At 51.5% G+C, this 57,671-nt stretch carries 53 protein-coding genes (2 of these 53 cut by a window edge); 21 read left to right on the top strand and 32 right to left on the bottom strand.

The window, feature by feature from the left end; all coding sequences use genetic code 11:
- Together polA and spfP are read left to right on the top strand one after the other, a co-directional pair.
- A protein-coding gene (gene polA / locus J1779_RS05630) for a DNA polymerase I (RefSeq protein ID WP_217203048.1) crosses the window boundary here: on the top strand, positions 1–2,278 show its 3' portion. The gene continues 527 nt to the left of window position 1, outside the view; only the last 2,278 of its 2,805 coding nucleotides appear in the window; the start codon falls outside the window, past its left edge; the stop codon is at positions 2,276–2,278.
- A gap of 164 nt (positions 2,279–2,442) precedes the next feature.
- A complete protein-coding gene (gene spfP, locus J1779_RS25825) occupies positions 2,443–2,490 on the top strand; it encodes a small protein SpfP (RefSeq protein WP_071892919.1) in 48 nt (15 codons plus the stop codon).
- Positions 2,491–2,659: 169 nt separating this feature from the next.
- Here the strand turns inward: spfP and yihA are convergent, their stop codons facing one another.
- Complete coding sequence (yihA, locus tag J1779_RS05625; protein WP_056777618.1) at positions 2,660–3,304, bottom strand: ribosome biogenesis GTP-binding protein YihA/YsxC; 645 nt, start codon at positions 3,302–3,304, stop codon at positions 2,660–2,662.
- A gap of 586 nt (positions 3,305–3,890) precedes the next feature.
- On the opposite strand from yihA, the gene yihI reads away from it, so the two are divergent.
- Together yihI and hemN are read left to right on the top strand one after the other, a co-directional pair.
- On the top strand, positions 3,891–4,445 hold the full coding sequence (gene yihI, locus J1779_RS05620) for a Der GTPase-activating protein YihI (RefSeq protein WP_056777609.1): 555 nt from the start codon (positions 3,891–3,893) through the stop codon (positions 4,443–4,445).
- Between the two features lie 186 nt (positions 4,446–4,631).
- Positions 4,632–6,005 carry an oxygen-independent coproporphyrinogen III oxidase gene (gene hemN / locus J1779_RS05615; protein ID WP_217203047.1) on the top strand — a complete coding sequence of 458 codons (1,374 nt, stop codon included), beginning with the start codon at positions 4,632–4,634 and terminating at the stop codon, positions 6,003–6,005.
- Positions 6,006–6,093: 88 nt separating this feature from the next.
- On the opposite strand, the gene glnG is transcribed toward hemN, so the two are convergent.
- The 3 genes from glnG to glnA all read right to left on the bottom strand — a co-directional run bounded on the left by glnG (position 6,094) and on the right by glnA (position 10,216).
- Entirely contained in the window at positions 6,094–7,506 is a 1,413-nt protein-coding gene (gene glnG / locus J1779_RS05610) for a nitrogen regulation protein NR(I) (protein ID WP_056777602.1), read from the bottom strand.
- Positions 7,507–7,513: 7 nt separating this feature from the next.
- Positions 7,514–8,563, bottom strand: coding sequence for a nitrogen regulation protein NR(II) (glnL, locus tag J1779_RS05605; protein ID WP_056777597.1), 1,050 nt, complete (start codon positions 8,561–8,563; stop codon positions 7,514–7,516).
- Between the two features lie 243 nt (positions 8,564–8,806).
- Entirely contained in the window at positions 8,807–10,216 is a 1,410-nt protein-coding gene (gene glnA, locus J1779_RS05600) for a glutamate--ammonia ligase (RefSeq protein WP_056777594.1), read from the bottom strand.
- A gap of 456 nt (positions 10,217–10,672) precedes the next feature.
- Here glnA and typA point away from each other — a divergent pair, with 456 nt between their 5' ends.
- The 5 genes from typA (at position 10,673) to fabY (ending at position 15,551) form a co-directional block, all read left to right on the top strand.
- Positions 10,673–12,496 (top strand): ribosome-dependent GTPase TypA, encoded by a 1,824-nt coding sequence (typA, locus tag J1779_RS05595; protein WP_056777589.1) that lies wholly within the window; start codon positions 10,673–10,675, stop codon positions 12,494–12,496.
- 163 nt (positions 12,497–12,659) lie between these two features.
- Complete coding sequence (gene yihX / locus J1779_RS05590; protein ID WP_136375023.1) at positions 12,660–13,247, top strand: glucose-1-phosphatase; 588 nt, start codon at positions 12,660–12,662, stop codon at positions 13,245–13,247.
- A gap of 11 nt (positions 13,248–13,258) precedes the next feature.
- Complete coding sequence (locus J1779_RS05585; RefSeq protein ID WP_056777582.1) at positions 13,259–14,128, top strand: virulence factor BrkB family protein; 870 nt, start codon at positions 13,259–13,261, stop codon at positions 14,126–14,128.
- Positions 14,129–14,146: 18 nt separating this feature from the next.
- Positions 14,147–14,584 carry a D-aminoacyl-tRNA deacylase gene (gene dtd, locus J1779_RS05580; protein WP_056777579.1) on the top strand — a complete coding sequence of 146 codons (438 nt, stop codon included), beginning with the start codon at positions 14,147–14,149 and terminating at the stop codon, positions 14,582–14,584.
- 34 nt (positions 14,585–14,618) lie between these two features.
- Positions 14,619–15,551 (top strand): fatty acid biosynthesis protein FabY, encoded by a 933-nt coding sequence (gene fabY, locus J1779_RS05575; protein ID WP_056777576.1) that lies wholly within the window; start codon positions 14,619–14,621, stop codon positions 15,549–15,551.
- A 66-nt stretch (positions 15,552–15,617) separates the two neighbouring features.
- Here fabY and J1779_RS05570 read toward each other — a convergent pair whose 3' ends face one another.
- Together J1779_RS05570 and J1779_RS05565 are read right to left on the bottom strand one after the other, a co-directional pair.
- Complete coding sequence (locus J1779_RS05570) at positions 15,618–17,309, bottom strand: AsmA family protein (protein WP_217203046.1); 1,692 nt, start codon at positions 17,307–17,309, stop codon at positions 15,618–15,620.
- Positions 17,310–17,459: 150 nt separating this feature from the next.
- Complete coding sequence (locus J1779_RS05565) at positions 17,460–18,854, bottom strand: nucleobase:cation symporter-2 family protein (protein WP_217203045.1); 1,395 nt, start codon at positions 18,852–18,854, stop codon at positions 17,460–17,462.
- Between the two features lie 238 nt (positions 18,855–19,092).
- Between J1779_RS05565 and gltS the strand changes: the two genes are divergently transcribed.
- A complete protein-coding gene (gltS, locus tag J1779_RS05560) occupies positions 19,093–20,304 on the top strand; it encodes a sodium/glutamate symporter (RefSeq protein WP_056777567.1) in 1,212 nt (403 codons plus the stop codon).
- A gap of 57 nt (positions 20,305–20,361) precedes the next feature.
- Here the strand turns inward: gltS and J1779_RS05555 are convergent, their stop codons facing one another.
- From J1779_RS05555 to gmk, 6 genes are all read right to left on the bottom strand, one after another.
- Positions 20,362–21,687, bottom strand: a complete 1,326-nt coding sequence (locus J1779_RS05555) for a PTS sugar transporter subunit IIC (RefSeq protein ID WP_217203044.1) — start codon at positions 21,685–21,687, stop codon at positions 20,362–20,364.
- Positions 21,688–21,902: 215 nt separating this feature from the next.
- Positions 21,903–23,984 carry an ATP-dependent DNA helicase RecG gene (recG, locus tag J1779_RS05550; protein WP_122097103.1) on the bottom strand — a complete coding sequence of 694 codons (2,082 nt, stop codon included), beginning with the start codon at positions 23,982–23,984 and terminating at the stop codon, positions 21,903–21,905.
- Entirely contained in the window at positions 23,981–24,679 is a 699-nt protein-coding gene (gene trmH / locus J1779_RS05545; protein WP_056777558.1) for a tRNA (guanosine(18)-2'-O)-methyltransferase TrmH, read from the bottom strand. The genes recG and trmH overlap by 4 nt, the downstream gene beginning before the upstream one ends.
- Before the next feature lie 5 nt (positions 24,680–24,684).
- A complete protein-coding gene (gene spoT / locus J1779_RS05540; protein ID WP_056777553.1) occupies positions 24,685–26,793 on the bottom strand; it encodes a bifunctional GTP diphosphokinase/guanosine-3',5'-bis pyrophosphate 3'-pyrophosphohydrolase in 2,109 nt (702 codons plus the stop codon).
- 19 nt (positions 26,794–26,812) lie between these two features.
- Complete coding sequence (rpoZ, locus tag J1779_RS05535; protein ID WP_056777549.1) at positions 26,813–27,088, bottom strand: DNA-directed RNA polymerase subunit omega; 276 nt, start codon at positions 27,086–27,088, stop codon at positions 26,813–26,815.
- A gap of 54 nt (positions 27,089–27,142) precedes the next feature.
- Positions 27,143–27,766, bottom strand: a complete 624-nt coding sequence (gene gmk / locus J1779_RS05530; protein ID WP_056777546.1) for a guanylate kinase — start codon at positions 27,764–27,766, stop codon at positions 27,143–27,145.
- Between the two features lie 281 nt (positions 27,767–28,047).
- On the opposite strand from gmk, the gene ligB reads away from it, so the two are divergent.
- Entirely contained in the window at positions 28,048–29,745 is a 1,698-nt protein-coding gene (ligB, locus tag J1779_RS05525) for an NAD-dependent DNA ligase LigB (protein ID WP_217203043.1), read from the top strand.
- A 19-nt stretch (positions 29,746–29,764) separates the two neighbouring features.
- Here ligB and J1779_RS05520 read toward each other — a convergent pair whose 3' ends face one another.
- Positions 29,765–30,385 carry a trimeric intracellular cation channel family protein gene (locus J1779_RS05520; protein WP_056777538.1) on the bottom strand — a complete coding sequence of 207 codons (621 nt, stop codon included), beginning with the start codon at positions 30,383–30,385 and terminating at the stop codon, positions 29,765–29,767.
- A gap of 346 nt (positions 30,386–30,731) precedes the next feature.
- On the opposite strand from J1779_RS05520, the gene J1779_RS05515 reads away from it, so the two are divergent.
- Together J1779_RS05515 and fabF are read left to right on the top strand one after the other, a co-directional pair.
- On the top strand, positions 30,732–31,352 hold the full coding sequence (locus J1779_RS05515) for a TetR/AcrR family transcriptional regulator (RefSeq protein WP_056777535.1): 621 nt from the start codon (positions 30,732–30,734) through the stop codon (positions 31,350–31,352).
- 139 nt (positions 31,353–31,491) lie between these two features.
- A complete protein-coding gene (fabF, locus tag J1779_RS05510; RefSeq protein ID WP_056777531.1) occupies positions 31,492–32,766 on the top strand; it encodes a beta-ketoacyl-ACP synthase II in 1,275 nt (424 codons plus the stop codon).
- An 80-nt stretch (positions 32,767–32,846) separates the two neighbouring features.
- Here fabF and J1779_RS05505 read toward each other — a convergent pair whose 3' ends face one another.
- On the bottom strand, positions 32,847–33,710 hold the full coding sequence (locus tag J1779_RS05505) for a YicC/YloC family endoribonuclease (RefSeq protein WP_122097101.1): 864 nt from the start codon (positions 33,708–33,710) through the stop codon (positions 32,847–32,849).
- A 127-nt stretch (positions 33,711–33,837) separates the two neighbouring features.
- Between J1779_RS05505 and rph the strand changes: the two genes are divergently transcribed.
- Together rph and pyrE are read left to right on the top strand one after the other, a co-directional pair.
- Positions 33,838–34,554, top strand: coding sequence for a ribonuclease PH (rph, locus tag J1779_RS05500; RefSeq protein WP_056777524.1), 717 nt, complete (start codon positions 33,838–33,840; stop codon positions 34,552–34,554).
- Positions 34,555–34,639: 85 nt separating this feature from the next.
- A complete protein-coding gene (gene pyrE, locus J1779_RS05495) occupies positions 34,640–35,281 on the top strand; it encodes an orotate phosphoribosyltransferase (RefSeq protein ID WP_056774439.1) in 642 nt (213 codons plus the stop codon).
- 68 nt (positions 35,282–35,349) lie between these two features.
- Here the strand turns inward: pyrE and slmA are convergent, their stop codons facing one another.
- The 3 genes from slmA to coaBC form a co-directional block, all read right to left on the bottom strand.
- A complete protein-coding gene (slmA, locus tag J1779_RS05490) occupies positions 35,350–35,946 on the bottom strand; it encodes a nucleoid occlusion factor SlmA (RefSeq protein ID WP_056774442.1) in 597 nt (198 codons plus the stop codon).
- A gap of 171 nt (positions 35,947–36,117) precedes the next feature.
- Positions 36,118–36,576, bottom strand: coding sequence for a dUTP diphosphatase (gene dut / locus J1779_RS05485; RefSeq protein WP_217203042.1), 459 nt, complete (start codon positions 36,574–36,576; stop codon positions 36,118–36,120).
- Positions 36,554–37,771, bottom strand: a complete 1,218-nt coding sequence (coaBC, locus tag J1779_RS05480) for a bifunctional phosphopantothenoylcysteine decarboxylase/phosphopantothenate--cysteine ligase CoaBC (protein WP_217203053.1) — start codon at positions 37,769–37,771, stop codon at positions 36,554–36,556. Before coaBC ends, dut begins: the two co-directional genes overlap by 23 nt.
- A 182-nt stretch (positions 37,772–37,953) precedes the next feature.
- Between coaBC and radC the strand changes: the two genes are divergently transcribed.
- The 4 genes from radC (at position 37,954) to mutM (ending at position 40,266) form a co-directional block, all read left to right on the top strand.
- Entirely contained in the window at positions 37,954–38,634 is a 681-nt protein-coding gene (gene radC, locus J1779_RS05475; protein WP_056774448.1) for a RadC family protein, read from the top strand.
- 266 nt (positions 38,635–38,900) lie between these two features.
- A complete protein-coding gene (rpmB, locus tag J1779_RS05470; RefSeq protein WP_004953342.1) occupies positions 38,901–39,137 on the top strand; it encodes a 50S ribosomal protein L28 in 237 nt (78 codons plus the stop codon).
- 11 nt (positions 39,138–39,148) lie between these two features.
- Positions 39,149–39,316, top strand: a complete 168-nt coding sequence (gene rpmG / locus J1779_RS05465) for a 50S ribosomal protein L33 (protein ID WP_004392084.1) — start codon at positions 39,149–39,151, stop codon at positions 39,314–39,316.
- Between the two features lie 140 nt (positions 39,317–39,456).
- Positions 39,457–40,266 carry a bifunctional DNA-formamidopyrimidine glycosylase/DNA-(apurinic or apyrimidinic site) lyase gene (gene mutM, locus J1779_RS05460; protein ID WP_056774454.1) on the top strand — a complete coding sequence of 270 codons (810 nt, stop codon included), beginning with the start codon at positions 39,457–39,459 and terminating at the stop codon, positions 40,264–40,266.
- Positions 40,267–40,275: 9 nt separating this feature from the next.
- Here the strand turns inward: mutM and coaD are convergent, their stop codons facing one another.
- The 12 genes from coaD to rfaD form a co-directional block, all read right to left on the bottom strand.
- Positions 40,276–40,758 (bottom strand): pantetheine-phosphate adenylyltransferase, encoded by a 483-nt coding sequence (gene coaD, locus J1779_RS05455; RefSeq protein ID WP_136376048.1) that lies wholly within the window; start codon positions 40,756–40,758, stop codon positions 40,276–40,278.
- Between the two features lie 6 nt (positions 40,759–40,764).
- Complete coding sequence (locus J1779_RS05450) at positions 40,765–41,532, bottom strand: glycosyltransferase family 2 protein (RefSeq protein WP_217203041.1); 768 nt, start codon at positions 41,530–41,532, stop codon at positions 40,765–40,767.
- Positions 41,532–42,806: a lipid IV(A) 3-deoxy-D-manno-octulosonic acid transferase gene (waaA, locus tag J1779_RS05445; RefSeq protein WP_056774466.1), complete on the bottom strand. Its 1,275-nt coding sequence runs from the start codon at positions 42,804–42,806 to the stop codon at positions 41,532–41,534. The genes J1779_RS05450 and waaA overlap by 1 nt, the downstream gene beginning before the upstream one ends.
- A gap of 120 nt (positions 42,807–42,926) precedes the next feature.
- A complete protein-coding gene (locus tag J1779_RS05440; RefSeq protein WP_217203052.1) occupies positions 42,927–44,054 on the bottom strand; it encodes a glycosyltransferase family 4 protein in 1,128 nt (375 codons plus the stop codon).
- 1 nt (position 44,055) lies between these two features.
- Positions 44,056–45,138: a putative lipopolysaccharide heptosyltransferase III gene (gene rfaQ, locus J1779_RS05435; RefSeq protein ID WP_217203040.1), complete on the bottom strand. Its 1,083-nt coding sequence runs from the start codon at positions 45,136–45,138 to the stop codon at positions 44,056–44,058.
- Between the two features lie 159 nt (positions 45,139–45,297).
- Complete coding sequence (locus J1779_RS05430; RefSeq protein ID WP_238485072.1) at positions 45,298–46,305, bottom strand: glycosyltransferase; 1,008 nt, start codon at positions 46,303–46,305, stop codon at positions 45,298–45,300.
- Between the two features lie 68 nt (positions 46,306–46,373).
- Positions 46,374–47,660, bottom strand: a complete 1,287-nt coding sequence (locus J1779_RS05425) for an O-antigen ligase family protein (RefSeq protein WP_217203039.1) — start codon at positions 47,658–47,660, stop codon at positions 46,374–46,376.
- Entirely contained in the window at positions 47,657–48,661 is a 1,005-nt protein-coding gene (locus J1779_RS05420) for a glycosyltransferase family 8 protein (protein WP_056774486.1), read from the bottom strand. Before J1779_RS05420 ends, J1779_RS05425 begins: the two co-directional genes overlap by 4 nt.
- Positions 48,654–49,751: a glycosyltransferase family 9 protein gene (locus tag J1779_RS05415; RefSeq protein ID WP_217203038.1), complete on the bottom strand. Its 1,098-nt coding sequence runs from the start codon at positions 49,749–49,751 to the stop codon at positions 48,654–48,656. The genes J1779_RS05420 and J1779_RS05415 overlap by 8 nt, the downstream gene beginning before the upstream one ends.
- Entirely contained in the window at positions 49,748–50,737 is a 990-nt protein-coding gene (gene rfaC / locus J1779_RS05410) for a lipopolysaccharide heptosyltransferase RfaC (RefSeq protein WP_183850471.1), read from the bottom strand. The genes J1779_RS05415 and rfaC overlap by 4 nt, the downstream gene beginning before the upstream one ends.
- A complete protein-coding gene (gene rfaF / locus J1779_RS05405; protein WP_217203037.1) occupies positions 50,737–51,786 on the bottom strand; it encodes an ADP-heptose--LPS heptosyltransferase RfaF in 1,050 nt (349 codons plus the stop codon). Before rfaF ends, rfaC begins: the two co-directional genes overlap by 1 nt.
- A 30-nt stretch (positions 51,787–51,816) precedes the next feature.
- Positions 51,817–52,749 (bottom strand): ADP-glyceromanno-heptose 6-epimerase, encoded by a 933-nt coding sequence (gene rfaD / locus J1779_RS05400; RefSeq protein WP_112165143.1) that lies wholly within the window; start codon positions 52,747–52,749, stop codon positions 51,817–51,819.
- A gap of 241 nt (positions 52,750–52,990) precedes the next feature.
- Between rfaD and kbl the strand changes: the two genes are divergently transcribed.
- Both kbl and tdh read left to right on the top strand, forming a co-directional pair.
- Positions 52,991–54,187, top strand: coding sequence for a glycine C-acetyltransferase (gene kbl, locus J1779_RS05395; protein ID WP_217203036.1), 1,197 nt, complete (start codon positions 52,991–52,993; stop codon positions 54,185–54,187).
- Between the two features lie 9 nt (positions 54,188–54,196).
- Positions 54,197–55,219, top strand: a complete 1,023-nt coding sequence (tdh, locus tag J1779_RS05390; RefSeq protein WP_217203035.1) for an L-threonine 3-dehydrogenase — start codon at positions 54,197–54,199, stop codon at positions 55,217–55,219.
- A gap of 66 nt (positions 55,220–55,285) precedes the next feature.
- Here tdh and J1779_RS05385 read toward each other — a convergent pair whose 3' ends face one another.
- The 3 genes from J1779_RS05385 to J1779_RS05375 all read right to left on the bottom strand — a co-directional run.
- Complete coding sequence (locus J1779_RS05385) at positions 55,286–56,215, bottom strand: hypothetical protein (protein ID WP_217203034.1); 930 nt, start codon at positions 56,213–56,215, stop codon at positions 55,286–55,288.
- 2 nt (positions 56,216–56,217) lie between these two features.
- The gene (locus tag J1779_RS05380) at positions 56,218–57,441 is read right to left on the bottom strand and encodes a glycosyltransferase (protein ID WP_217203033.1); all 1,224 of its coding nucleotides are present in this window, start codon (positions 57,439–57,441) and stop codon (positions 56,218–56,220) included.
- 129 nt (positions 57,442–57,570) lie between these two features.
- A protein-coding gene (locus tag J1779_RS05375; RefSeq protein WP_217203032.1) for a divergent polysaccharide deacetylase family protein crosses the window boundary here: on the bottom strand, positions 57,571–57,671 show its end. It continues 880 nt past the right edge of the window; the window shows 101 of its 981 coding nt (coding positions 881–981); its start codon lies off the right edge, out of view; its stop codon occupies positions 57,571–57,573.

Genomic DNA, 57,671 nt, shown 5'->3' with positions numbered 1-57,671 from the left:
CATCGATTTCCTGGCATTGATGGGTGACTCCTCGGACAACATCCCCGGTGTTCCCGGCGTGGGTGAGAAAACGGCGCAGGCGCTGTTGCAAGGCATCGGTGGTCTTGATGCGCTGTATGCCGATCTCGATAAAATTTCTACATTGAGTTTCCGTGGTTCCAAAACCATGGCTGCTAAACTTGCCGACAATAAAGACGTTGCTTATCTCTCCTATAAACTGGCGACCATCAAAACTGACGTTGAGCTGGACGTCACATGCGCTGAGCTGACCGTTAATGAGCCGAATGCAGATGAACTTCATCAGCTCTTTGGTCGTTATGAGTTCAAGCGCTGGCTGGCAGATGTTGAATCGGGTACCTGGTTGAGCGGTAAAAAGTCAGCGGCAAAAGCGACGACATCCGGTAAGAAAGGTGCCGCAGCTGAAGAGACGCTGGCTTCAGAACCCGTCGAGCGTAATCAGCTAACACAGGACGGTTATGTCACCATTCTGGATCAGGCAACGCTTGATGAATGGATTGGCTACCTGAAAGCTTCTGATGTTTTCGCGTTTGATACGGAAACGGATGGCCTGGATACGCTGACAGCGAATCTGATTGGTTTATCTTTTGCAACGCAAGCGGGTAAAGCGGCGTATCTTCCCGTGGCCCACGACTATCTTGACGCGCCGGTGCAATTAGATCGCGCTGACGTTCTGAAACAGCTCAAGCCTTTACTGGAAGATGAAAAGCAGCTGAAAGTCGGACAAAATCTGAAGTTCGACCGCGGTATTCTGTTGCGTTATGACATTGAGATGAAAGGGATCGCGTTCGATACCATGCTTGAGTCATACGTACTCGACAGTGTGTCAGGCCGTCATGATATGGACAGTCTTGCGGATCGTTATCTCGGCCATAAAACGGTCGGTTTTGAAGAGATCGCCGGAAAGGGTAAAAACCAGCTCACCTTCAACCAGATCGCTCTTGAACAAGCCGCCCCGTATGCAGCGGAAGATGCTGACGTCACCTTGCAGTTGCACCAGACGTTGTGGCCGCGCATCCAGGAAAGCGAATCGCTGAAGAAAGTCTTCACCGATATTGAGATGCCGCTGGTCCCTGTTCTGTCGCATATCGAACGCACCGGCGTTCTGATCGACCAGAACATTTTAGCCGCGCACTCTAAAGAGCTGGCCATCCGCCTGAATGAATTGGAAACCAGGGCGCATGAACTGGCCGAAGAGCCTTTCAACTTGTCCTCGACCAAGCAGCTGCAGGCCATTCTGTATGAAAAACAGAAATTGCCGATTCTGAAGAAAACACCGGGTGGCGCGCCTTCGACGAACGAAGAAGTGTTAGCTGAACTGGCGCTGGATTACCCATTGCCAAAAGTCATTCTGGAATATCGCGGCCTGGCGAAGCTCAAATCGACTTATACCGACAAACTGCCGTTGATGATCAACCCTCAGTCTGGACGTGTACACACGTCTTACCATCAGGCTGTGACGGCCACCGGGCGTCTGTCTTCCAGTGATCCAAACCTGCAAAACATTCCGGTGCGTAACGACGAAGGCCGACGTATTCGTCAGGCGTTTATCGCTCCGAAAGATTACTGCATTCTCGCTGCCGACTACTCGCAAATCGAACTTAGGATCATGGCGCATCTGTCGAAAGATGCAGGTTTGCTGACAGCATTTGCCGAAGGAAAAGATATCCACCGGGCGACAGCTGCTGAAGTCTTCGGTACGCCGCTGGAAAGTGTGACCGGCGAGCAACGCCGCAGCGCGAAGGCGATTAACTTCGGGCTGATCTACGGTATGAGCGCGTTCGGTCTTTCCCGTCAGCTGAACATTCCGCGTAAAGAGTCCCAGCGTTATATGGATTTGTATTTTGAGCGCTATCCGGGCGTGCTCGAATACATGGAACGTACCCGCACGCAGGCTTCTGAACAGGGCTACGTTGAAACGCTGGATGGTCGCAGGCTGTATCTGCCGGACATTAAGTCCAGCAACGCAATGCGCCGTAAAGGTGCCGAGCGTGCCGCGATCAACGCCCCGATGCAGGGAACTGCGGCTGATATTATCAAACGCGCCATGATAAGCGTCGGTGACTGGCTGAAACAGCCGGATGCTCCGCGCGCCCGCATTATCATGCAGGTACATGATGAACTGGTCTTTGAAGTGCACAATGACGACGTTGCGGCAGCCAGTGAGAAAATTCGTAGCCTGATGGAAGCGAGCATGGAACTGGCCGTTCCATTGAAAGTGGATGTCGGTACGGGTAAGAACTGGGATCAGGCTCACTAAGTGAATAGTTATTAAGCTTTTATTGTAATTAAGCTACAGGATTATGGCCTCAGACCATGAAGGTGATCGCATAATCCGCAGTTTTTGTGTAAGTAAACTACAAAAAGTTCTTTTTCCCCGTCATGAAATAGGGTAAAGTTCCTCTTGTAGGGTACAGAGGTAAGATGTTCTATCTTTCAGACCTTTTACTTCACGTAATCGGATTTGGCTGAATATTTTAGCCGCCCCAGGCATTTATGTCTGGGGCGTTTTTTATTGTGCTTTTCACTGCGTTATCCCGCACTTTTGGGGTTTTAGGCAGCCATGTTAAAAAAGCACATAAAAAAACGGGCGACCTGCAGGCCACCCGTCATGTTCTTTACTTACGATCCTGCCTGCGACTTACTCGCCTGACAATTCGTCTTCCACTACTTCTGGCGGGATTTCATTAAACCAGGTGTTCAGTTTATCACTGAGTTTATCCACACCCATTTTTTTGGGTGAAGAGAACGCTTCAACCTGAATGTCCCCCATAAATTCTTTCACTGCTTCGCGTACCATTTTGATCTGCGCCTGACGTGCGCCGGAAGCCAGTTTATCGGCCTTAGTCAGCAGCAGCATCACCGGCGTACCGACATCCACGGCCCACTGAATCATTTGCTGATCGAGATCTTTCAGCGGGTGACGGATATCCATCAGCACCACCAGCCCTTTCAGTGAATTACGCATTTGCAGATACTCACCCAGTGAGCGCTGCCATTTGCGTTTCATCTCTTCCGGAACCTGGGCATAGCCATAACCCGGAAGGTCGACCAGACGAATTCCTGGCTCCACTTCAAACAGGTTAATTAATTGCGTACGGCCAGGGGTTTTACTGATACGTGCCAGGCTTTTCTGCTGGGTCAGCGTATTCAATGCACTGGATTTGCCGGCGTTTGAGCGACCAGCAAATGCGACTTCAATGCCTGCGTCACTCGGCAGATGCCGGATATCCGGGGCGCTCATGACGAAATGGGTCATATGATAGTTGTAAGTTTGGCTGGTCAAAACGTGCGTCTCCGTGAGGCTTGTGTATCTGGCTGACTGGAGATTATAACTGCAACAGCGCCGCGATACGTTCAGTGTTTTTTACAATCCGAATGATGATGCGAAGGGACCACAGAGATGAAGGCGGGGGAAAATGGCCTTCATGATGTAAGACATTTGCTATTCATAATGCGGGTTATTTCGCTAATTAAGTCGCCGTATATTTTAATTCACTTTAAATTCAATTCGATAACATCAGAGCATCGGCTGAAGACGTGAGACGGCAGGGCGGTATCTTGAGCCTTTGCGGCGATAGGGTAAAGTCTTTCTTACGCGATGAAGGCAAGAATGGAAACACGGATGATTTACGCCTTCAGGGAATACTGGAAATGCATGGCGCTTTAAGGATGAACGGGGCCGGAAGCCCTGAAAGGCAAAGGAAAAACCGGGACGTTGAGGCTATACAGGGAAAGTGTTTGTTGAATATCCTTCGCAGGAAGGAAAGAAAAAGGCAGCAAGGTCCACTTGCTGCCTTTTTTCTTTGGTCGCTTTCTGCTAGATTCCGCCGCAAATCTATACTAAATGTACACACCTAAGAGCAGAATCCATGAAACAGCCAGCGAAAGCCCCGCGCGCCAATACCGCGACAGCCAAACCGAAGAGAAAAAAGAATCGCGTCGAGCTCGATATTGAAGCGCGCGAACGCAAACGTGACAACCGCCGCCGCGGCCGTAAGGCTGGTTCCCGTGCGAACCCGGATGCCAACCAAAATCAAAGTGGTGCAGCCGCGAAGAAAACCGATCCGCGCATTGGCAGTAAAAAAGCCGTGCCACTGATTGTTGAAACCGTCATGAACAATGCACCTAAAGCGAAGAAAGCGGCGCAGCCGGTGCAAGATGCAAAACCAAAAATGACCCCGGAAGAAGAACTGACATTACTGGAAAATGATCAACGTCTGGATGCTTTGCTAGATCTTATCGATGACGGTAAAGCCCTGAGCGCTGAAGATCAGGCTTATGTTGATCAGACTCTGGATCGCATCGACGTTCTGATGGAATTGCTGGGTATCGAACTTGGCGATGATGAAGATGACGAAGAAGAAGAGAAGAACGAAGACATGATGCAGTTGCTCAAGCGCGGGAATCCAAAAGAAGGTTTCTAAGCCATGAGCTGGGTCATTCCGGCAATAGCCTTACTCTTTGCATGTTATCTGCTTTGGTTATTCGGTAAACTACGACGGTTATCGAAAACCAAAGCACGTTTGCGCAGAGCGACCTTTGCACGGCAGGCCAACAGCCTGCCGGTAAGGCGAACCGGCAGCATCCGACGCCGGAAGGAGTAAGTCACCATGTCAGAACAGACAACCGTTTGGGATTTAGCGCTGATCCAGAAGTACAACTACTCTGGCCCGCGGTACACATCCTACCCAACCGCACTTGAATTCAGCGAAAGCTACAACGACGCAGCCTTTGAAAAAGCCGCTGCCCGTTATGCGGATCGTTCCCTCTCGTTGTATGTCCACATTCCTTTCTGTCATAAGCTCTGCTACTTCTGCGGCTGCAATAAACTGGTCACCCGCCAGCAGCATAAAGCCGAAGAATATCTGAATGTGCTCGAGAAAGAGATCCGCCACCGTGCGCCGCTCTTTAAGGGCCGTCACGTGAGTCAGCTCCATTGGGGCGGTGGTACTCCCACTTATCTCAACAAAGCCCAGATAAGCCGTCTGATGAGCCTTCTGCGTCAACATTTTACTATCCTGCCTGATGCTGAGATGTCGCTGGAGATTGATCCGCGCGAAATCGAGCTGGATGTGCTGGACCATCTGCGCAACGAAGGCTTCAATCGCCTGAGCATGGGCGTGCAGGATTTCAACAAAGAAGTGCAGCGTCTGGTTAACCGCGAGCAGGATGAAGAGTTCATCTTTGCGCTGATTGAACGCGCCAGGGCGCTCGGTTTCAACTCAACCAATATCGATCTGATCTACGGTTTGCCAAAACAAACCGCCGAAAGTTTTGCTTATACCCTGCAACGTGTGGCGGCGCTCAATCCGGACCGTCTCAGCGTTTTCAACTACGCTCACATGCCGAAGCTGTTCGCGGCACAACGCAAAATCAAAGATGCCGACTTACCCGGTGCAGAAGAGAAACTGAAAATCCTGCAGGAAACCATCAGTTCACTGACGGCGTCCGGTTACCGGTTTATCGGGATGGATCACTTTGCGCGCCCTGATGACGAACTGGCGATTGCTCAGCGCGAAGGCAAACTACACCGTAATTTCCAGGGGTATACCACGCAGGGCGACAGCGATTTGCTGGGCATGGGCGTGTCGGCCATCAGCATGTTGGGCGACACCTACGCGCAGAACGAGAAAGACCTCAAAACGTATTACGCCAGAGTTGAAGAGCAGGGGAACGCACTATGGCGCGGTCTGGAAATGACCGATGACGACTGTCTGCGCCGCGATGTTATTAAATCGCTGATCTGCCATTTCGAGCTGAGTTTTGCCGATATCGAACAGCGTTATGGTATCGGCTTTACCGATTATTTTGCCGACGATCTGGCGCTGCTGACGCCGCTGGCGGAAGACGGGCTTGTCGAGGTAAGTGAGACACACATTCAGGTCACGCCGCGCGGACGTTTGCTGATCCGTAATATCTGCATGTGTTTTGATATTTATCTGCGCCGGCAGCTACGCCAGCAGCAATTCTCCCGCGTTATCTGATTCTTCGCTGCAAATCGATTCGTATCAACGCAAAACAAAGCAAAACAGCCGCATGAGCGGCTGTTTTGCTGTCTGGTGCTGGAAAGGATTATTCCATGCCCAGTTCTTTTAGTTTGCGGGTGAGGGTGTTTCGTCCCCAGCCCAGCAACCGTGCAGCTTCCTGTTTATGCCCCTGAGTATGGCGCAACGCCGTAGTCAGTAATGTCCGCTCCATTTCAGGTTGTGCTTCCGACAGCAGATTTTGATGACCGGAGCGCAGTGCGCGATCCGCCCACTGTGCCAGCAGCGTTGCCCAGCTGTCCGGCAAACTCTGTCCGCCTGCTTCCGGCGCAGAAGTCTCAAACAGTTCACTCGGCAAATCCTGAATCAGAACTTCCTGGCCCGCCGCCATCACCGTCAGCCAGCGACAAGTGTTTTCCAGCTGGCGCACGTTACCTTGCCACGGCAGACGCGTAAGCGCCGTTTCGGTTTCCGGATGCAGATTTTTTGCTTCCACGCCCAGTTCTTTTGCCGCCACTTGCAGGAAGTAACGCGCCAGACGCGGAATGTCTTCACGACGTTCACGCAGCGGTGGCAGATGGACGCGGATAACGTTCAGGCGATGGAATAAATCCTCACGGAATTTTCCTTCCTGAACCCTAAGCTCCAGATTCTGGTGGGTCGCCGCAATGATTCGCACGTCCACTTTCACCGGTGCATAACCGCCGACGCGGTAGAACTGACCGTCTGCCAGCACGCGCAGAAGACGGGTTTGCACATCGAGCGGCATATCACCGATTTCATCAAGGAACAGCGTGCCATTGTCGGCCTGCTCGAAACGCCCCTGACGAACGGTGTTCGCTCCGGTAAATGCCCCTTTTTCGTGGCCGAACAGTTCGGACTCGATCAGGTCTTTCGGGATTGCCGCCATATTCAGCGCGATAAAAGGCGCTTTAGCGCGAGGGCTGTGACGATGCAAGGCGTGAGCCACCAGCTCTTTACCGGTACCGGATTCGCCATTAATCAGCACGCTGATTGAAGAGCGGGACAAACGGCCGATGATGCGGAACACATCCTGCATGGCTGGCGCTTCGCCAATAATGTCAGCTGTCGGGCCGCTGGCTGGCTGAGTTCGGGCCGGTTGTTGTTGTTCCTGATAATGACTGATGGCGCGCTCTACCAGCGCCACGGCTTCGTCAATGTCGAACGGTTTTGGCAGATAATCAAACGCGCCTTGCTGATAGGCGCTGACCGCAGCATCCAGATCGGAATGGGCTGTCATTATGATGACCGGAAGCATCGGATGGCGTTGTTTAATCTGCTTAAGCAGCGCTAAACCGTCCATCCCAGGCATGCGGATATCCGATAACAACACGTCAGGGGTTTGAGTCGCAATGGCTTCCAGCACTTCATTACCGCTGTCAAACGTGGTGCAGGTTAAACCGGCTCCAGTGAGCGCACGTTCAAGAACCCAGCGGATGGAGCTATCGTCATCGACGATCCAGACTATCCCTCGTTGCATAAGAACCTCACTGGCGAATAGGCAGGAAAACCGAGAATTCGGTATGACCTGGCCAACTGTTAAATTCAACTTTACCCGAATGCTGATCAATCAAACTGCGCGCGATGGACAGGCCCAAACCGGTGCCCCCCTCGCGGCCACTGACCATGGGGTAAAAAAGGGTGTCCTGCAAATGGCCCGGTACGCCGGGGCCGTCATCTTCAATATCGATGCGTGCCGCCAGACGATAACGCACACCATGTAACGTGATCTGGAAGGCAGTGCGCGTACGCAGTGTAATTGTGCCGCCTTCCTCCCCGAGTGCCTGCAGGGCATTGCGGGTGATGTTTAACAAAATCTGTTCTATCTGATCGGGGTCGTGCGCAAGTTCCGGCAGGCTTGGGTCATAGTCCCTCACCAGTTGAACGTTATCTGGCTTTTCCATCGATACCAGCTGACAAACACGCTCTGCAACCTGATGAATACTTTGCGTAACGTGCTGGCTTGGGCGCTGTGGCCCCAGCAAACGGTCGACCAGATTACGCAGGCGGTCTGCCTGCTCAATAATGACTTTGGTGTATTCCAGCAGCGCCGGATCGGGGAGCGCTCTTGAAAGTAACTGCGCTGCACCACGCAAACCGCCGAGCGGGTTTTTAATTTCATGTGCCAGACCGCGGATTAAATCACGCGCGGCAACCTGTTGAGCGTGCTGCAATTGTTCCTGGCTCAGCTTACGCTGATTATCCATCGGAGCCAGTTCGACCAAAATGAAGCCTTCCGGCAGCATCTGCGCGGTCAGAGACAACACGTGCGCGCGGCCATCCACGACCAGAGTCACTTCGCTGTCTGTAAAGCCCTGTCCGGCAGTCAGACTTTCACGCATCAACTCGATATTCAGGGAAAAATATCCCACCAGCTCAGGCAACGGTGTGCCAAAAAGTTTGCGGGAACTTTGCGCCAGTAATTGCTGAGCCGCCGGATTGGCGTAATGCACAGCCAAATCGTCGTCCAATAACAGAACGCTGTTGATTAAGGAATTCAGGATCTGCCCAGCATCGGGCAGTTTGCCAGTTGCCATACCGCAGTCTCCCGCACCTGATCGGTGCATTTTATCTCGTTACCCGGCGAAATCACGGGGCTGAGGGGTTAAGCAGGAAAGAGTGTGGAGAAAAAAGCCCATCCGGAGATGGGCTGAAAGTTTCCACGGCAACAAATTAAATCGTCTGACTTGATTTTGACGCTGAAGGTTTTCTCACTACCGGGCCTTCAGTCGGGTATTACGCTCAGCGTTCGTCCTGAAGACGAACGCTGAGTTAAGGGCTTAAACGCTGTAATACAGTTCGAATTCAACCGGATGCGGAGTCATACGCACGCGGTCCATTTCTTCTTTACGCAGATCGATATACGCTTCGATAGCGTCGTCAGTGAACACGCCGCCACGGGTCAGGAACTCGCGGTCTTCGTTCAGTGCGTTCAGCGCTTCTTCCAGTGAACCTGCAACTTTTGGAATTTCTGCTTCTTCTTCCGGTGGCAGGTCATACAGGTTTTTATCCATCGCATCGCCAGGGTGGATCTTGTTGATGATGCCGTCCAGGCCAGCCATCATCAGTGCTGCAAACGCCAGGTATGGGTTAGCCGCTGGATCAGGGAAACGCGCTTCGATACGCATCGCTTTAGGGCTTGATACGTGTGGAATACGGATAGAGGCAGAACGGTTACGCGCAGAGTAAGCCAGCATAACTGGCGCTTCGTAGCCCGGGACCAAACGCTTGTAGGAGTTGGTTGTCGGGTTAGCGTAGGCGTTGATTGCTTTAGCGTGCTTGATGATACCGCCGATGTAGAACAGTGCCATTTCAGACAAGCCGCCGTATTTGTCGCCAGCGAACAGGTTGTTACCGTTCTTGGACAAAGACATGTGGCAGTGCATACCGGAACCGTTATCGCCAAACATTGGTTTTGGCATGAAGGTCGCTGTTTTGCCAAATGCGTGAGCCACGTTGTGCACCACGTATTTGTAAATTTGGATTTCGTCCGCTTTTTTGGTCAGGGTGTTGAAGCGGGTTGCCACTTCGTTCTGGCCAGCAGTTGCTACTTCGTGGTGGTGAGCTTCAACAACCAGACCCATTTCTTCCATGGTCAGACACATGGTAGAACGTAGATCCTGGGAGGAGTCGACCGGAGGAACCGGGAAGTAACCGCCTTTCACTGCAGGACGGTGGCCTTTGTTGCCGCCTTCGTATTTGGTGCTGGAGTTCCATGCGCCTTCGATATCATCGATAGCGACGTGGGAACCGGAGATGCTGCTGCCGAAGCGCACATCATCAAACAGGAAGAATTCTGGCTCTGGCCCGAACAGTACGGTGTCCGCGATACCGGAAGAGCGCAGGAAATCTTCTGCACGTTTTGCGGTAGAACGTGGGTCACGGTCATAACCTTGCAGCGTTGTCGGCTCAAGGATGTCACAACGGATGATCAGCGTGGTTTCTTCATAGAATGGGTCAAGAACAGCAGTGCTGGCATCTGGCATCAGAACCATGTCAGATTCGTTAATGCCTTTCCAGCCACCGATTGAAGAGCCATCAAACATTTTGCCTTCTTCGAAGAAGTCAGCGCTAACCTGGTGTGCAGGAATGGTGACGTGCTGTTCTTTGCCTTTGGTATCAGTGAAACGTAAATCTACGAATTTCACTTCATGCTCATTCAGCATCGTCAAAACGTGTTCAGCGGACATACTAGTTCTCCCGAATTTCTCATTATCGTCGTGGAACGAATAACCATTTTTGGTCTTTAGTTGGAAATAACAGCTTTACTTGAACTGGCGTGTAGCCTAAACCGCACTATCATTTGTCTGGTCAGACTCTTTTCACCCTGTAAAAACTTTTTACCCTAAAAACTATTAGCGAAAAGTGTGCCAACTTTGAGAAAATCCAAACAGCGCCATTTTACAGGGCTCTTGCACTCAATAAGTATGCACCATAACGGAGTTTATGCACTACAATGGTGCTAATCGTGAGATGCAAGGCACCAAAAAGGTGCGTCATATTGGTTCAGTGTTCTTTTTGCACCGTGAAAGGGATCACAAAGTAACCATCCTTAAGTTGTTTCAACAAGATCCTTGTGATCTTGTTTAGAACCTCGCTTAATACGTGTACAATAGCGCGCTATTTCTAATGCCTGAGGCAAAGCTGTGATCGAAAATTTGCGTAACATCGCCATTATTGCCCACGTTGACCATGGTAAAACCACCCTGGTCGACAAGCTGCTGCAACAATCCGGTACTTTCGGAGAGCGTGTAGAAGCCACTGAACGCGTAATGGACTCCAACGATTTGGAGAAAGAGCGTGGGATTACCATCCTCGCAAAAAACACCGCCATTAATTGGAAAGACTACCGCATCAACATCGTGGATACCCCAGGACACGCCGATTTCGGCGGTGAGGTTGAGCGTGTGATGTCAATGGTCGACTCGGTGCTGCTGGTTGTGGATGCAATGGATGGCCCAATGCCGCAAACCCGTTTCGTGACCAAAAAAGCATTCGCTAATGGTCTGAAACCGATCGTGGTAATCAACAAGGTTGACCGCCCTGGCGCGCGTCCTGACTGGGTTGTTGATCAGGTCTTTGACCTGTTCGTAAACCTGGACGCAACCGACGAACAACTCGATTTCCCAATCATCTATGCATCAGCACTGATGGGTATCGCGGGTAACGACCATAACGATATGGCCGAAGACATGACCCCGTTGTACCAGGCGATCGTTGACCACGTATCTCCGCCACAAGTTGAGATGGATGCACCGTTCCAGATGCAAATCTCTCAGCTGGACTACAACAACTATGTTGGCGTCATCGGCATCGGCCGCATCAAACGCGGTACCGTTAAGCCAAACCAACAAATCACTGTCATCGACAGCGAAGGCAAAACCCGTAACGGTAAAGTCGGTAAAGTTCTGACCCACATGGGTCTTGAGCGTATCGAAGCCACCGTTGCTGAAGCGGGCGACATCATCGCGATCACTGGCCTTGGCGAACTGAACATCTCCGACACTATCTGTGATCCGGCGAATGTTGAAGCTCTGCCAGCGCTGAGCGTTGATGAACCAACCGTAACCATGTATTTCTGCGTAAACACCTCTCCGTTCTGTGGTAAAGAAGGCAAGTATGTGACTTCACGTCAGATCCTTGATCGTCTGAACAAAGAACTGGTGCACAACGTGGCACTGCGTGTTGACGAAACTGAAGATGCTGATGCATTCCGTGTTTCAGGCCGTGGTGAACTTCACCTGTCGGTTCTGATCGAAAACATGCGTCGTGAAGGTTTCGAGCTGGCGGTTTCCCGTCCTAAAGTAATCAACCGTAAAATCGATGGCCGCATGCAAGAGCCATTCGAGAACGTGACACTGGATATCGAAGAGCAACACCAGGGTTCTGTTATGCAGGCCATGGGTGAGCGTAAAGGCGATGTCAAAGACATGATCCCAGACGGTAAAGGTCGTATCCGTCTTGATTACCTGATCCCTGCGCGTGGCCTGATCGGCTTCCGTACTGAATTCATGACCATGACTTCAGGTACCGGTCTGCTGTACTCCACGTTCAGCCATTACGATGACGTTCGTCAGGGCGAAATCGGCCAGCGTCAGAACGGCGTGCTGATTTCTAACGGTCAGGGTAAAGCAGTTGCGTTCGCACTGTACAGCCTGCAAGACCGCGGTAAATTGTTCCTAGGCCACGGCGCAGAAGTGTATGAAGGCCAGATCATCGGTATTCACTCACGTTCTAACGACCTGACCGTGAACTGTCTGACCGGTAAGAAACTGACCAACATGCGTGCGTCCGGTACTGACGAAGCAACGACTCTGGTTCCTGCAATCAAAATGTCTCTGGAGCAAGCTCTGGAATTCATCGATGATGACGAACTGGTCGAAGTGACTCCTCAGTCTGTGCGTATTCGTAAACGTCACCTGACCGAGAACGATCGTAAACGTGCAATGCGTGGTCCTAAAGAAGCGTAATCTTCTTTCACGTACGCCGTTACACAGAAACAGGGTGCCTTTGGTACCCTGTTTTTTTTATGTTTTTTTTCTGCTCCTGCGTAACATCCCCTCCTTCTGTCACTGTTCACCTGTACGTTTTACCGCTAAAGTTAACAGTCATCTTTGAAATCAGGAGCGTGCAATGCTGTACATTTTTGATATGGGAAACGTCATTATTGATATTGATTTCAAACGTGTCCTTGGCGTCTGGAGCAATTTCAGCGGAACACCGCTTGCCACGCTGACCGAGCGATTCTCGATGGGAGAAGCCTTCCAAAAGCATGAGCGGGGAGAAATCAGCGACGAAGACTTTGCCGCCGAGCTTTGTCATGAGATGGGCATCGCGCTGAGTTTCGAACAATTCAGTTTGGGCTGGCAGTCGGTCTTTGTTGGATTGCGGCCTGAAGTGATCGAAATCTTCAAATCGCTGCGTGAGAAAGGGCATCGCGTAGTGGTGTTGTCCAACACTAACCGTTTGCACCTCGATTTCTGGCCGCATAACTACCCGGAAATAGAAGCCAATACTGATGCCATCTATCTTTCGCAAAACATTGGTATGCGTAAACCTGAACCGGGTATTTTCCAGCATGTTCTGGAACAGGAAGGCGTTACAGCGGGCGACGCTGTGTTCTTCGATGACGTGAAAGAGAATATCGAGGCAGCGCGGGAGGCTGGCATCGAATCCGTGTGGGTGGAAGATAACCAGACAGTACCGACGTACTTTTCCTGAAGGATGCTCAAATGCAGAAAAGGGCGCTGAGCCACTACCTGAAATCATGCTGGAAATTTACGCGTCTGCTTCTGCGGCGTTCAGATAAGGATGGCCTGACGCTTTTGGCGGGCCATTTAGCCTATGTTTCCTTACTTTCGCTTGTGCCACTGATTGCGGTGGTCTTCTCACTGTTTGCCTTATTCCCGGTCTTTTCGGATATCAGTGCGCAGCTAAAGACCTTTATTTTTTCAAACTTTATGCCGGCGACCGGCAACACCATTCAGCGCTATCTCGAACAGTTTGTGGCGAACTCCAGCAAAATGACTGCCGTAGGCACCTGTGGCTTAATCGTCACGGCGCTGCTTTTGATAGCCTCGGTAGACAGCGTGCTGAACAAAATCTGGGACAGCAAAACCAAGCGCCCGATCGTGTTCTCTTTTGCGGTTTACTGGATGGTGCTGACGCTCGGGCCGATCCTGCTGGTTGCCAGTGTGGCTATCAGCTCCTATTTGCTCTCGCTGAACTGGCTGAACATCAGTGGCGTGCATTCGGTGATCGACCATGCCCTGCGCATTCTGCCCTTGCTGATCTCGTGGATATCCTTCTGGCTGCTGTATCAGGTGGTGCCCACGGTCCGGGTTCCGGCCAAAGATGCGATGATTGGCGCGCTCTTTTCCGGTGCGCTGTTTGAATTGAGTAAGAAAATCTTTGCCTTATACATCCAGCTTTTCCCGTCATATCAACTGATTTATGGCGTACTGGCCGTGATCCCGATTTTATTTCTTTGGGTCTATGTCAGCTGGTGTATCGTGCTTTTGGGCGCGGAAATTACCGTCACGCTCGGCGAGTTTCGTTCCCTGAGAAAATTGCAGTCTGCTCAAGATGTAGCAGCAGAATAATCAGTCTGAAGGATTTATATGATTGCGTTAATTCAGCGGGTTTTGAATGCCAGCGTCACGATTGATGGCGAGGTCTGCGGCGAGATCGGGCCGGGACTGTTGGTCTTGCTGGGTGTTGAACAGGGCGATGATGAGCAAAAAGCCAGGCGCCTTTGTGAACGGGTGATCGGGTACCGGATATTCGGTGACGAAAACGACAAAATGAATCTCAACGTTCAGCAGGCGGGCGGAAGTTTGCTGGTCGTGTCGCAGTTTACGCTGGCGGCAGACACCTCAAAGGGTATGCGCCCCGGTTTCTCTCGCGGCGCAGAGCCGCAGGAAGCCGACCGCTTATATCAGTATTTCTGCGGGCAGTGCCGTGAAAAAGGCATCGCGACCGAAACCGGGCGCTTTGCTGCGGACATGAAAGTGGCGCTGGTGAACGACGGGCCGGTGACCTTCTGGCTACACGTCTGATAGAAAAGGCATAAACGCCGGAGAGAAAGCATCTATGTATCATCTGAGAGTACCGACGACCGAAAAAGAGCTGGCCGCCTATTACCGATTCCGCTGGGAAATGCTGCGCAAGCCGTTGCATCAGCCCGAAGGTTCAGAGCGTGATGCGTATGATTCCATCGCGCATCATCAGATGGTCGTTGATGAGCAGGGCGAACCGGTCGCAGTAGGCCGTTTATATATCAATGCCGACAACGAGGCCTCTATCCGCTTCCTGGCGGTTGACCCGGAAGTGCAGGATAAAGGGCTGGGAACGCTGGTTGCGATGACCCTGGAGTCTGTGGCGCGTCAGGAAGGCGTTAAACGCGTGGTGTGTAGCGCCCGTGAAGATGCGGTCGAGTTCTTTGCCAAGCTCGGGTTTGTGAATCAGGGCGAAATTACCACGCCGCAAACCACGCCGGTGCGCCATTTCCTGATGATCAAACCGGTTGAAACGCTGGATGACATTCTCCATCGACCCGACTGGTGCGGGCAACTGCAACAAGCCTGGTACGATCACATCCCGCTCAGTGAAAAAATGGGCGTGCGCATCAGTCAGTACACCGGCCAGAGATTTGTGACGACGATGCCAGAGAACGGTAATCAGAACCCGCACCACACGTTGTTTGCGGGCAGTTTGTTCTCGCTGGCAACGCTGACCGGCTGGGGGCTGATTTGGCTGCTGTTGCGCGAACGTCATCTGGGCGGGACCATCGTGCTGGCGGATGCACACATCCGCTACAGTTCACCGGTGACCGGCAGACCGCGTGCGGTGGCTGATCTCGGTTCCGTCAGCGGCGATCTGGACAGACTGGCGCGTGGACGCAAAGCCCGCGTGCAGCTCGAAGTGAATTTGTACGGCGATGAAGCCGAAGGTGCCGTGTTTGAAGGGACTTATCTGGTACTGCCCGCCGCGCCCGGTGCACCGCTGGAACCGGAAATCAACTGAGTTTTCGGGCACAAAAAAGGCACCGCGATGGCGGTGCCTTTTTCTTATCAGTGCCGCAACCATACCCTATGGCGTCGCAGACCCATTCACCAGCCCGTTGACCATCTTCAGATCGATGACCTGACCTCCGGTGGCGTTAACCTGAAGTGTGCCGTTCAGCGTCGGTTTATAATCCACGCCGGCAGGCATTTTTCCTTGCAGGTTGAGCTGCATATTCGCGTTACCGTCGAGGGCCAGATGCGGCCAGCCCCAGTTTTCCAACTGATTAATGGGTACGGCGCGGCCAGTCACTTTTACTGAGAACTGGCGCTGCGGTTGCTGATCCACGGTCCCGGTCGCTTCCAGCAGCCCTTCCTTGGTGAAAGCACTCAGCTCTGAAATAGTCACCTGACGGTCGTTGGCTTCCAGCATGATGGAAGGGCGACGCACATCATTTCGGTTGAACGTGGCTTCGCTGGCGTTCAGATTGAGTTTTCCGTCCCACATTCCCCACTGGTGATTACGTGCCAGCAGCAGATTATTGCCGAGGCCGTCGAGCGACGTCAGCTGGAAAGGAAACTGCGGATTGATATCGATAATCAGGTTCCGGTTGGCAATAAACCGGCCCACCGAGATTTCTGCCAGTGAATCCGGCAGCGGCTGAAGCCAGAGCTGTTTCCAGTTTTGCGGCAACGTGTATTCCAGCCCGGCGATGGAAAACTCATCGAGTTGCAGCCGCTTATTCGCCCGCAGCCAGTTACCTGTGGTCCGCAGTAAACTGCGCTCCCAGCGCGCGGTGGCCTGCTTGATCGAAATGCCCTGAGGCGACAGGTCGAGATTAATGATCGGATCCTGAATGTGCAGATTGCCGTTAATCATGTCAGTCGCGTTCAGCGTGATCTCACCGTCATCACTTTGCCAGTCGCCTTTTTCCAGCGTCACATCCTCAACGGAAAGATCCACATCGCTGAATGCCCAGTCAGTGCCTTGCAGACGGGCGTCGATCAGGTCCATCCGCTGAATGGTGACTTTTGGCAGGGTCTGGAAATCATCGAAAAATGCAGAAAGTGATTTTGAGGTTTGCAGGCGTACATTGCTCAGACGCAGATTTTCGATATTCCAGCTGCCGTCCGCCGCCTGGCTGGCCTTACCCGTAAGCTGGCCCCGCGCCAGATCGCCGCCGAAATTCGCGAGCGTCAGGTTTTTATTGTTCAGGTTACCCTGAATCAGGACGTGTTCGGCTGGCAGCCCGTTGACGGTCAGCGTCGCGGCACTCAGCTGGAAATCGGCTTTATCGCCCAGCAGCTGGTGTGGTTTCGGTTGCCACGGTGAAATACCGGCGTTGATTTGCTGGCCCTGAATCTCCAGTCCCGCCGCGTTACCGGTCAGCGCCATTTTACTCAGCTGAAGTGTGTTCGCCTGCAACGGTAAATTCATGGCGGAAGGACTGACGTTCAGGCGCCCATCAACCAGAACCACGCGGTCGAAAAAGCGCGGTTCTGTTATCTGACGCCAGCTCAAATCCAGATCAACTTCGCCAGCACTGAGCGTCTCAGGCTGATTTTTTTGTCCGAAAATGACATGGGTTAGCGTAATCCGTCCTGGCGTGGACCAGTCATGGTCGATTTTTTCGACGGCGAACCGGTAATCACTGTTATCCGTGACCCAGTTGCTGACCCTGCCAGCGGCCCAGCGGGTTTGTAATAGGACGTAAACCAGCACAATCGCCAGTACCAGAAGCAGAACGAACGTCAGCAAAATTTTACCGATAAATTTCATCGTCTGGGGCCTGTAGCGTGAATTAGGGATAAAGGTTCTCTGTTTATGCCGTAAACAGCGAAATTTCTCAACAGCTTAGCAGACTGGAGACAATAAAAAGCGGCAGGGGTTCCAGACTCCCTGCCGCGGTGACATTCTTCTTAATGTCGGTTATGACTTTTCGTGAGGGAAAACCAGATTCAGAACAATCGCCGTAATCCCGCCTGCGGCAATCCCGGAGGACAACAGCGTCTTAATCCAGTCTGGTGCAAACTGCAGGATCAGCGGCTGCTGAGAAACGCCCATGCCGACGGCCAGAGACAGCGCCATGATCATGATCGCGCGGCGGTTCAGGCGTTCACGAGACACTATGCGCACCCCGGAAGCGGCAATGGTGCCAAACATCACGATAGTCGCGCCACCCAGAACCGGCTCTGGAATGTGTTGGACGAATCCGGCGACCGCAGGGAAAAGCCCCAGTACGATCAGCATCAGCGCCACCACAAAACCTACGTAACGGCTGGCAACGCCGGTCAGCTGAATCACGCCATTGTTTTGCCCGAAACAGGAATTCGGGAATGTATTAAATACCGCCGAAAGCATCGAGTTCAGACCGTTCGCCAGTACGCCGCCCTTAATTCGTTTCATGTACAGCGGTCCGCTGACCGGCTGCTCTGACACGTCTGATGTGGCAGTGATATCCCCGATGGTTTCCAGCGACGTGACCATAAAGATCAGCATCAGCGGGATCAGCAGATTCCAGTCAATTCCCAGTCCGTAGTAAAGCGGCGTCGGGAAGGTGATCCAGCTGGTTTGCGTCGCTGGCGTAACCGTGGGCAGCATTCCCATCATCCACGCCGCCAGATAGCCCACCGCCATCGCGATGACCAGTGAAGCGACCCGCAGGTACGGGTTACGCTGGCGGTTCAGCAGAATAATGACCACCAGAACAACCGCAGCCAGCATCAGATTTTTCGGTGCGCCAAAGGTGTGGTCGCTCATTGCGGCGTATCCGCCACCAATCGAGGTCAGCCCCACCTGAATTAACGACAGACCGATAATCATCACCACAATCCCGGAAACCAGCGGGGTGATCACACGGCGCGCCAGATGCAGGAAGCGGGACAGAATGATCTCAGTACAGGACGCCAGCATCAGCGTACCGAACAGAGCGGCCATCATGGTCGGCACATCCGCGCCACCATTTTTCAGCGCCAGTCCACCCATAATCAACGGAGACACAAAGTTAAAACTTGTTCCCTGAATCGAGAGTAAGCCCGAACCCACCGGCCCCCAGGTTTTAATCTGCAAAATGGACGCCAGACCAGAGGCAAACAGCGACATGCTGATGATGTGCTGGGTGTCCTGCGCGGGTAATCCCAGCGCCTGGCAAATCAATAATGCCGGAGTAATGACCGCAACAAACATCGCCAGCAAATGCTGGCAGGCGGCAAATAATGTCTGCGGGAGCGGCGGCCGGTCTTCGAGCCGGTAAATCAGTTCACTTTTGGGCGGGCGGGAGAGTTCAGGTTGCTGTGTTTCTTGTTCTGCGGTTTGCGTACTCATGTTGTGGCATTCCAATAAGCGGCAAAGCGGGCATTTTTATTGAAAATGACCACAAAAGCAATCGTTTGCTTATGGCAATTTATAACCATGTATTTTAGTTAAGTTGGCTTATGTGCGCTGTTTTTCTTGCCTGATGCCGGTTTTATGACTTCTAATTCAGTTTCTGGGAAAAAAGAAATTACTGATATTCATATAATTATATGATTTTATTGGATTTAATACAAAATGGAGTTCTTTAATGATTCAGCTCGATACCTACGGCACGCTGGTGGCTGCCACGCTGGTTCTCCTTTTAGGACGCAAATGCGTCCAGTCGGTCAAACTTCTCAAGAAATACACCATTCCTGAACCCGTTGCGGGCGGTTTACTGGTCGCCGTGATGCTCCTGCTAGCCAACCGGATCATGGGCTGGGAAATCGGATTTGATATCTCGTTAAAAGAACCCCTGATGCTGGCATTTTTCGCGACCATCGGCCTTAACGCCAATCTGGCTAGCCTGCGTTCAGGGGGGAAGAGCCTGATGCTGCTGATCTTTGTTGTCGTCGGATTGCTGTTGCTGCAGAACGTCATCGGCATAGGAATGGCAAAAATGCTGGGTATGGACCCGCTGATGGGGTTGCTGGCCGGTTCTATCACGCTTTCCGGCGGACATGGCACCGGCGCTGCCTGGAGCAAGGTTTTCGTCGAACGCTATGGTTTCGAAAGTGCGACCGAAGTGGCAATGGCCTGCGCGACCTTCGGATTGGTGCTCGGCGGTATTATTGGCGGGCCGGTTGCCCGCTATCTGGTCAGTCACTCTTCCACACCGAACGGTTCTCAGGATGACGCGGCCGATCCCAGCGCATTTGAAAAACCGTCCATTGGCCGCATGATCACGCCACTGGTGCTGGTGGAAACTATCGCGCTGATTGCCATCTGCCTTACCGCTGGCAGCCATATTTCGTTATTGCTGCAGGGGTCTGCCTTTGAAATCCCGACCTTTGTTTGCGTCCTGTTTGTCGGCGTGATCCTCAGCAATCTTCTGGCGTGGCTGGGTTTTTATCGCGTCTTCGATCGTGCAGTGTCCGTGCTCGGTAATGTCAGTTTGTCGTTGTTCCTGGCAATGGCCCTGATGAGCCTGAAACTGTGGGAAATGGCGTCGCTGGCGTTACCGATGATGGCAATTCTGCTGGTGCAAACTGTTGCGATGGCGCTTTACGCCATTTTTGTCACTTACCGGGTCATGGGCAAAAATTATGATGCCGCCGTTCTGGCGGCAGGGCATTGTGGGTTTGGCCTGGGCGCCACGCCGACGGCGATTGCCAATATGCAGGCAATCACTAATCAGTTTGGCCCTTCGCACCTGGCTTTTCTGGTTGTCCCTATGGTGGGGGCGTTCTTCCTGGATATCGCCAATGCCATCGTCATTAAGCTGTTCCTGATGTTGCCTGTCTTCCCGGCGATTCTGTAAAAAAATAAGGGCGCAGAAACGACTGTTTCCGCGCCCATCTTCTCTTTTCAACGTGGCTTAATTCAGGGCGTCTGCCTGCTCCGTATAGACTTTTTCCTCTTCCGCGGCTTTCTCCTGCGTCAGTAACTGCTTCTCGTAGACTTTAAAGAATGGATAGTAAATCACCATGGAAAGCGCCATCAGCATGATGACCAGAATTGAAACTTTGAAATCCCAGCCCATCGCCCACGCCGCACCAATCGGTGCCGGAGATGTCCAGGGAACCAGAGACATCATGTGCGGCAGAAGGTTGGTTGAAACAGCCAGATAGGCGACCACGGCATTGATCATCGGCGCCAGAAGGAAAGGAATGAAAAATACCGGATTCATGACGATCGGCGTGCCGAAGATCACCGGTTCATTAATGTTGAAACAGCTGGGAACCAGGCTCAGTTTCCCCATGGTGCGCAAATGCGCTGATTTACTGCGGCAGAACAGTAACACCAGCCCCATCGTTGCGCCGGAGCCACCAATGACGATCAGAAAATTCCAGAATGCCTCGGTCATGATATGTGTCATCGGCAATCCGGCGGCCAGAGCGGTCTGATTGAGGCCGAGATTGGTTAACCAGAAAGCCTGTAACATGCCCGAAACAATCGCAGAACCGTGGATTCCAGCAAACCATAGCAAATGACAAATCAGCACCGCGAGAAGCACGGCAGGCAGGGAGTCGGCGGCAGAAATCAGCGGTTCGAACAGTGCCATAATCGCCTGTGGCAGCAACATATCAAACCCGGACTGCACCAGTAAGCTGATGGGGAAAAGAGTCATCACGACGGCAATAATGGGGATTAACAGATCAAACGAATGCTTGATGTTCGAGGGAACCTGCTCGGGCAGCCGTATGCCGATATTGTATTTTTTCAGCAACCGCGTCAGTTCGGTAACGTAGATGGCCACCAGTATCGCGGTGAAAATCCCCACGCCGCCCAGCGCTACCGTTGACATCTTTTCATCGACCTGTGGCGCCGCCACCAGCAGGAAAGACATGAGCGACAACATGGCCGTCATAAACGGATCCAGTTTGTAGCTTCTCGCCAGATTGTAAGCAATGGAGGCGGCGATGTAGATCGACATGATGCCCATGGTCATATTGAACGGCGTGAGTATCTGGACTTCATATTTCGCTGACAACGCCAGCCAGCTGCGGGCGAACCCCCATGATGATTCCGGCGAAAAAGGAGGATGCACGAAAACGAGTAAAAACGATCCGACAATCATAAACGGCATTGCTGAAATAAAGCCGTCACGCACGGCCATAACATGCCGCTGAGAAGATAACCGGGCCGCGAACGGACTGATTTTTTGTTCTATAAACTGAAAGAGTGACTGACTGATGCTCATAATGATAATGGCCTTATGATGAAGAAATCACACAGGGTTGCCTTAATTATCATCAGTGTAGATGCGGGGTATGAAACCGGTTACCGACTTTGTGCCAGTCTGTGAAGGTCATCAAATAACCAGTGAAGAAAGAGAGTGCGGGCCGTTTTGAACAAAACCCGGAGGAATGTATTCTTCGAAAACATCATTTTTAATTATGTTTTCTGAGGGGGAAGTCAGGCGTTGGTGTAACGAACGCGCTCCGGCAGCCAGCGTTCAATCAGTGCTTTAGCATGGTCGGGGAATTGCTGCTGGAGATAGCGCGCGATGCGCTGTACATCCGGGATCATCGCCTGATCGCGCAGCAGATCGGCCACTTTGAACTCTGCGCTGCCTGTCTGGCGCGTGCCCAGTAATTCTCCCGGACCACGGATTTCTAAATCTTGCTGTGCAATCACAAAGCCGTCGTTGCTGTCACGCAGAACCTGTAAACGCTTCTGCGCAGTCTTGCTGAGCGGCGTTTTGTATAGCAGAACACAATGGGATGCGACTGCGCCACGGCCAACGCGGCCGCGCAGCTGATGCAGCTGCGCCAGACCCAGTCGCTCCGGATTTTCGATGATCATCAGGCTGGCATTCGGCACGTCAACGCCGACTTCAATGACGGTGGTCGCCACCAGAAGCTGCACTTCGCCTTTTTTAAAGGCCTGCATGACGGCCTGCTTTTCCTGCGCTTTCATACGGCCATGCACCAGCCCGATATTGAGCGCCGGAAGGGCTTCTTTCAGCCCTTCCCAGGTCGCTTCTGCCGCCTGAGCTTCGAGCATTTCTGATTCTTCGATCAGCGTACAAACCCAATAGGCCTGACGATTTTCCTGCTCGCAGGCACTTTTGACGCGGCTGATAATGTCACTGCGGCGGGTGTCAGGAATAGCGACGGTGGTCACCGGCGTACGTCCCGGCGGCAGTTCGTCGATCACGGAGGTATCGAGATCCGCATAGGCCGTCATCGCCAGCGTTCGCGGGATAGGCGTTGCCGTCATGATCAGCTGATGCGGATGGAAGCCCTGCTGTAATCCCTTTTCCCACAGCGCCAGACGCTGATGCACCCCAAATCGGTGTTGTTCATCAATGATCACCAGCGAAAGGGAAGAAAACAGTACCTGCTCCTGGAAGATGGCGTGAGTCCCGACCACCATTGAAACCTGACCGCTGGCAATCGCATCCTGCTGCGCCTGCCGGGCTTTGCCCTTTTGCTTGCCCGCCAGCCAGCCTACCTGAATCCCCAGCGGTTCGAACCACTGGCGGAAGTTATTGGCGTGCTGTTCAGCCAGCAATTCTGTCGGTGCCATTAATCCGACCTGCTGGCCCTGAGCGATAGCGCAAAGTGCCGCGAGAGCCGCCACCAGCGTTTTACCAGAACCCACATCGCCCTGAACCAGACGCATCATCGGATAACTCTTTGCCAGATCCTGCTCAATTTCCGTCACAACACGTTCTTGCGCCCCGGTTGGGCTGAACGGCAGTGAGGCGAGGAACTGTTTTTTCAGGCGATCGTCGTGATGTAACGGCATCGCTTTATAACTTTGTGTACCCGCGCGAACGGCCAGCATGCTGAGGTTATGCGCGAGTAACTCTTCCATAATCAGTCGGCGCTGTGCCGGATGATGGCCTTTCTCAAGATCAGCCAGCTGTATATCCGGCGGCGGGCGATGCAGCAAATGAAGCGCCTGAGGAAGTGATATCAGCGAACGGCTCAGTTCTTCGGGCAACAATTCGGCGATAGGCACGGTATCGAGCAATTCCAGCGCCTGATCGGTCAGCTTACGCAGCGTCGCCTGACGGATACCTTCTGTAGTGGGATAAACCGGTGTCAGCGACTCCTGCAAAACGACTTCGCTGTTCTCGCCCTGAATGCGGTATTCCGGATGAATGATTTCTGCGCCGATCGTGCCGCGTTTGATTTCACCATACGCAGTGACCCGTCGGCCTGTCGCCAGACTGTTTTTCATCGCAGCGTTAAAGTTGAAAAAGCGTAACGTTACCATGCCGGTGCCGTCGCTAATCTGACACGTCAGCATTCTGCGGCGACCAAAGCTGATATCGCAGCGCAATACTTCGCCTTCAATGGTGGCAAACAGGCCGGGCAGTAAATCATTTATGGCATACAGGCGGGTACGATCTTCATAACGCAGGGGAAGGTGGAGCAGTAAATCCTGAATAGTTTCAAGGCCGAGCTTAGCGAGTTTATCTGCCTGACTGGCTCCGACGCCAGAAAGTGACGTGAGCGGGATGGCGTCGAGCAGGCGGCCTTTCATCTTTTTTTGACCGTCATTTGCATCGCTGACCACCATTCATCATCGGCAACAATTTGCCCCTGATCGTCAATGAAAGGGCGTGGAAGTTTTTTTCGCTTCGCCACATTCGACAAAACCGGATAACCGCCCTCAAATAGCAAACGCTGTTGTTCTTTCTCGCTGAGCAGGCTGGTTTCGCGGCGGTAAAGCCCTGCGTTTTCACGCTGGCGCTGGGCTTCGTACAGAATAAGCGCCGAGGCGACAGACACGTTCAGAGATTGCACCATACCGATCATCGGAATAATGATGTCGCTGTCAGCCAGTGCTAATGCTTCAGGCGTGATACCGGTTTTTTCCTGGCCAAGCAGAATGCAGGTCGGGCGGGTGTAATCAATTGCACGGAAATCGACGGCTTTTTCAGACAGGTTTGTGGCTAAGATTTGCATGCCCTGCGCCTTCATTTTGGCGACGGCATCCTGAATGGTTTTGTGTGTTTTGACCTGAACCCAGCTGTTACTTCCTGCCGCAGAAGAAACCAGCGTTTTCATTCGCGTTGTAGGCCAGACGGCGTGGATCTCATGAACACCGACGGCATCTGCGGTGCGAATGACCGCCGAAACGTTATGCGGTTTATGCACCTGTTCCATGCAGACTGTCAGGTCTGGCTGGCGAGCCGTCAGCATTTCACGAATACGTGCATAACGTTCTGGAGTCATAACAATCAGTTTCGGTTGCGGGTAACTTTGATAACGTCCGGCATGATACGAATTTTACGCATGATATTCGCCAGATGAACGCGATCGCGGGTCGTCAGGCGGATAAAGGCGCTGTAGACACGGCCGTCTTTTTCTTCAGTGCTCAGGCTTTGAATGTTTGACTGCGCGGCGTTAATCGCAGCGGTCAGGTTCGCCAGTGCGCCCTGATGATTGAACATATCGACTTTGATTTCAGCGATAAATTCCTGATCGGTTTCCTGATGGTCATCCCAGTCAACAGCCATGAATTTCTCAGGTTCTTTCTGATAACCACGGATATTACGGCAGGACTCATGGTGAATAACCAGACCTTTGCCCGGACTGATATGAGCAATAATCGGATCACCTGGGATTGGGCGACAGCATTTCGCGAATGTAATCAGTACGCCATCTGCACCTTTGATAGGCAGATTGCGCGTGCCTGAAGTTGCCATTGAAGACTGGTCACCCATCAGATTTTTGGCGACCACGACACTCATGGCGTTGCCCAGACCGATTTCAGCCAGTAAATCATCCATCGCGGCGAGCTTCATACGATCCAGCTCGTTTTTGATGTTTTCAGGCGGAATATCTGACAGTTTCTTACCGGCACCCAGTGCATGATTCAGCAGACGACGACCAAGCGAAACAGAGTCATCACGCTTAAGGTTCTTGAGCATCTGGCGAATTTTGGCGCGGGCCCGTGAGCTGACAACAAAGTTCAGCCAGGCCGCATTCGGTCGGGCACCCGGTGCGGTGATGATTTCGATGGTCTGGCCGCTGGTGAGCGGCTGTGAGAGCGGATAAGGCTGGCGGTCAACGCGCGCGCCCACGCAGGCATGACCGATATCGGTATGCACGGCGTAAGCAAAGTCGACCGGCGTAGCACCTGCAGGCAGTTCTACGATGCGCCCTTCCGGCGTAAAGACGTAAATCTCGTCCGGGAACAGATCCGATTTCACGCTCTCGATAAATTCAAACGAGTTGCCCGCACTTTGTTGCAGTTCGAGCAAACTCTGTAACCAGCGCTGGGCACGAATTTGTGCCGTTGTGCTGGTTTCACTGTTCTCTTTATAAGCCCAGTGAGCCGCAACCCCCATTTCTGCCATCTGATCCATATCTTCGGTACGGATTTGTACTTCCACCGGCACGCCGTGCGGGCCGATAAGAGAAGTATGCAAAGATTGATAGCCGTTGGCCTTGGGGATAGCGATGTAATCTTTAACCCGGCCTGGACGCGGTTTGTACAGACTGTGTGCCTGGCCTAATACGCGATAGCAGGTATCGAGTTCTTTAACGATCACCCGGAAGGCGTAGATATCCATAATGGAATGGAAACGCTGTTCCTTCAGGTGCATTTTGCAGTAGATCGAATACAGGTGCTTCTCGCGACCGCTGACACGGCACTGAATACCGGCTTCGGTCAAACGGCCTTCTATCTCAGAGAGGATTTTCTGAATCATTTCTTTACGGTTACCACGCGCGGCTTTCACCACTTCTTTAATCACGCGATAACGGTTCGGATAGAGTGCTTCGAAGCCCAGCTCTTCGAGCTCGGTTTTCAAATGATGGATACCCAAACGGTGTGCCAGCGGGCTGTAGATTTCCAGCGTTTCGCGGGCAATGCGGCGACGTTTGTCCGGGCGTAAAGAGCCCAGTGTGCGCATGTTGTGGGTACGGTCAGCCAGTTTGATCAAAATGACGCGGATGTCTTGCACCATCGCCATGACCATTTTGCGGAAGTTTTCCGCCTGTGCTTCTTTCTTATCGCGGAATTTCAGCTTGTCTAACTTTGAAACGCCTTCAACCAGTTCAGCAACGCTTTTGCCAAACAGTTGTTCCATATCCTGGTAGGTTGCAGGCGTGTCTTCGATAACGTCGTGTAATAACGCCGCCATCAGAGTCTCGTGATCGAGCCTCATTTCAGCCAAAATACATGCCACGGCGACCGGGTGAGTAATATAAGGCTCACCGCTGGAACGTGTCTGCCCCTCATGCGCGTCCCGCGCAACGAGGTAAGCCTGCACGAGGCGCTTAATTTGCTCCTCCGGCAGGTATTTTTGAATCAGTTGATTCAGGCTTTCAAAGATATACAAGTGAGATCCGTTTCGTTAATTAACGACGACCTTCAGCGATGGCAGTGACTGCCTGAATCTCTGCGGCTTCCTGCTCTTGCTGTTCCTGACGATCGCGAACATCAAGGATCTTATTCGTGATCAGGCCTTCTTCGATTTCGCGCAGAGCGATAACGGTGACCTTGTCGTTTTCTTCAGCGACCAGTGGATCTTTACCACCAGATTGCAGCTGGCGTGCGCGACGAGCAGCCACCAACACCAGGTCAAAACGGTTACCAATTTTCTCTACAGCGTCTTGAACAGTTACGCGTGCCATATATGTGCTACTCCACAGGGGGACGAAAGACTGGGCATAATACTGAAAGTGACTTCAGTCTGCCAATAGTTTGGTGATTAATCCGTCATGACGGAGTTTTTGACGGCTCAGACGAAGACGTTCGGCGCGAATAATGGTTTTTAAATCCGACAGCGCCAGATCAAAATCATCATTCACGATTAAATAATCGTATTCAGCAAAGTGTGTCATTTCTGCCACCGCTTGCGCCATACGTTTTGCGATCACTTCTTCACTGTCCTGACCACGGCCACGGAGGCGGCGGTCAAGTTCATCCTTCGACGGCGGCAACACGAAAATGCTGCGAGCCTGCGGCATTTTCGCACGGATTTGCTGCGCACCTTGCCAGTCGATATCCAGAAAAACATCCACGCCAGAGGCCAGCACTTGCTCAATGGTGACACGTGAAGTTCCGTAGTAATTACCAAAAACTTCGGCATGCTCTAGAAAGTCATCGCTTTCAATCATCTCAAGAAATTCTTCTTTAGAGACAAAGAAATAGTGCTCGCCATGTTTCTCGCCCGGACGTTCTGAACGGGTGGTGTGTGAAATAGAAACCTGCGTGTCGTAGAGCGGTTGCGTTTTAAGTAAAGCCTGAATCAGACTTGATTTACCTGCTCCACTGGGAGCGGAGATGATATATAGCGTGCCTTGAACCATGATGATGACGTTTCAACTGAATGGGTTGATAGGAAGTATGCGAAGAGTGATCTCCCGCACAGTATACACGCTCGCCGCATCCGGTGCAGCGTCCAGTCGTATTTCATCGCAACTTCACGACAGAAAACAGCCCTTCCTGCCAGATTTCCGCGCCACATTCCAAAATTTCTTACTGTTACTGCAACCAAGTAAATAAGCAGGAAGGCATCCCGCAAAGATGAAAAGTGGCGCTGGCAGCGAAGAAAACACAGGTGTTTACTGACGGCCACAAGGAGGTGCCTATGCGCCGGATCGTATTTCTTATCAGCCTGTTCTTTCTGCCATTTTATGTACCCGCCAACAATGAGCTGCCGCAGGATTGCCCAGCATGGTCATCAGCGCAACTGACAGAGGAAACCCGGCAACTGACGGCGCAACTCGCGCAATGGGACAAAGATTATCACCAGTCCGGCAGCAGCCCGGTTGAAGATGCGGTTTACGATAATTTGCGCCAAAAACAACGTTTGTGGCTGCAATGTGCCGGTCAGTCTTCCGAAGACACGGGAGTACCTGTTGGTGTGAATGATCTTTATCCCCATCCGGTAGCTCATACCGGCCTAAACAAACTGCGTGATAAGCAAGCGGTTTCAGGCTGGATGCGCGGGCGTAAAAATCTCTGGGTGCAGCCTAAAGTCGACGGAATTGCCATCTCACTCGTCTACCGGCATGGGCAGCTTGCTGCACTGTTAAGCCGTGGGGACGGGGCAAAAGGTCAAAACTGGACAGCCAAAGTGCCTTTAATACCGTCAATCCCCCTCAAAATCCCGGATACCCGCCCCGAGCTGGTTTTGCAGGGCGAACTTTATCTGAAGATGACCGGTCATCAGCAGAGTGTTGCGGGAGGCATGAATGCGAGATCCAAAGTCGCGGGAGCCATGATGCGCACCGCCGGCACTGAGCTGCTGTCGCAAGTGGGCGTGTTTATCTGGTCATGGCCAAACGGCCCGGCCACGATGACCGATCATCTGGGGCAGTTAAGCCTGCTCGGATTCCCGATCGTTGGCCAGTTCACGATTCCGGTGCATTCGGTGGATGATGTCGATAAATGGCGGCAAAACTGGTTTACCCAACCTCTCCCGTTCGCTACCGACGGTGTCGTTATCCGGCAGGAAGAAGAACCCGCAGGTAAATATTGGCAAAATAAACCTGCTACCTGGGCGGTTGCATGGAAATATCCGCCTGCCAAAGCACTCACGGAAGTTGCCGGGGTTAGCACAACCATCGGACGAAGTGGAAAGGTGACAGTGATTCTGAACCTGAAACCACTCAGGCTCGATGATAAGTGGGTAAGCAAAGTGAATGTGGGTTCCATCTCCCGGTTTAAGCAATGGGATGTCATCGCAGGAGATCAGGTGGCGGTTTCACTGGCCGGGCAGGGGATCCCACGGCTGGATGATGTCGTGTGGCGGGTACGCGAGCGCTCAGAAAGTGTATTGCCAGATCCTGAATCCTACGGTGCACTTTCCTGTTTTACGCCAGAGCCAGGCTGCAAACAGCAGTTTCTCTCACGGCTAATCTGGTTAAGTGGCCCGGAATCGCTGGATATGGCTGGCTTCGGGGGAGCCACCTGGCAAAAACTGCTGGAGGGCGTTCCTCTCAACTCTTTGACCGACTGGCTAGGTCTGAATGAAGACGTTATGTCAGCTGTACCGGGGATAGGTATTAAACAAGCGAAGAAGTTGATGGCGCAAATTCAGCTGGCGCGGAATAAAAGCTTCAGGCACTGGCTTTCCGCGTTGGGTTTCCCCTCTTTTGCCGTGAAATTTGCCGGGCAACAGCCTTCCTGGAATCATCTCCAGGAAATGACGCCACAAGACTGGGAAACGGCCGCGGGTATTGGACAAAAACGCACCGGGCAAATCGCGGACTTCATACATCATCCGCAGGTCATGGCGTTGACCGAAGCGTTAAGGCAGGCAAAGGTGCCCGCTTTTCAGTGACGGGCAACGTGCCGGGAACTTAGTCGTGATCCGAATGCGGATAATTAAAGACGGGCAGTCCGAGGCGAAATCGCAACGCAATCAGGCGGGCGACAAAACCCACCAGCAGGGTAATGATGATCACCAGGTTATGCGGCATAGCGAAATACTGCAGACCGATATAAACCCATGCCGAGGCGAATGAAATCCCTGCGTAAATCTCTTTCTGAAACACCAGCGGGATCTGGTTGCACATCATGTCCCGCAATACACCTCCGAAGACACCGGTTATCACCGCACACACGGAAGCGATAATAGCGCCATGGCCCATATCAAGCGCGACCTGAGTCCCGATAATAGAGAACACCACCAGACCCAGCGCATCCAGCACTAAAAAGAGCTTTCGCAGATGCTGCATTAATGGCGCAAGCCAGGTTGTCAGGAGGGCTGCAAAGGCAACAATGATTATGTATTCAGGATGTTTTACCCAGCCGAGTGGATAATGCCCCAGCAGCATGTCACGTACTGAACCTCCGCCAATGGCGGTGGCAGAGGCGATAATGATGACGCCAAAAGAGTCCATCTTGCGACGTCCGGCAGCTAAAGCACCGGTCATGGCTTCTGCGGTGATACCAATAATATAAAGAACAGTGAGTAACATGAGTGTGCGCCGGACGGATCAGAAATGAGGAAACAGTAGCCGCGTAGAGTAATCAGGTTTTAAATTCCTCTCGACTGATTTTTTCTTTTGTATCGTTTTTAAAATTACTAAAACTAATGTGAAAAGGTATTCAATCATCAGGTGTATAAGGATTTTAGTGAAGCAGCAATAATTTTAGATTAGAAAAATCGTCATTGCTGACTTGTTTACAGTCCACTCTTCCTCTCTCAGGCCCACGACGACCTCTTAACCTGTCAGGAAATATCTTCTGCTAAATAGTGACGAATATGTATAATCGTTACCCACTCACACATCGTTTAATTGCTTTACCTATCCGGAGGAGTTTATGAAACCCGATATTCCGGTTGCGTTAACTCAGCGTGGACCTGCCGAACATGAACGGCGTGAGCAGATCATCAATGCAGCATTTGAGCATTTCCGGCTTTACGGTTATGCCAAAACGTCGGTGGCCGATCTGGCAAAATCCATCGGTGTCTCAAGTGCTTATATTTATAAATTTTTTGAGTCAAAACAGGCCATTGGCGAAGCGATTTGTTCTCAACGTGTCGGACAAATTGATCATGCGCTATTACTGATTGCACAAAGTGACCAAAGTGCCACTCTGCGCCTGCGATCCCTGTTTAGAACACTGCTTACGCGTAGTCTTGATCTCTTCTTTCAGGACAGAAAGCTGCATGATCTTGCTGCGATAGCCTCTGCTCAACAGTGGAAATCGACGTTAAATCATCGCGCTACGATGTACAGCATCATTGAGAAAATTGTCACGGACGGTCGCGAATCCGGGGAGTTTGAGCGTAAAACGCCGCTGGATGAAGTCTGTATGGCGATCACTACCGTGACGACGCCGTTCTCACATCCGCTGCTGCTGGAACAGAAAACCCCCGAGCAGCTGGAAGAACGCGTAACCGCTATTACCAGCCTGGTTTTACGAAGCCTGGCGAAATAACGAAGACAAAATTTTCGGGTTACGGGTTTACAAAACCGTAATTCGTCACATACTGTCAGCTTTTAAAGACCCTGTTTCTGCCGGACGAATCAAAACCCCTGCAAAAACGTATGCATTAACGGACAGGAAGGAACATTTTATGACTCATCGTCGAGTAGTGATTACCGGCATGGGGGCTGTGAGTCCTCTGGGCTGTGATATCGAAACTATCTGGAAGCGCCTGCTGGCCGGTCAGTCTGGTATCCGTGTATTGCCGGATGAGATTGTTGAAACGCTGAGCGTGAAAATCGGCGGTCAGGTGCAAACTAAAGAACAGGACCCTGAGTCTGGTTTCGATCCGGACCTGTTTGTCGTGCCGAAAGACCAGAAAAAAATGGACCGCTTCATTCTGTTTGCCATGGCCGCAGCCGAAATGGCGATCACTCATGCGGGCTGGAAAGCTGAAACCGCTGAGCAGCAGGAACGTACCGCGACCGTCATCGGTTCTGGTATCGGCGGATTTCCGGCCATCGCCCATGCCGTTCGTACCAACGACAGTCGTGGCGCTAAGCGTTTATCTCCGTTCACCATTCCTTCATTCCTGGTGAATCTGGCAGCCGGTCAGGTTTCCATTAAACATCAGTTTAAAGGCCCTATTGGTGCCCCTGTAACCGCATGTGCGGCAGGCGTTCAGGCGATCGGCGATGCAGTGCGTTTGATTCGTAACGATGAGGCGGATGTTGCATTATGCGGTGGCGCTGAAGCGGCGATCGATACCGTCAGCCTGGGTGGTTTTGCTGCCGCGAAAGCGATGTCAGCGGGTCATACCGATCATCCTGAGAAAGCATCCCGTCCGTTCGACAGTGGCCGTGATGGTTTCATCATGGGTGAAGGCGCCGGTATGCTGGTCATCGAAGAGCTGGAACACGCAAAAGCCCGTGGTGCGACTATCCTGGCTGAGATCGTCGGTTACGGCACCAGCGGTGATGCTTATCACATGACTTCAGGTGCAGAAGACGGGAATGGCGCAGGTCGCGCGATGAAAATTGCGTTGCGTCAGGCGGGTATTCAGCCTTCAGACGTACAGCATCTGAATGCTCACGCCACATCCACACCGGTCGGCGATCTGGGTGAAATCAACGCGATTAAAACCCTGTTCGGGACTGACGGTAAACTGGCTGTGACCTCGACTAAATCAGCGACCGGTCATTTATTGGGCGCAGCGGGGGGGCTGGAAACTATCTTCACGATTCTGGCTATCCGTGACCAGATTGTTCCGCCAACGTTGAATCTGGAAAACAAAGATGAAGCTGCTGCCGGTCTGAATATCATCGGTAATACTGCGCAAAAACATGGCATTACCTATGCTTTGTCGAACGGCTTTGGTTTCGGCGGCGTGAATGCCTGCGTACTGCTCAAGCGCTGGGAAAAGTAATCCCCCTCACCGCTGACACATAAAAAAACGCCTCGGGTTGTGATGACCTGAGGCGTTTTTATTACATCGGTACAAATAAATTACTCGATGTTCTGAATCTGTTCGCGCATCTGTTCGATCAGCACTTTCAGCTCGATGGCTGATGTGGTGACATCGGCATTAATTGATTTTGACGCCAGTGTGTTCGACTCGCGGTTAAATTCCTGCATCATGAAATCAAGTCGACGGCCGACGGCTTCTTCTTTCTTCATGATTTTATGCGTTTCTTTGACATGCGCTTCAAGCCGGTCCAGCTCTTCGGCAACATCAACACGCTGAGCCATCAGCACTAACTCTTGCTCCAGTCGTGTGTTTTCCAGCTGTACCTGTGCATCTTCCAGCTTGCTGACCAGACGCTCACGCTGCCATTGCAGAATATTAGGCATATGGGCGCGGACCTTCAGCACTTCTGCGCTGACGCCGTCAAGACGCTGTTCGATCATCACTTTCAGAGCGGCACCTTCGCTTTCACGGGCGCTGATGAAATCATCCAGAGCGGTTTCCAGTGCCTGCAGCAACTCGGTGCTGATAGCGTCCAGATCTTGTTCTTCGGCCAGCATTACGCCAGGCCAGCGCAGAACTTCCAGCGGATTAATTTCACCTTCGTCACTTTGCATTTTTACCCACTGCGCGGCTTCTACCAGCTGTTTAGCCAGTTTTTCGTTCAGCTGCAATGAGCTTTGTGCACCCGGATCGAGGTCAAAACGCAGATTACATTCGACTTTACCACGGGTCAGACGGGCACGAATGCGTTCGCGAACGACCGGCTCCAGGCTGCGGAATTGCTCCGGAAGACGGATATAAGTTTCCAGATAACGTTGGTTTACCGAGCGGAGTTCCCACGCTGCGCTGCCCCAGTCACCCTTAATTTCGCGTCGTGCATAAGCGGTCATACTACGAATCATGTATGCGTACCTGTTAATGTAAAGATGGAGGGATTATAGCCTCGGTGGACGGGTCATGATAGGCATTACCTCATGAAGTCCGTATAATGCGCAGCCAAACATGATTTGCGACCCGGAGTACTATCCCATGCGTCCAGCAGGCCGAAATGCACAACAAGTGCGCCCCGTAACACTGACCCGCCATTACACTAAACACGCTGAAGGTTCCGTGCTGGTGGAGTTTGGTGAAACTAAAGTGCTGTGTACCGCAACGGTAGAAGAAGGCGTTCCGCGTTTTCTGAAAGGCCAGGGTCAGGGCTGGATCACTGCAGAATACGGGATGCTGCCGCGTTCTACTCATACCCGTAATCCGCGTGAAGCCGCTAAAGGCAAACAGGGTGGTCGTACTCTCGAAATCCAGCGTCTGATCGCACGTTCTCTTCGTGCCGCAGTGGATTTGAAAAAACTCGGTGAATTCACCATCACCCTCGACTGTGATGTTTTACAGGCTGACGGCGGTACGCGTACCGCGTCTATCTCGGGTGCTTGTGTTGCGCTGGCCGATGCGCTGAATGCGCTGGTCGCTGCGGGTAAACTTAAAGCCAATCCGATGAAAGGCATGGTTGCGGCGGTTTCTGTCGGTATTGTTAAGGGTGAAGCGCTGTGCGACCTTGAGTATGTAGAGGACTCCGCTGCTGAAACCGACATGAACGTGGTGATGATGGAAGATGGCCGCATGATCGAAGTGCAGGGCACTGCCGAAGGCGAGCCGTTCAGCCACGAAGAGTTACTCAATTTACTGGCCCTCGCGCGAGAGGGAATCGACACCATCTTCCAGGCGCAGAAAGCGGCACTGGCGGAATGATTTTTTAAGGCGACTAAGAAGTCGCCTTTTTTATGGCCTGCGGGCTGACAATGTCAGAAATACGAGATTATCGAGGAGACCATCAATGAAAGCCTATCAGCGCCAATTTATTGAGTTCGCACTGAACAAGCAGGTTTTGAAATTCGGCGAATTTACCCTGAAGTCCGGGCGTATCAGCCCTTACTTCTTCAATGCCGGTCTGTTTAATACCGGACGCGATCTGGCGTTACTGGGACGTTTCTATGCCGAAGCATTGATGGATTCAAAAATTGATTTCGATTTAGTGTTTGGCCCGGCTTACAAAGGTATCCCGATCGCGACGACCACTGCCGTTGCGCTGGCTGAGCATCATGAACGTGATGTGCCTTATTGCTTCAACCGTAAAGAAGCCAAAGATCATGGCGAAGGCGGTTTACTGGTAGGCAGCCCGCTGCAAGGGCGCGTCATGCTGGTTGATGATGTGATCACGGCGGGAACAGCCATTCGTGAGTCTATGGAAATCATCAATGCGAACCACGCGACGCTCGCCGGGGTTCTGATTTCCCTGGATCGTCAGGAACGCGGACGCGCTGATATCTCTGCCATTCAGGAAGTTGAACGCGACTACCATTGCAAAGTGATTTCTATTATTACGCTGGCAGACCTCATCGACTATCTGGAAGAAAAAACCGAAATGGCTGACCATCTGGCGGCTGTGCGTGCATATCAGCAGACGTACGGCGTTTAAGATTCGCCAAAAATGAAAAAGGGCCGAAAGGCCCTTTTTAACATCTGACACATTATTTCGACGCGACGTTATTGCAACTGAGCCGAGATGAGCGGCCAGCGCGTATCAAAATCCTGCGTGGGACGGTACTTAAACTCTGAGCGCACAAACCGCGATAACATCCCTTCACAGTAAGCCAGCAACTGGCTGGCGAGCAGCGTTTCATCATAGGTAAAACCGCTGCCTTCACGCATTTTCTTTTCCCGCAGTACCTGACGCAACTGGGCTTCAATTCGCTCAAAGAGCTGATTGATGCGGCCCTGCAGGCGGTCCTGTTCAAACATCAAAGCATGTCCGGTCATGATGCGTGTCAGGCCCGGATTGCGCTCTGCAAAACCCAGAACCAGCAGCAAAATCAGACGGATCCGGTTCAACGTATCCTTTTCATCCTGCAAGATGAGATTGATACGTGAGATCAGGCTGTCTTCAATAAACTCGATTAAGCTGTCAAACATCCGCGTTTTACTGGGAAAATGACGATAAAGAGCTGCTTCCGAAACACCTACGCTGGCAGCGAGTTTCGCGGTCGTGATCCGCTGGCTGCCATCACTGGACTGAAGCATTTGCGCTAACGCCTGCAAAATCTCTTCGCGCCGGTTCCTTTTTGTCGTTTCTTTCTCTGCCATGTCTGAATAGACCCTTGCTAAAAAACGGCTAAAATCATGGAGAAACCGCACAACTGCCGCATGAATCGCTATGATCCTGCGGCTTTTTTCGTTCCCTTGGTGTTGTTACGGTCTGATAGTGATAAGGATCTGTTCAATATCGCGTCAAAATCTGCGGTGCTGAACAGGTTCTTATTGACGGCCGGAGTGGCCAAAACCACCTTCACCGCGTTCACTGGTGTTGAAATCTTCCACCAGATTGAATTCAGCCTGAACCACAGGCACAAAGACCATTTGTGCGATTCTCTCGCCCGGTTCAATCACGAACGTTGTTTGCCCACGGTTCCAGACGGAAACCATCAACTGTCCCTGATAATCGGAGTCAATCAGACCCACTAAATTGCCCAGTACCACGCCATGTTTATGCCCCAAACCAGAGCGCGGCAGGATCACCGCTGCCAGGTTTGCATCGCCAATGTGGATTGCCAGACCGGTTGGCAGCAGCGTGGTTTCGCCGGGTTTGAGTTCAACAGAAGCATCCAGACAGGCGCGTAAATCCAGACCTGCAGACCCTGGCGTGGCGTAAGCCGGTAAAGGGAAAGTCGAACCGATGCGCGGGTCGAGAATTTTAATGTCGATTTTTTTCATCATAACGGCTGACAATCTCTTCTAATAAACGTTGGCCAAGCAGGGATTTATCGCTAAGCGGTAAGATTTTATCCCCGTCCTGCCAAAAAAGATGCAGGGCATTGCTATCGGTATTAAAACCTTGCCCGGCAAGTGAAACATCGTTGGCGCAAATCAGATCCAGATTCTTACGGATCCTTTTTTGCCGCGCGTATTCTTCCACATTCTGGGTTTCGGCGGCAAACCCCACGACATACGGCCGGTTTTCTGTCATCGCCGCCACGCCGGCAACAATGTCAGGGTTTTTAATCATTTTGACTGTGATTTCATCGCCTTGCTTTTTGATTTTCTCATCAGCAATCAGTTCAGCACGGTAGTCTGCAACCGCGGCACAGGAGATAAAAATATGCTGTGAACTGGCAGAAAGCTGCACAGCGTGTTGCATCTCCAGTGCGCTTTCCACATCTATACGCCGGACATTCGCGGGTGTCGGTTGCGTCACCGGGCCGGCGATAAGTGTGACATTCGCACCGCGATTGGCGGCGGCTTTCGCAATCGCAAAACCCATTTTTCCTGAACTGTGATTACTGATGAAGCGAACCGGATCCAGCGCTTCACGCGTCGGGCCTGCCGTCACCATAATGTTCAGATGCGCCAGATCCTGGCGTACGGAGAAATGGTTGATTGCCATATCGACAATGACCAGGGGATCGAGCATTCGTCCCGGGCCAATATCACCACAGGCCTGGCTTCCGCTGTCAGGGCCCCATAACAAGGTGCCTCTTGCTGCAAGCCGTTGCAGATTCTCCTGCGTGACGGTCGCGCGATACATCTGCTGATTCATCGCCGGAAGTACTGCAATGGGTGCCGCGGTTGCCAGGCAAACCGTGGTCAGCAGGTCATTAGCCATACCGGCGGCCATGCGTGCCAGTAAATCGGCCGTAGCGGGCGCGATCAGCACCAAATCAGCCCATTTACCTAATTCGATGTGACCCATTGCCGCTTCGGCTGCCGGATCAAGCAGGTCATCAGACACCGGATAGCCGGAAACCGCCTGCAGGCTCAGTGGCGTCACAAAAGATTTAGCCGCATCTGTCATCACTACGCGTACTTCCGCGCCACGCTCGCGTAAGCGACGTACCAGTTCTGGTGCTTTATAGGCAGCGATACCACCGCTGATACCGAGCACAATATGTTTGCCGGAAAGTCCCGTCATCATCATTGTCCGATTGATTGAAAGCCTGAAGAAGCGACATTTTAGCATAACGCACAATGATGACAGCTATTGGCGACACCCGAACGAGGTTGAATAAGATTTCTGCGCGATGCCTCGCAAGCTGAAGACGCCGAAAAGCCTGATGGTCGGGGCTGTGGCACAATCGCCGCGAAAAAGGAGTCAGGATGACGAAATCGCACAACGGCTGGCCGGATACGGTGAAACCACGGGAAAAGTTATTAGAGCAGGGTGCCAAAGGGCTGACAGATCAGGAACTGCTGGCGATTTATTTGCGCATCGGATCGCGCGGACAGCATGTGATGGAGCTGGCTAAAAATCTGCTCGATGAGTTTGGTTCACTCCATCAGTTACTGATGGCGGATTTTAACGCGATGTCACGTATTAAAGGCATGGGCGTGGCGAAATATGCCCAGCTTGTTGCGGTGTCTGAGTTATCCCGCCGTGCCTATCTGCGTCATCTCAGTGCGGAAAATGCCATGCTCAGCCCGTCGGTTATTCGGGAGTATCTGCAGAATTTGCTGGTTTTTCGTGAAAGAGAGGTCTTTCTGGTACTTTTTCTCGACAACCAGCATCGGGTTATTCGCCATGAGGAGATGTTTGCTGGTACTATTGGGCACGTAGAAGTGTATCCCCGCGAAATTGTTCGCGGTGCGATGAAGGTTAATGCGGCAGCGTTAATTCTGGCGCATAATCATCCGTCCGGTCGGGCTGAACCCAGTCTGATGGACAGAAAAGTGACTGAACAAATTATTCGTGCGTGCCAACTGCTGGAAATTCGTGTTCTCGACCATTTGGTTGTAGGTCACGGAGAAACGGTGTCTTTTGCCGAACGCGGTTGGATTTAGCGTCGTTTTTTAAAGATCCTTTGGGATCTTTAGCTGTTCGGGACTTGAGCACTTACGCTACAGAGCGTATACTACGCCACCTTTGAGAATCTTGGGTTTGGCGTTAAGAGCCTATCTCAGCAGGTTTCATACCTGATGAAATGGTTTTTACCCGACGACAGTGAGTCGGTTCTCAGTGGAGTTTGCTGAGATGGGCTCTAAAAGCCTGACGAGGCGGCCATACCCTATACGAAGCTCGAGCTGATTTGATTTTTGGAGATATAGACATGTCCCGAGTCTGCCAAGTTACTGGCAAGCGCCCGGTGAGCGGTAACAACCGTTCCCACGCAATGAACGCGACCAAACGCCGTTTTCTGCCAAACCTGCACTCACACCGTTTTTGGGTTGAGGCTGAGAAGCGCTTTGTAACTCTGCGCGTATCTGCTAAAGGTATGCGTGTTATTGATAAGAAGGGTATTGAGACGGTCTTGGCCGATCTGCGTACCCGCGGTGAGAAGTATTAAGGAACTGAATCATGGCTAAAGGTGTTCGCGAGAAGATCAAGCTGGTTTCTTCTGCTGGTACTGGTCACTTCTATACCACTACGAAGAACAAGCGTACTAAGCCGGAAAAATTGGAACTGAAGAAATTCGATCCAGTTGTCCGTCAACACGTGATCTACAAAGAAGCTAAAATTAAATAATTTTAGTGGATTAATAAAACCCGGCTCCGGCCGGGTTTTTTATTGCCTGAAATTTGAGGTCCGGGTTACGGGCGTCTTTTGTTTGCCTGAGACGGATGTCTGCGACACACTCTGATTTCGATTCTGTTACGGGAGAGGATATGCCTGAATTACCTGAAGTTGAAACCAGCCGCCGGGGGATTGAGCCCTATCTTAAAGGCCACACGATTATGCACGCCGTGGTGCGTAATGCGCGATTACGCTGGCCCGTCTCTGCGGAAATTTTGGCATTAAGCGATCAGCCCGTTCTCAGCGTTCAACGTCGCGCAAAATACCTGTTGGTTGAGCTCAACACGGGCTGGATCATCATTCATCTGGGAATGTCTGGCAGTTTGCGGGTATTGCCGGAAGAGACTGAGCCGGGAAAACACGATCACGTCGATCTGGTGATGGATACCGGCCATGTGCTGCGTTATACCGATCCCCGTCGTTTTGGCGCATGGCTATGGTCAGCCGATCTGGCTGGCAGTAACGTATTAGCCCACCTTGGCCCGGAACCGCTGAGTGAGGATTTCACCGCTGATTATCTGTTTGAAAAATCACGCACCAGGAAATCGCCGATCAAGCCCTGGCTGATGGATAACAAACTGGTGGTCGGTGTCGGGAATATTTATGCCAGCGAATCCCTTTTTGTTGCAGGCATCTCACCGGACAGACCCGCGCACTCTTTGAAGCGGGAAGAAACGGCGTTGCTGGTCAGCACAATCAAAGCTGTTCTTTTACGTTCAATTGAGCAGGGAGGAACAACGCTGAAAGACTTTTTACAGTCTGATGGAAAACCGGGGTATTTCGCGCAGGAGCTCCAGGTCTATGGCCGCGCGGGGGAACCCTGCCGCGTGTGTGGCACGCTGATTGAGAGTAAAAAACATGCTCAACGCACCACATTTTTCTGCCCGCGCTGTCAGCGGTAGGATCCGGTTTCAGGCGCTGATTTTTTCCATCAGTGCCTGAGTGACCTCTTGCGGCAGGAAAGGCGTGATGTCGCCACCGTGGCGTGCCACTTCCTTCACCAGAGAAGAGGAGATAAACGACCATTCTTTCGATGGCATCATGAACACGCTTTCCAGCGTCGGCAGTAAGTGCCGGTTCATATTGGCGAGTTGCATCTCATATTCAAAATCTGATACCGCGCGTAATCCACGCACCAGCACGTTCGCCCCCTGTGCTTTGGCAAAATTCGCCATCAAATCGCTGAATCCAATCACTTCGACATTATTCAGATGGGAGGTGACCTGGGTTGCCAGTGCAACGCGTTCATCGAGCGTAAACATGGGTTTTTTGCCCGGGCTGGCGGCAATGGCCAGAATCACGTGATCGAACATCAGTGCCGCGCGGGTGACAATATCGAGATGCCCGTTAGTCATCGGGTCAAAAGTACCGGGATAAATTGCTTTAGTGGTCATGCTGGCTCACTTCTGCAGAGGTTGGCTGAATGCCCACAAGGCGGCATATTTATTGAAAGTATACTGGGCATTGACGCCCGCCAGAATCAAACCCTGCTTTCCATCCAGAAAACCCGCGCGCAGGATCCAGGTTTTCACGAATGCGCCCAGCGTATGGGATATTACGGAGAAGAAACTGCAGCGACGTCCTTGCTGATGACGCTGGGTAGCCCATGCTTGCGCATAGCCGAGCTGTTTACGCTGAAAGGCAAAGAAATCGCGGCATGTCAGATGCAGCAGATCACCCTGAAGCGGGAGGACGCGTGCCCCGTCAGTTTCAAGGGATTCATGAACTAAATCATCGTTATAACGAAAATGTGCCGGATAAAGACGGTTCACGCGATCCGGATACCAGCCGCTGTGACGCATAAATTTCCCGAGGAATAAATTGCTGCGTCCGAGACTGTAAACGGTGTTTTCCTGCGGATCCTTGAGAGCATTTTCAATCGACTGACGAAGTTCGGGAGATACCCGCTCATCAGCATCGATCATCAAAATGTAATCGCCGGTGGCATGGCTTTGTGCCAGCTGTCGCTGTTTACCAAAACCCGGCCACTCAGCGCTCCGGAAGACCCGAGCGCCGAAACTGCGCGCGACCTCTACTGTTTCATCGTCACTGCCGGAATCGAGCAGAACGATCTCATCAGCCCAGGCCACCGATTCCAGACATTCCTGCAATAAACCGGCTTCATTGCGTGCAATCAGTACAACAGATAAGCGCTTTTTGTCAGCCATTAATGACCCCGGACAGGCAGGTAAGGCTCCAGTAAATGCAGCAGTCGTTGCAGCGCACCCTGGTTCTGGTGCAGAACTTCAACGGCGTGACGCCCGTAGTACAGTCGATAATCTTCGTCCGTCAGCAGCGTGGAAATCTCTTTCACCAGCGATGCGGTATCCGTCACGGTGATCAGGCCATCGTCCTGAGCCAGTTTGGCGCAAATGTCTTTGAAGTTTATGGTGTGCGGCCCCATCAGAACCGGAATTGCGTGTGCGGCGGCTTCCAGCGGATTATGCCCGCCGCGCTCCACCAGGCTGCCGCCGACAAAGGCCAGGTCGGCGATGCCGTACAGCAACATTAATTCGCCCATGGTATCGCCAATCACCACCTGCGTGCCTGAGGACGGCACTTCGCCGGTGCTGCGCTGGGTGAATGTCAGCCCGGCTTTACGGGTGAGTTCACAGGCAACCGGGAAACGTTCCGGATGGCGCGGTACCAGAATTAACAGCAGCGTCGGATGGTTTTTCAGTAATTCTTTATGCGCTTCCAGCAGCAGCGTTTCTTCACCTTCATGCGTGCTGGTGGCAATCCACACCTGACGCCGCGATGCCCACTGGCTGCGCAGTGCGATGGCTTTGGCAGCCAGTTCGGGAGTGACTGAAATATCAAATTTCAGGCTGCCGGTGACGGCGAGCTGATTGCGTTTCAACCCCAGCGAGAGAAAGCGTTCGCCATCCTCCTGATTTTGCGCAGCAATCAGTGTGATGCGTTGCAAAATAGTACGAATGAATTTGCCGAGTTTTTGATAGCCCTTTGCAGAACGCGCGGAAAGCCGGGCATTGGCAATGACAAGCGGGATTTTACGGCGGTGCAGCGCGCTGATGAGGTTTGGCCACAATTCGGTTTCCATGATGATGACCAGCTTCGGGTTCACTTCATCGAGGAATCGGTTGACCGATCCTGCCAGATCGTAAGGTAAATAGACGTGATGCACACCTTTGCCAAAGGCGGACTGAACGCGTTCAGAGCCTGTCGGGGTCATGGTGGTGACGGTGATCGGCAATGAAGGATAGCGATGGCGCAAAGCGCGAACCAAAGGGATCGCAGCGAGAGTTTCGCCCACCGAGACAGAATGCAGCATGATGCCGCCAGGTACGACTTTACCTTTGCAAAAGCCATAACGTTCAGCCCAACGTTTACGGTAGGCCGGTGATTTACGGCTGCGTAACAGTAAACGGATCCAAATTAATGGCTGAATCAAATATATGATTATATTGTAAAAAATATTCATTTTTTAGGAGGCATTGCGTTAGGGAAAGTCAATTTCATAGAGTGAGCATAATCCCGGCGGTTAGATAGGCACATGGTATCAGATAAGTGCTATCGACTCATCATGCCTGCGTAAACGTCATCAGATAAGCAGCGAGTGATACAGCGCCACCAGCTGTTGTGAAAGGTTTTTTGGAGAATAAGGCAATATGCGTTCTCTTGCCGCATGGCTCATCTGAGCATTTTCCAGGCGGGAAGGGATTCTTTTTACAAATTCGGCCAGTTTTACGATATCCAAAGCATCGCAAACAAAACCCTCTTGCCCTTCGGTGATGAACTCCGCGCCGCCACAGGTCTGGCTGGTGATCACTGGCAGACCACAGGCCATCGCTTCAAGGATCACGTTAGGAAACGGGTCATACAGTGTTGGCAGGATCATGCCATCGGCCGCGTGGTAATAGGGCAGCACGTTATTTTGAACGCCCATAAACCGAATTCGCTCAAAACACCCTAACTGACGCGCAAGAGATTCATATTTCTTCTGCGCCTTATCCTGACCGACGACGATGAGATAGCGGTCGCTGGGGGCGATGGCCTGAATAGCCGGTTTGAGCCCTTTGCGCTCGAAGCCTGAACCCACATAAATCAGCGCGACAGCCTGTTCCGGGATCGCCATCTTCGCCCGCGATTCACGACGTTGTTCATCTGTCGCAGGCGTAAATTTTTCTGCATCAATGGCGTTATAAATAACGCTAAAACGTGACGCATCAACGCCGTAGCAACGCATGATGTCACGTTTTACCATCTCTGAATTGCAGATGATTTTTTTCAATTCCGCCGAATGAAACATCGCTTCTTCGGCGTGGAGCACATAGCGATGATACGGACTGAGGCGTGTCAGCAGACGCTGGGCGGGAGAAATAATGCGCGCGCGCTGTTCAAGCCAGACGCGGTGCGCACCATCGCCGGCGCGGAAAATATCGCAACCCGGTATACGTTCATGGCTTTGAACAATATCAAACTGAGCCGCTTTCCAGCATGTTTGCGCGGCCGCTGCGAAGCCTTTCTCCCGTGACACCCGGCTGTGTTTGGCCGGATTGCACAGATGAATTTTCCATTTCGGATTAGGTTTGCCTTCCCACTGGCGGGTGATGATATTGAGCTCGATGTTTTGATCGTCCAGCGCTTCCAGGGCGCGGGAGATGAAACGCTCCGCGCCACCATCCGGGCGGTATTTTTGTCTGACGATCGCCAGCCGGATAGTTTTCAAATCAGGCATGCAGATAGCTCCGGGCGGCATCCAGCACGTCGCTGACCGGGATGGCATGCAGATATCGCTGCTGGGTTTTCGTATCGATAGAATCAGGGGTGGGCAGCGGCGCGTAATCGCCTGCCCAAATCGTGGTGTTATGGTTGCCCCATGGACGCCAGTGCTGCATTTTCGTTGGCCCGAACAAAGCGACACAAGGTGTATTGAGTGCAGCGGCCATATGCATTGGCGCCGAATCCACCCCAATAAACAGTTTCGCGCCGTCAATCATGGCGGCAAGTTGTGTCAGCGATAACTGGCCGGCGACGGAAATAACCTGAGGGTTATGGGTCAGATCGTGGATCTTGCTCACCATCTGCAGTTCTTTTTTATCGGGGCCGGACGTCATGACGATAGTCATGCCGGTATCACTCAAACCGTCGATTACGCTGGCAAATTTGTCGTCATCCCAGCATTTGAAAATCCAGCGGGAGGTTGGCTGAATCACAATGTATTCGCCACTCACCTGATTTGTTTCCAGCAGCTGCTGGCAAAATGCTTTGTCACTTTCTGAATAATGCATCGACGTTTGGGCATTTTCGACAGAAAGGCCAAGCGCAGTGAGGATCGACATATTTTGCTCAACGGTATGCAATTTGCCGTGGTTTTCCGTTGTCACTAAATCGGTATGACCGGCACGCCAGATAAATGAGCGACGTTTTTTATAGTCAAATCCCAGCCTGACCTTCGCGCCTGAAAGCATCGAAAGCAGGGAACTGCGCCACTGATCGGCGAGGTTTATAACCAGGTCATAATGCCGGGAACGTACCGCTTTAAGTAACAGAAACTCCTGCTTCAGCTGATGCCGAATACCTTGTTTTTTCCATGTTCTGTCAATGACATGAATCGTTGAAATGGCAGGATGTTCACTCAGAATAGGCCGTGTTTCTTTATACAAAAGCACGTCAATTTCAGCATCAGGATAATGCTGGTGAAGCCTGTTTATCACCGGCGTTGTCAGTACCATATCTCCGTGATGACGGAGTTTGACCAGCAGAATTCTTCTGGGGGTGAACGCTGCATATTTGGCTTCAGTGTTAGGCATTCTATTATCTGATTTAGAAGATAGTGAGTTGATTCTAGGTGAAGAACAGGATGCTGTGAAGCTATTTATCTGGCTGATATAGAAAGATAAATAACTTCGTTTATGAATGAGTTATAACGGAGTTACAGACGTAAAAGAATCATCCCTTTCTGAAACATTTCAGGCAAGACGTTTACGCAGCGTGTGGAGGCGTTTCAGCCACAACAATAATTGCCACCATTGTTTAATTCCACGCGCATTGCGCAGCATAATCTGGCGCGTTCCGCTGGTATAAATATCCTCAATCATGGCCTTTTGCGCTGCCGGATCGGGCTCACGACGCACAGAGTGGCATACCGTTAAGGCTTCACGTGTGACCTGGCGCGGAAATTCGGCATAGATTTTTACCCGGTCTTTATATCGCCGGTTCAGATCATCCAGCATTTTAGCAATCTTCAGATAATGTCTCTGATATTCAACATTTTTCATTCCGGTGCGTTTCTGATTACTGATGGACAGACCATGAATATAATAACGATACAGCACTGTCTGCGTGTACCGCACGCGTTGCGCGTTAAACATAAACTCAGTCGTCCAGGGAATATCCTGATGATGTAAACCGGGTTCAAAATAGAGCTGATGCTTTTTAATCAATGCCAGCCGATATACACCGAGCCAAACCACATGCAAATAGCGATTGGTTGCCAGTGCCGTTTTCAGCCAGGTGGCGCCATCCAACACAGGCGTCGAGGATAATCGATCGGCAGGAATGATCGGTTTTACTTTTTTCGTTCCGACGAAATAACGCTCGCCATTACACTGCGCGACGTCCAAATCATCCTGTTCACACATGTCGATCAGCGTCTGATACATATCAGGATTAAGAATGTCATCTGCGTCGGGAAAGGTGACATAGCGGCCTTTGGCGGCAGCGAGGCCAGTGTTACGTGCGAGGGAAACCCCTCCGTTAGGCTGACTGATCACCGTGATATGTGAATATTTTTCCGCGTACTCCTGAGCGACCAGATCTGAGCCATCCGTTGACCCATCGTTCACAATGATGATTTCCAGGCTGGTAAGGGTCTGCGCGACGAGCGAATCCATAAAGTTTCTGAACATCTCCCCCGCATTGTACAAGGGGATGATCGCGCTAAGCCTGATGTCTTCGGGCATCGTTGTCGGGTTCATTTCCACAATTTCCACTGATAAGAATGGCAATAAACGGGGAATCAGTGTGGTTCACTTCCCCGTAAAAATCACTGTTTTACTGACGAAGAGCGGTCACACATTCTCAGCATCAGCAGGTAACCGAACACCAGTACAATAAAGTACGGCGATTCACGGTTGTAGAACTGGGTATCGCCCTGACTGAAAAAAATCACCGGAACGGAGAGCAGTAAAAATTCGTAACCTTTTGGCACCAGCTTAAAGGGATAAAGTAGCAACACCGCGAAGAACATCACCATGATAATGCCGCCGAAAATCCCCTGCAGGGAAAGGCTGTCGAGAATGTCATTGTGTAGGTGGAAGGATAAATTACGGATTGCCTCCGGATTGCCACCTTCATGTTGATCAATATATTGGGTCGCCAGCGCGTTACGGCTGTCAGCCGACTGGCCCAGCGGATGCTGTTTAAATACCTCTATGCCGGCACGCCACATTGAAAAACGGGCACCAACGGAAGTATTACGATCCCCCTGACTGTAAGAATTCACTTCGTGCTGGAGATTATCGATACGCTCTACCACACGATTATAATAAGGGTGACCTGAAATCACCGCAGCTAAAATTAAACCGCCAATCGCAAAGCCGTAAATTATTTTCGAGGTATGCGAACTCTTTGCGAAATCATAAAGAATACTCACTGCGCTGAATAAGGTGAACAGCATAATGGCTGAGCGTGTTTCTGTTGCAGCAAGAACACCAAAAGTCATCGTCATAATAATCAGGCACGGTAGTCTGTAATGCTTAAGTGCATAATATTTCAGACTGTACATGACCAGTAATGAGAAAATGGTGAAGGTATAGGCTCCTGATGTGGAGGCATCAGAGTTAATTTTTATCCGGTCGCCTGTTTTCAGGTAAACCGCGATATGGGTAACGGCGATAATAATGAAAAGCACCGTCATGATGGTCACACCGGTGCGCATCGTTAACGTGGAGATTTCCCACTTTTTCACATTGTGCTCAATGGCGTACAGAACAAAGGCGGCGAGTATCAGGCGTTTACCACTGATCTGATAATGGTAGGCAATTAACGGATACTGTTCATTGGTGGTTAACGCAACCCAAAGTAATTTACTGACACCTAAAATAAACACGGCCCAGGCGAAAATATAGAAATGGATTTTCTTTTCTTTTTTAAATGTGATGTACAGGAAGTAAATGATGGCGATGTAAGTAATGATATAAAAGAAGTTACGCGTCACTTCACCGGAATACATGAAAAACGAAACAGATATTGCCGTAAATAAGAAGAACACAGCAGCAAGCTTATCATCAACTGATGACTGCTTAATCGCCGATAGCCAGTTCCTGATCATGAAGAGTGCTTCCTGAAGATTTTAGTGTTCATGTATTTAAACATCCAACTTAAGCTTTTCACATATTGATGTTCATGCCAAAGTGCCTGCGCATAACGCTTCATCTCTTTGTAAGAGACAGGCATATCATGTGGAACGTCATGCCATGGCGATTTTGCATAGTACTGATCATAGAGACTGGCTAATTCGCCCATACCCCAGCGATGCCATGGTTTACATTTACCTGTGTAATGAATCAGGATTGCATCTTCAGGCACCGGTGTTTTTTTACCGACTTTGTTCAGGATGATATCGCACACCAGGTTATATTTTTTAGGCAGGAGTAATACCTCATGCTCCAGAGCAATATTGAGTGCATCCTGATCCGGAAACCTGAGTTCTGTGCCATGAATTGCCAGCGTCTGAATGATTCTCTCCGTCGTTTTCTTCTCAATCCACATCGGGATGTTGATATATAAAAATCCAGAGTTGAAGTAATTCCCGCTGGTCAGCCCTAAATGGGGGCAAAGTTTATTGCGAGCTCTTTCGGTATCGTTCACCGCCGCCAGTGTGTAACGGCTTATATCTTTTTCATGCAGCTCTTTATAGCTGCCTACACACAATGTATCAGCATCGAGATAAATGAATTTTGATGTCACATCAGCAAGCAGATAGGGAATAAACAAACGATAATAAATCGCCTGTGGGTAACGCCCTATCAGCGGCAAGTCGGTAAAAGCCGATTCTTTGAAAACATTGCAGGTGATGGCTAAAGGACGATTTGCGGCCAGTTCGAGAAGTAATGATTTTGACTTCTCATCAAGCGGACTGCCAAACACGTGGATGTGGAAAGCTAAGTCAGGATTATTTTCCATAACTGAAAACACAGTGATCCCCATGCCGCGCGCATACGCGTTATTAATACCGAACGCGATATGGACAACCGGCAAGTCTGAAAACCCTAAATTGTTAACGAGCTCTTCTTTCTGCTCAAGATAACTCAGGTATTCCTGATTAGGCATGGTGCTGTTCCTGACTTGTATTACTGACGACAAAAGAACGTATCTGGTTTAGCTGTGAATCACTCAGCGAAAACAGTTGTTCCGCACTGTGTCTGAACGTGTAAGGTGCAGAGAATATAAAGGATTCCGGCGAAAGGCTTTCATCTTCCGGCGATAAAATTAATGCAGCAAAGGTTGGATGTTGCTCGGCCAAATCACAAGGGCCCGCGAGACACACCACCGGGACGTCGACGGCATCGGCAATATAAATATTGCCCGAGTCGGAGGCGATATACACATCCATCTGCGAAATGGCATACGGCACTTCATGCAATTTCAGCTTACCTATCAGGCTGGTGATGTTTTTATTGTCATTCCGTTTTTTCAGCAACTGGTCGAGATAGGGCTGTTCGTTCTCAGGGCCAAAAACATAAAACTGACAAGGCAGACCCTTCAGGCAATCGAGTATTTTTATCCAGACGTCGGTTGGGATAGTTTTTGCCTTATTTCCCGCTGAAATGCTGATGCCTATTCTTATCGTTTCTTTTATAGCGAGTTCAGGAAGGTTTTCTTCCGGCACATAAAGCGGCCAGGTGGCATGTTTTTTATAACTTTCAGCGGTGAGAACAGGATCTGCCAGCTTCAGATAGCTTTCCAGAGTGAAGTCGGTTTTTCGGTGCACCCTGACCACATCTGCCGTCTGATAAAAAATGCCGTGGTACCACTTACGGGTGTAGGCAATCAGAAACGCTTTATAACTGGCATTGCAGAAGGCGGCATAAAAAGCATTCACGCTGTTTGGCTGGAGTAAAAAAACGCGGTCATAGCGATTCAGAAAATGAAACGCCAGACGGATCTTGGAGAATAAAGATTTTTTATAATCTTCAATCAGATAAATGGATTCAATCGTCGTATCGTGCGCGGCAAGCGGTAACACCGTTTTACTGATCAGCACGTCAGATTTTTTTAAATGCTTCAGCAGCGGGGTGATATTAACGAAATCCCCGATCTTGGCGGTTTGGATAACCAGATTGCGGCCAGTGCTTCGATGAAAAGGTTTCATTAGCATTTTGAATGGCCACAGCAAGATAAAAATTATCACGTAGCTCATACTTTGCTCGCTTCCTTTTCCGCGGAGATCATCTCATTCAGTTGCTTAAATACGCGCTCGGCCGTCAGGTTTTCCAGCGAATTGTTCTGTGCTTTGAGAATGAACTGATTCTGCCCGTAGCCGCCGATCAATCCCGGATCCGTCGGTCCGTAGAGCGTGATATTAGGCCGATCAAGTGCAGCCGTCAGATGGCTCAACCCGGTATCGACAGACACGACTGCTTTGGCACCGGCTAAAACCTCCGCCACATTTTCCAGGCTCAGTTTTGGTAAAACCTCGACATCAGGAAAGCCCTCTGCCAGACGTAATGCTCTTTGATATTCGTGCTCTGCTCCCCAGGGAAGCTTGATGCGGATGTGTTGCGCGCTCAGCAGTTCAATCAGTTTACGCCAGTGTGATTCTGGCCAGTGTTTGTCCGCGCGGGTTGTTGCATGGAGAAACACCAAATACTCGTGCGCATCGGCGGGAAGGTGTGACAGGAATCGTGCTGCAATGGCGTAATCACCCTGAGTCGCAGGTTTTTCATAGCCCAGACTTTTTGCAAATAGCTCCCGGGTACGTTCTACCGCATGCTGTTTTTTATCGATTTCATGGCGATGGTTGTAGAACCAGCTGGCAAAAGGTTCACGGGCACTTTTACAGTCCTGACCGTGTTTTTCGCCTTTAGCGACACGGGTGACCAATGCCGCGCTTTTCATCAGGCCCTGTGCGTCGATCACGGCGTCATAGGTCTGAGACTGCACTTCACGTTTGAAATCACAGCGCTGCTGACGGGTTTCAGAACCGAACCAGTTTTTACGCCAGCGTCTTATGGCGACCGGGATCACCCGGTCTACGGCAGGGTGCCAGCCAGGGATCTGTGCAAATCCCTCTTCCACGACCCAGTCAAAGCGGATCCCAGGAATAGCCCTCATGGCATCCGTTAACGCAGGAAGCGTGTGCAATACGTCGCCCATTGACGAGGTTTTGACGATGAGAACCCGCATTACTGCTCCTTCCTTGTGCACAGTAACTGATTTAATTCCTGATAAACCTGCTCTGGTTGAATATCAATCAGGCTCTGGTGATAACCTTCTTCAGCATCGCCTTTACGGACTTTATGATAGCCGGTGATCAAACGGATAACTTTTGCCTGACGGCTGAGAGGCGGCGTGAAATCAGGGCTGCTTGGCCCGTAGAGCGCCACCAGCGGTTTATCCAGCGCAGCCGCGACGTGCATCAGACCGGAGTCATTACTGACTACGGCGTGACAGGCAGAAATCATGACGACGGCCTGATCCAGAGATGTTTTTCCCGCGAGATTGAGGCAGAAAGGCTGCGCACTCTCAGACAGAGCAAGGCGGATTTGTTCTCCGGCAGGGTGGTCTTTCGCCGAGCCAAACAGCACCACCTGATTACCTTCGTGGATCAACTTTTCCGCCAGCGCGGCATAATGATAATGCGGCCAGCGTTTTGCCGGGCCAAACTCCGCGCCTGGACAGAATCCAATCAGCGGGCGGGCGTTATCGACATTGAACGAGGCGGTGACGGCGGCGATTTCAGCTTCGCTAACCTGCAATTTCGGCCACAAAATGGGCTGCGGAAGATCGGCGGCTGTTTTAATGCGTGGAGCATCGTAAGCCAGCGCGGCATAGCGCTGAACCATCAGCGGAAAGGCTGCTTTATCCAGAACGCGCACGTCATTCAGCAGACCATAGCGCATTTCACCGCGCCAGCCTGTACGTTGAGGAATGCGCGCAAAAAAGGGAACCAGCGCCGATTTAAACGAGTTGGGTAAAACGTATGCGCGTTGATACTGTTCTTTGCGCAGAGAAAGGCCCAGACGGCGGCGCTCACCCAGTTCCAGAGCGCCATGACCCAACGGCATCGACAATGCCCGATTCACTTCTGGCATCCTGTCGAGCAGCGGACGGCACCATGCAGGCGCCATCACGTCAATTTGTGCATCCGGGTGCGCCAGTTTCAGGGTGCGGTAAAGACTTTGTGACATCATCATGTCACCGACCCATGACGGCCCAATTACCAGTATTTTCATACCGTTAATCCATTCCTCAATGTGCGGTTCTTAGACTGTGCGGTTGAGCCAGCTCATGTATTCCGTCACACCTTCGGCAACCGTTTTAAACGGTTTGTCGTAGCCTGCTTTACGCAGAGCCGTCATATCAGCCTGAGTGAAGGACTGATAACGACCTTTCAGTTTTTCCGGGAACGGAATGTATTCGATATCGCCCGACTTGTGGTAAGCCACCACGGCATCTGCCACGGCCTGGAAAGATTCTGAACGGCCAGTCCCGCAGTTGAAAATACCGGATACGCCGTTCTGCCAGAACCACAGGTTTACTGCGGCCACGTCACCGACATAGATGAAATCGCGTTTGAAGCCTTCGCTGCCGGAGAATAATTTTGGATTCTCACCGGCGTTGATTTGGTTGTTCAGATGGAACGCAACGCTGGCCATGCTGCCTTTATGGCCTTCACGCGGGCCATACACGTTGAAGTAACGGAAACCACAGATTTGCGATTCAGCATGCGGCAGAATTTCGCGAACATACTGGTCAAACAGGAATTTGGAGTAGCCGTAAACGTTCAGCGGTTGCTCGTACTGACGCTCTTCCACAAAGCTGGTGCTCTGGCTGCCGTAAGTGGCGGCGGAAGAGGCATAAAGGAAGGGAATGCTCCGGTCCAGACAGAAGTGCAGGATATCTTTCGAATACTGATAGTTGTTATCCATCATGTATTTGCCGTCCCACTCGGTGGTGGAAGAGCAGGCGCCTTCATGGAAGATCGCGTCGATATCACCCAGATCATCACCCGCGACGATGCTGGCAATGAAATCTTCTTTGTCGCAGTAATCCGCAATATCCAGATCAACCAGATTGACGAACTTGGTACCGTCTTTCAGGTTATCGACCACTAAAATATCGCGGTATCCCATATCATTGAGCGATTTAATAATATTGCTGCCGATAAAACCAGCGCCGCCAGTGACGATTATCATGGGACTCACCTTTAATCATTTTAAAATCACGCACCATGCGTGATTTATACAGTTGGCAATATCATAACACTTCATTATCAAGCTCACATTGGGAAGGTGTCCGATATCACGCATTCTTATGTTTCAGAGCGTAAGGCGTGAAGTATGCTGCAAAATGAAGATTTTGTGAGCGTTTTCATCGTTATTTCATATGCAGATTAGTAATGTATTCCGTGAATGAGTCATTTCAGGAGAATACTGTATGTCTGTTTCGTTTTATCGCCAGTTGGAAGATCAGCTCGATCAGGCGCGGGTTGAAGGGCTGTTTAAAGAAGAGCGTATTCTGACCACTCCGCAGCAGCCCGAAGTTTCGGTCGCGGGTGGAAAGCCGGTCATTAATTTTTGCGCCAATAACTATCTCGGGCTGGCGAACCATCCTGAATTAATCCGGGCCGCCAAGGCCGGTCTTGACAGCCACGGTTTCGGCATGGCTTCGGTGCGTTTTATTTGCGGCACACAAGATACCCATAAAGAGCTCGAACATCGTCTGGCAGATTTTCTGGGTATGGACGATGCCATTCTCTATTCCTCCTGTTTCGATGCAAACGGCGGCCTGTTCGAAACCCTCCTGGGAGAAGAAGACGCGATTATTTCGGACGCACTCAACCATGCCTCCATTATTGACGGTGTACGGTTATGCAAAGCGAAACGCTATCGTTACGCCAACAACAATATGGCCGAGCTGGAAGCCCGTTTACAGCAGGCAAAAGACGACGGTGCGCGCCATATTCTGGTCGCGACCGACGGTGTATTTTCGATGGATGGGGTGATCGCCAACCTGAAAGGCGTGTGCGATCTGGCGGAGCGTTTTGATGCGCTGGTGATGGTCGATGATTCCCATGCGGTCGGTTTTGTCGGTGCAGAAGGGCGCGGAACGCATGAATACTGCGATGTGATGGGCCGCGTTGATATTATCACCGGTACGCTCGGCAAAGCGCTGGGTGGGGCATCGGGTGGATATACCGCCGCACGACAGGAGGTCATCGACTGGCTGCGCCAGCGCTCGCGACCTTATCTGTTCTCGAATTCGCTGGCCCCTTCGATCGTTGCTGCCTCGATAAAAGTGTTATCCATGCTCGAAGCCGGCAGTGAGCTGCGCGAGAAGCTGCTCTCCAATTCCAAACTGTTCCGCAAAAAAATGACGGCGGCGGGGTTTACCCTGGCAGGTGCCGATCACGCCATCATTCCGGTGATGCTGGGCGAGGCACGGCTGGCGCAGGATTTTGCTGCCCAACTTCAGCAGGAAGGGATTTACGTGACCGGGTTCTTCTACCCGGTTGTGCCTCAGGGGCAGGCGCGGATCCGCACCCAAATGTCAGCCGCCCATACGACTGAACAGATCGAACAGGCCGTTGACGCTTTCATCCGTATCGGTAAAAAACTTGGCGTGATCGCCTGAGGAATGTCCATGAAAGCGTTAGCGAAACTGAAACGTGAAGAAGGCATCTGGATGACCGATGCGCCGGTGCCGGAAATGGGCCATAACGATTTGCTGATTAAAATCCGCAAAACGGCGATCTGTGGCACCGATGTGCATATCTACAACTGGGATGCATGGTCACAAAAAACCATTCCGGTGCCGATGGTGGTCGGCCATGAGTACGTCGGTGAAGTGGTCGGGATCGGGCAGGAAGTTAAAGGCTTTAGTCTCGGCGACCGTGTTTCCGGCGAAGGGCATATCACCTGCGGGCATTGCCGCAATTGTCGCGGTGGCCGCACGCATTTGTGCCGAAATGCGCAGGGCGTCGGCGTTAACCGGCCTGGTGCGTTTGCTGAATATCTGGTGTTGCCCGCGTTCAATGCTTTTAAAATTCCGGATAACATTTCTGATGATCTGGCCGCTATTTTCGACCCGCTGGGCAATGCGGTGCATACCGCACTGTCGTTTGATCTGGTGGGTGAAGATGTACTGATCAGTGGTGCCGGGCCGATCGGTATCATGGCGGCGGCCATCTGCAAGCACGTCGGTGCGCGCCACGTGGTCATCACGGATATGAACGAATACCGGCTGGAGCTGGCGCGAAAAATGGGCGTCACCCGTGCGGTGAATGTCAGCCAGCAAAGCCTGCCTGAAGTGATGGAAGAGCTGGGAATGACGGAAGGGTTTGACGTCGGTCTGGAAATGTCCGGTGCGCCGGCTGCATTTCGCAGCATGCTCAGCGCGATGAATCACGGCGGCCGGATTGCGATGCTGGGCATTCCTTCGACCGAAATGGCGATCGACTGGAATCAGGTAATCTTCAAAGGTCTGTTTATCAAAGGGATTTACGGGCGTGAGATGTTCGAAACCTGGTACAAAATGGCGGCGCTGATCCAGTCTGGTTTAGATCTCACACCGCTGATTACCCATCATTTCCCCATTAATGACTTCCAGAAAGGCTTCGATGCCATGCGTTCAGGGCATTCAGGCAAAGTTATTCTCGACTGGTAACACAACGCTTCAATGACAAAGGCCCGCAAAATCAGCGGGCCTTTTATTTTCGTACCACAATACATTCTACAGCGTGGGATCTGCCGCTTGCTTCTCGGCATCGGTGAGGTAGCGCACTTTGCGGGTGTAATCCTGCCCTTTAAACAGCAACTCATTATCCGGCGAGGCCAGATATTTCTGCCATTCAGACAGCGGGAAACCCCCGTGCGCGCCAATCACTTCTTTTGGAATGACTGACGGCGTGCCACCAATTTTCTTCGACACCGGCCAGTTCATCCAGTCGCCTAAATTGACGCTTTGGATGTCCAGCGTATCGAGCATGGCAGCGAGCGGCAGTTGATCCGTGGGTGGCTGGTTATCAGGCAGAATATTCCAGGTATCGCGGAAAAACATAATCCACAGCGGGCACAGGCGTTCCCAGGTTTTGCGCGTTGCCGCCAAGAATGCCCCGTTAACGTGGTCAACGATGTAAGGTCGCACGCTGTCTTTGTAATAAGCCGGAATGCTGGCCGGATCGCAACCGTCGAGTTTTGCGATCATTTTGCCCTGACGGAAACTCGAATAAATGTGATTTTCATGCAACTGAATTTCCGGCATTTTCAGGAGATTCAAATCTGAATCGATCATCAAAATACCGTCAGTTCTGGCCTGCAAGGGCGCCATCAGTTTGATCAACCGGCTCAGGTAAATTTGCTTATAGCGATAGTCGCCGGATTTTGTTTCAGGACTGAGCGTCACAATACGGACTTTCTCTGGCAGCGTTCTGAACTGGCTGGCGTCCTGATCGGTAACAATGACGATTTCCTGTAACTCAGTGGCAAATTTGTCGGCAAACTCGGCGCACAAACAGGCTTCTTCAATATAGTCAGCGCCCGTGGAAGGGATCACCACAGACGTCACGCTGTTCTTTGGCATACCGGCAGTCAGCGTCTGCGCGTAAGGCAGATTGTGACGCGAAAGAATATGACGATATTTTGAATTCAGAAATTTGAACATGTTCAGCCTTGTTTCTTTTTGACACTGCTTAAAACGGTTTCTACGCCAGAGACATACTTCTCAATGGCAAATTTATCGCGAACATTAAGGTTCGCCCGCTGCGCGATCTCGTGGCGGAGATGCTCATTGAGATACAGCGTTTTCATATGGTTAAACAGCATCTCAACGTCGCCGTACTCGAACAACATGCCCGTTTCAGTATTCTTCACAAGCTCGGCCGTGCCGGTGACATTGGAACCAATCACTGGGGTTTTCAATAACATAGATTCCAGAACAACACGCGGCAGGCCCTCACTTTTCGATCCCAGGATAAAGGCATCGAAAGCGGAAAGATATTCCAGCGCATTATTTTGAAAGCCGGTGAACACCACTTTATCCATCATATTCAGGCTGGCAGCCTGCTGGATTAAGCGACGCAAATTTGGGCCTTCGCCCACAAAAACCATCTTCCATTTTGCTTCAGGAAAGGCGCGGTTGAATTTATCCAGCGCCAGCAAGGTGAAGTGATGGGCTTTGCGGTTGATCAGAGAGCCGATGCTGCCAAAGATGAAGGTATCGTCTTTAGCATCCAGCTCCCGGCGAATATTTTTGCCATCAGGCAGCGGCTGATTAATATCAATGCCGTTGAAAACGGTGAAACATAATTCGCTGCGCACGCCGCGCTTAAGCAATTGTTCCTGAACGCCCTGAGACACAGAAATAATGCTGTGGCAGAACTTGTTCACAATCCGCACGACATCGCGGTTAAGGACCGGCTCAATGCGGCAATGCTGCACAATTTCTGTCGGTAAACCGGTGGTGGAATAATAGCCTTCAACGTTAGAGCTGGGCTGATTATTCATATATAAAATGTCGAACTGTCCAAGCTCCAGCAGGGAGTGGATTTTGCGGATATTGGGATTGATGCGCCAGATTTTATCGATGGAGTAAATGGCTTTCTGGCGCAGGGCACTGCTGAAGAAAAACATGGTACGCAGCACTTCTTTACTGATTTTTGCCCATGCAGGTTGCTTAACCTGCGGAATGAAGAAGACCGGAATATTCAGCGAGTTCAGGATCTGGCTGATGGTTTCCCCATTATCACGCGCGTAATCGTTATAAAAGCAGCAGCTGATTTCAAATTTTTCCCGATCGATTCTTTTCAGCAGCTCTAACATACTGTTAGTGCCACCTCCCCATTCTTTGCCGCTGTCGAGCAGCAGAATTTTAGATCGATCTTGTCCCATTTATGAGCGCCCCTGCGCAGTCTGAATCCAAAAACATGCAGCGCCCATTATAAGGGGCAAATTCTTTAAGCTCTACCTATTTGCTTTTAGGCGCTATGAGCTTGCTTATCAATACGTTGCGTACGTGTTTTATTTCTTCGCCTCGGGTGTGGTGTCGGCATGCGGCTCAACCGGTGCCGATCCCACAGACGTGGTCAAAATATGATACTGACGTTCAATGAATACCACAG

This window comes from Rahnella rivi (genome assembly GCF_019049655.1).
Taxonomy (GTDB): domain Bacteria; phylum Pseudomonadota; class Gammaproteobacteria; order Enterobacterales; family Enterobacteriaceae; genus Rahnella; species Rahnella rivi.
This window is presented reverse-complemented; position numbering and strand designations above follow the sequence as displayed.

Excerpts from the sequence above, each read along its gene's own strand:
- J1779_RS05420 (WP_056774486.1), bottom strand. The coding sequence starts at position 48,661 with ATGCCTAATCAGGAATACCTGAGTTATCTTGAGCAGAAAGAAGAGCTC.
- slmA (WP_056774442.1), bottom strand. The coding sequence starts at position 35,946 with ATGGCAGAGAAAGAAACGACAAAAAGGAACCGGCGCGAAGAGATTTTG.
- gmk (WP_056777546.1), bottom strand. The coding sequence starts at position 27,766 with ATGGTTCAAGGCACGCTATATATCATCTCCGCTCCCAGTGGAGCAGGT.
- J1779_RS05430 (WP_238485072.1), bottom strand. The coding sequence starts at position 46,305 with ATGAACCCGACAACGATGCCCGAAGACATCAGGCTTAGCGCGATCATC.
- glnG (WP_056777602.1), bottom strand. The coding sequence starts at position 7,506 with ATGCAACGAGGGATAGTCTGGATCGTCGATGACGATAGCTCCATCCGC.
- J1779_RS05570 (WP_217203046.1), bottom strand. The coding sequence starts at position 17,309 with ATGAAATTTATCGGTAAAATTTTGCTGACGTTCGTTCTGCTTCTGGTA.
- recG (WP_122097103.1), bottom strand. The coding sequence starts at position 23,984 with ATGAAAGGCCGCCTGCTCGACGCCATCCCGCTCACGTCACTTTCTGGC.
- ligB (WP_217203043.1), top strand. The coding sequence starts at position 28,048 with ATGCGCCGGATCGTATTTCTTATCAGCCTGTTCTTTCTGCCATTTTAT.
- J1779_RS05415 (WP_217203038.1), bottom strand. The coding sequence starts at position 49,751 with ATGAGCTACGTGATAATTTTTATCTTGCTGTGGCCATTCAAAATGCTA.
- glnA (WP_056777594.1), bottom strand. The coding sequence starts at position 10,216 with ATGTCCGCTGAACACGTTTTGACGATGCTGAATGAGCATGAAGTGAAA.
- rfaQ (WP_217203040.1), bottom strand. The coding sequence starts at position 45,138 with ATGCCTAACACTGAAGCCAAATATGCAGCGTTCACCCCCAGAAGAATT.
- hemN (WP_217203047.1), top strand. The coding sequence starts at position 4,632 with ATGTCAGAACAGACAACCGTTTGGGATTTAGCGCTGATCCAGAAGTAC.
- J1779_RS05385 (WP_217203034.1), bottom strand. The coding sequence starts at position 56,215 with ATGTTCAAATTTCTGAATTCAAAATATCGTCATATTCTTTCGCGTCAC.
- J1779_RS05425 (WP_217203039.1), bottom strand. The coding sequence starts at position 47,660 with ATGATCAGGAACTGGCTATCGGCGATTAAGCAGTCATCAGTTGATGAT.
- rph (WP_056777524.1), top strand. The coding sequence starts at position 33,838 with ATGCGTCCAGCAGGCCGAAATGCACAACAAGTGCGCCCCGTAACACTG.
- rpmB (WP_004953342.1), top strand. The coding sequence starts at position 38,901 with ATGTCCCGAGTCTGCCAAGTTACTGGCAAGCGCCCGGTGAGCGGTAAC.
- fabY (WP_056777576.1), top strand. The coding sequence starts at position 14,619 with ATGTATCATCTGAGAGTACCGACGACCGAAAAAGAGCTGGCCGCCTAT.
- gltS (WP_056777567.1), top strand. The coding sequence starts at position 19,093 with ATGATTCAGCTCGATACCTACGGCACGCTGGTGGCTGCCACGCTGGTT.
- yihX (WP_136375023.1), top strand. The coding sequence starts at position 12,660 with ATGCTGTACATTTTTGATATGGGAAACGTCATTATTGATATTGATTTC.
- tdh (WP_217203035.1), top strand. The coding sequence starts at position 54,197 with ATGAAAGCGTTAGCGAAACTGAAACGTGAAGAAGGCATCTGGATGACC.
- kbl (WP_217203036.1), top strand. The coding sequence starts at position 52,991 with ATGTCTGTTTCGTTTTATCGCCAGTTGGAAGATCAGCTCGATCAGGCG.
- pyrE (WP_056774439.1), top strand. The coding sequence starts at position 34,640 with ATGAAAGCCTATCAGCGCCAATTTATTGAGTTCGCACTGAACAAGCAG.
- J1779_RS05565 (WP_217203045.1), bottom strand. The coding sequence starts at position 18,854 with ATGAGTACGCAAACCGCAGAACAAGAAACACAGCAACCTGAACTCTCC.
- dut (WP_217203042.1), bottom strand. The coding sequence starts at position 36,576 with ATGATGAAAAAAATCGACATTAAAATTCTCGACCCGCGCATCGGTTCG.
- mutM (WP_056774454.1), top strand. The coding sequence starts at position 39,457 with ATGCCTGAATTACCTGAAGTTGAAACCAGCCGCCGGGGGATTGAGCCC.
- J1779_RS05450 (WP_217203041.1), bottom strand. The coding sequence starts at position 41,532 with ATGGCTGACAAAAAGCGCTTATCTGTTGTACTGATTGCACGCAATGAA.
- J1779_RS05585 (WP_056777582.1), top strand. The coding sequence starts at position 13,259 with ATGCAGAAAAGGGCGCTGAGCCACTACCTGAAATCATGCTGGAAATTT.
- J1779_RS05515 (WP_056777535.1), top strand. The coding sequence starts at position 30,732 with ATGAAACCCGATATTCCGGTTGCGTTAACTCAGCGTGGACCTGCCGAA.
- fabF (WP_056777531.1), top strand. The coding sequence starts at position 31,492 with ATGACTCATCGTCGAGTAGTGATTACCGGCATGGGGGCTGTGAGTCCT.
- coaBC (WP_217203053.1), bottom strand. The coding sequence starts at position 37,771 with ATGATGACGGGACTTTCCGGCAAACATATTGTGCTCGGTATCAGCGGT.
- J1779_RS05555 (WP_217203044.1), bottom strand. The coding sequence starts at position 21,687 with ATGAGCATCAGTCAGTCACTCTTTCAGTTTATAGAACAAAAAATCAGT.
- radC (WP_056774448.1), top strand. The coding sequence starts at position 37,954 with ATGACGAAATCGCACAACGGCTGGCCGGATACGGTGAAACCACGGGAA.
- J1779_RS05520 (WP_056777538.1), bottom strand. The coding sequence starts at position 30,385 with ATGTTACTCACTGTTCTTTATATTATTGGTATCACCGCAGAAGCCATG.
- rpoZ (WP_056777549.1), bottom strand. The coding sequence starts at position 27,088 with ATGGCACGCGTAACTGTTCAAGACGCTGTAGAGAAAATTGGTAACCGT.
- trmH (WP_056777558.1), bottom strand. The coding sequence starts at position 24,679 with ATGACTCCAGAACGTTATGCACGTATTCGTGAAATGCTGACGGCTCGC.
- rfaD (WP_112165143.1), bottom strand. The coding sequence starts at position 52,749 with ATGATAATCGTCACTGGCGGCGCTGGTTTTATCGGCAGCAATATTATT.
- rfaC (WP_183850471.1), bottom strand. The coding sequence starts at position 50,737 with ATGCGGGTTCTCATCGTCAAAACCTCGTCAATGGGCGACGTATTGCAC.
- rfaF (WP_217203037.1), bottom strand. The coding sequence starts at position 51,786 with ATGAAAATACTGGTAATTGGGCCGTCATGGGTCGGTGACATGATGATG.
- glnL (WP_056777597.1), bottom strand. The coding sequence starts at position 8,563 with ATGGCAACTGGCAAACTGCCCGATGCTGGGCAGATCCTGAATTCCTTA.
- dtd (WP_056777579.1), top strand. The coding sequence starts at position 14,147 with ATGATTGCGTTAATTCAGCGGGTTTTGAATGCCAGCGTCACGATTGAT.
- coaD (WP_136376048.1), bottom strand. The coding sequence starts at position 40,758 with ATGACCACTAAAGCAATTTATCCCGGTACTTTTGACCCGATGACTAAC.
- yihI (WP_056777609.1), top strand. The coding sequence starts at position 3,891 with ATGAAACAGCCAGCGAAAGCCCCGCGCGCCAATACCGCGACAGCCAAA.
- rpmG (WP_004392084.1), top strand. The coding sequence starts at position 39,149 with ATGGCTAAAGGTGTTCGCGAGAAGATCAAGCTGGTTTCTTCTGCTGGT.
- waaA (WP_056774466.1), bottom strand. The coding sequence starts at position 42,806 with ATGAATATTTTTTACAATATAATCATATATTTGATTCAGCCATTAATT.
- J1779_RS05505 (WP_122097101.1), bottom strand. The coding sequence starts at position 33,710 with ATGATTCGTAGTATGACCGCTTATGCACGACGCGAAATTAAGGGTGAC.
- J1779_RS05380 (WP_217203033.1), bottom strand. The coding sequence starts at position 57,441 with ATGGGACAAGATCGATCTAAAATTCTGCTGCTCGACAGCGGCAAAGAA.